Here is a 56,652-nt window from a genome sequence, read left to right on the forward strand (position 1 = left end):
CGATGCCCTGGTTGGGGGTCTGGCTGTAGCGGCCACGGAACGCCTCCGGGTACGGATGCCCACCATTGGCCAGCGACGACCCCATCGGGGTGCGCGACATGGATTCGACACCGCCGGCGACGACGACGTCGTAGTGCCCGGCGACCACACCCGCGGCAGCGAAGTGCACCGACTGCTGACTGGATCCGCACTGGCGGTCCACTGTCACACCGGGCACCGACTCGGGCCATCCCGCCGCCAGCACCGCGGTGCGGGCGATGTCGAGGGCCTGCTCCCCCGCCTGCATGACACAACCCCAGATGACGTCGTCGACGAGCGCGGGGTCGACGCCGGCGCGTTCGACCAGACCGTTGAGGACCTGCGCGGACAACTCGCCCGGGTGTACCCCCGACAGGCCGCCGTTGCGCTTGCCGACCGGTGACCGCACTGCCTCGACGATGACGGCTTCCGCCATGGGGATACTCCTTCGTGGATTGGTGATACTCCCGTCGAACGTAAACGAACAAGGTTTACTAGGTCAACCTACTGGTTGGTAGGCATGGGCCGGAGTTCAGACCACCGGTGAGTAGCCCTTCGCGGCGCGTTCGGCCGCCTGCAGCAGCGAGTCCCGGAACAGCGGGTGGGCGATCGCCGCCAGGGCGCGGCCACGTTCCCGCACCGTCAGGCCCTCCAACTCGGCGGCGCCGTGCTCGGTGACGATCACGTCGACGTGGTGCCGGGGCGTGGTGATCACCGCGCCGGGCCCGAACCACGGCACGATGCGCGAGTGCAGGACGCCGTCCTTCTCGAACGTCGAGGGCAGACAGATCAACGAGCGGTCCGACAGTTCCAGACCGGCACCCGCCACGAAGTCCTCGGCCCCACCGACGCCGCTGAACTGGTTGCCTTCGATGGTGTCCGCGACGACCTGGCCGCCGATGTCGATCGCGAGCGCCCCGTTGATCGAGATCATGTGGTGGTTCTTGGCGATGACCTCCGGCGAGTTGACGATCTCGACCGGCAGGAACGCGACGTCGGAGTTGCCGTCCAGCCACGCGTACAACTCTGACGAGCCGAACGCGAACGTCGTCACGCTGACCCCGTGGTACTGACCTTTGGAGGCATTGCTGATCTTGCCTGCGCGATGCAGCTGCATGCAGCCGTCGGTGAACATCTCGCTGTGCAAGCCGTAGTCGCCGCCGTCGCCCTCGGCCAACAGCGTGGCGATGTGGCTGGGAATCGAGCCGATCCCGGTCTGCAACGTGGACCCGGGCCGGATGAAGGCGACGCTGTGTCGGGCGATGGCCATGTCAGCGTCGGTCGGCGGCGGCCCGGGCAGCGCGAGCGGCGCCTCCGTCGAATGCACCAGTACGTCGATCTCGTCGACATGCACCGCATGGCGGTGGTGCTCGCCGAGGCCGAACGTGCGCGGATACTCCGGTGACACCTCGACGACGAGGAGCCGCTCGGGATCGGCAGCCGCGCGGCGCAGTTCGTCGATGGTGCCGCCGGCGTGCAGCGACAGCGAGCACCACCCGTCGGCATCGGGCGGCGTGGCGACGGTTGTCATCACCCGGGGCGCTTGGCGCTGCAACAGCGGCCCGAATCGCCGGAAGTCCGCGGGCGCGAACTCGATGTTGGCGCCGCTGTCACGCAGCGCCCGTTCCAGGGGCCCGAAGAAGCCGGAGAGGTAGTGCACTCCGGCGCGTCCGAACAGGTCGGTGCCGACCGCGAGCAGGGCGCCGTAGATCCGAAGGTCGGTCCAGTCCTCCCGCTCGCCGAGCGCCCGCAGGAACGCTGGGGGCTGGCCGGGACCGAGCGGGATGCCCAGCGTGTCGGCGCTGGCGAGCAGCGCGGCGGCCTCCTCGGCGGTCAGTTCCTCGGGCATGCCGCTACCCTGCCATGCGAGCCGCGGGCATCACCGGCGCTTCGGGGCCACCACAACGGTGACATGGTTTACTGAGTTGCATAGCTCGCCGATTCGTGGGTGACCAGTGGTTGGGAGAGGTCGTGACGCGTAGCACCAGGCTGGCGCCGATGATCGGGCCGGACGCCACAAGTGCCGGCTCGGCGGTCCGGTCGCCGAAGACAGCCGAACTCGTCGCCGGCACCCTGCGCCGCATGGTGGTCGACGGCACGCTCACCGACGGCGACTTCCTGCCCAACGAGGCGGAGCTGATGGCGCACTTCGGCGTCAGCAGGCCGACGCTGCGCGAGGCGGTGCGCGTGCTGGAGTCCGAGCGCCTCGTCGAGGTGCGGCGCGGCTCCCGAACCGGGGCGCGGGTGCGGGTGCCCGGACCGGAGATCGTGGCCCGGCCCGCCGGCCTGTTGCTGGAGTTGTCCGGAGCGACGATCGCCGACCTGCTGACCGCGAAGTCCGGCATCGAGCCGATGGCCGCCCGACTGCTCGCGCAGGCCGGCCCCACCGAGGCGTTCGACGAACTCGAGCAGATGCTGGAGGCGCTGATCGCCGACGGCTGGCAATCCGGCCGGCTGGCCGAGACCACCGGGGCGTTTCACCTGCGGGTGGTGCAGCTGTCCGGCAACGCGACGCTGAGCATCGTCGCCGGGATGCTGCACGAGATCACGGTCCGGCACACGGCGTTCGTGTTCAAGGAGCGCCGCCCGGTCTCGAAGGCCGACTACGACAAGCTGGTGCGGTCCTACCGCAAGCTCATGCAGTACCTGCGGGCCGGCGATGCCGAAGGCGCCGAGGCGCATTGGCGCAGGCACCTGGACACGTCGCGGGAGCTGTTGCTGGCCGGCCTGGAAAGTGTGCCGATCCGCGATGTGATGGGCTAACCGGGAGCGTCCGCACCGTCTTTGCGCCAGGTGACGGTGACCGGCACGGTGTCGTCCCACGGCTGTCGGGTGACCATGTCGGCGACCTGCACGAAGCCACGTTCGAACTCACCGGTGGCCGCATCCACGAGCCGGTACTCCTGGCGCTGCCTGTGGATCGGCTGGGCATCGAGCAACATCACCCTGACCTCGCCGGGCTCGAAGCGACAGCGCTTCTGCAGCGCGGCGATCAACTGCTCGTTGTGCATGTGCCCGTCGCCGAAGTTCCAGCCGATGGCGGTGCTGCAGACCCGTTCACCGTCGGTCAGCACGTAGTCGGCTTCGTCGCCCCCGGCCATGACGCGGTGCGCCAGCGTGAACATCGCGCGGCCATGGGTGTTGAACGACCGGAACGCATACCCCATGTACTGGTACATCTCCGCGGTTTCCTTGCTGCCGTAGAACTTCTCCATCTGCGCGGCAGGCATGGCGGCGATCGCGACGATGCCGTTCTCGATCTTGGCTGCAGCCGACGGCTTGATGCACCACAGCGAGGTGTCCCAGTTGCCCGCGTAGTACCGCATGCCGGGCAGGAAGGAGACCTTGCGGGGGAACAGGTTTCCCAACGCGACGGTGCCGGCGACGACCGCGAACAGCACGATCGGCCACGGGCTCTGCAGGTCGCCGAGCCCCACCGAGGCATGCCCGACGAACAGCGCGAGCACGCTGAACATCATGAACACGTTCCACTCCAGCGGCACCCCCATCGGGATCGCCGACAGGATGCCGAAGTGGAAGCAGATCATCACGAACGCCGCGATGGCCGTGACCCAGCCGCCGTGGCTGAAGAACAGCACCAGCGGGATCAGCATCTCGATCGCGGTGCTGAAGTGGGCGAGCCATCGGGACGCCCGTCCCGGCCGGAGATCGTCGGGGAAATGCTCGAAGAAGCTGCGTTTGATCCAGCGGGGGCGGATCACCGGGTTGTTGCTCATCATCGTCGAGATGACGAACGGGAAATGCTTGTTGAGCTTGGAGGTCGCCGCACCGATCCAGATGACCAGGCAGACCAGCTTCGCGGCGATGACGATGTCGGCCCCGCTGAACAGGAAGCACACCGCCAGCGCGCCGTACACCTCCCCGCGGGCAGCCAGGAAGATCACCTTGTCGCGCAGTCCGGCCACGGCGAGCAGGCCGAGGATCGTCGCGGTCTGCCACACCGGCAGCACCCCGACCTCGCTGCCGAGCTCCGGGATGGGCCCGGTGCCGTCAGAGAAAAGAGCGACCACCAGCATCACCAGCAGCGCGGCGTAGAGCAGCACGTCGAACGGCGTCCTGGAGTCGCCGCTGGTCAGCGGAACCCGGCCCGGCCACGGTGGCAGCCGGATGGTCTTGGGCCGCAACCAGTACAGGATCGAACCCATCGGCGGGAAGAAGCGGTTGTTGAGGGGCCCGAACCCGCAGCCCAACCCGACGACCTCGAACAGCATCGTGAAGAACACGACCTTCTGGTAGACGATCGGCTCGGCATACCAGGAGCCGACGTCGGTGAAGCCGTCGATCCCGTCGGTGCTCAGCACGATCAGCCACGCGGCGAGGACATACAGCGCGATCTTGAAGACGTAGAACAGGTGCATCACGACTGGCGTGCCGAACCCCACTTCGGCCCAGTGGCGGGCCATCGGGATGATCCGCTCTGCGCGGGTTCCCTTGCTCCACTGCGCATAGTCGACCACGGGTGCGTCCTGCTTGAGAAAACCCATGCCGGTCAGACTAGAACGTGTTCCAGTTCGCCCTGGCGCGATTGTGCCGTTTCATCCGCGAAACGCTGTGGGCGCCGGATCAGACTGCACATTCGCGCGGGGTTACCCCCCAGTCTTGGCCGGCGGCCGGTAGAAGATCACCAGCTGCCCGATGCCGCCGGCGAGGCCGAGCGCCACGGCGATGACCAGGCCCCACCACCCGTGCAGCAGGTCATAGAAGCCGGTACCGGAGAGCAGCAGGTAGTCGAGGCTGAGCTTGCCGGCGCCGAGGGTCGCGACGGCGACTGCCGCCACGGCGAGCACCAGGTTGTACTCCCAGCCCTCTTTGACGATGAAGAAGCCGTTGGGCCGGTGCACGGTCCACGCCGCGACCAGCATCAGCGCGACGAAGCCCGCCGCCGGGATCGGGGTGAGCAGACCGACCGCCAGACCCAGACCTGCCGCCATCTCCGTGCCTGCGGCGATCCGCGCATGGAACATGCCCGGCTTCATGCCCATACTGTCGAACCAGCCCGCCGTGCCCTTCAGCCCACCCTTGCCGAAGAACTTGTTGTAGCCGTGCGCAGCCATGGTCAGGCCGAGAACAACTCGCAGGATCAGGAGTCCGACGTCGTAGGCAGTCATGCAAATGAATCTAGGGCTTGCCGGCGGGCAGGAGCGCAGCGACCCGGGAAAGCGGCGTTGTCACGTCGACGCCCACCCCCGTCCACGCCGGCTGAAGGTAAACGAGCCGCGAGCGTACGCATTCTGCTGAGAACCGGCCGAGATTCATCACCAACCGTACGTTCGGCGCGCGGGCGACCCACCTATCCCGTGGGCACCCAATTGCCGTGGAAACCCGCAGGGACACGATGAGGCAGTTTGACGACGGCGACATCGCACAGCGTGTGGGCGTCGAGGATCACCAGTTCGCTGCGGTCGGTCGACCGGTCGTACACGTACCCCATCAGCACCCCGTCATCCTCGGCGGCATGCTCGGACGAGGGCGCGAAGACGAACTCACCCAACGCTTTTCCCTTGCCGAAGCCACGTTGTGCGGAGTTGCCGCCGACCAGGTCGTGTTTGAGCAGCACATCGGCGCCGTCGGTGCCTTCGCCGACGGTGGGTGCATAGCCGTACCGGTGCCGCTTGCCGACCAGCCGCTCGTCGACGCGCGGGAATTCCTGCGCCCGGTCGTCGATGCGCGATTCGCGGACCTTGCCGTCCGCGAGGTCAACGGTCCACCGGTCCAGCGTCGGCGGCCCGTCATTGGGGCCGAGATGGTCGGTGTCGAACATCTTCGGATGACGCACGACGTCACAGACGACCGTGTCACCGTCGTCGTGGGCGTTCATCGGATGGAAGACGTAGCACGGTTCGACGTCGAACCAGCGCACGTCGGCATTTGTGCCCTCGCGCGGCATCACGCCTATCCGCGCCGGGTACCTCGGGTTCCACGAATACGGGAAGCGACGGTCGGTGGCGCGGCCGGCCGGGCGGCGAGCCGCGACGGGGTCGGGGACACGCACCCGGCCGATCACTGCGGACAACAACAGTCGAGCGGGCAGCCGCAGCGCGCGGGGCACGCCCATGGTCGCCGCCTGGGCGACATCAAAGGTGACCGGAAGGTCGTAGAACACCACATGGCGCTCGGTCAACGAGAAGTCGTGCATCATCGGGCTGCCGGTGACCTCGATGTCCACCGTGCGCCGCGCCCGGCCGTCGGTGCCGATCACCGAGTACTGCACGGTGTTGCCCCGCAGCATGCTGTAGGACACCGCGTGCAGTTCCCCGGTGTCGGGATCCCGCTTGGGGTGTGCGGTGTAGCCGCCGGTGAGCGTCCCGTCGAAGTCGCACACCCCGACGGTGTCGAGTTCGTCGGTCAGCTCGTAGTTCGCGACCCCGGATTCGATCAGCGCGAGCGTCTTGCCGGCGTGTCCGATCACGTTGGTGTTGGCCCCCACCCCGGAGATCGGGAACCGCCCTTGCGGCGCCGGTTCACCGAGTGCGCCCGCGGCGAGCGGGCCGCGGACCCACCGGTTGCGGTACCACTCGGCCCTGCCGTCACGGATGCGGATCCCGTGGACCATCCCGTCGCCGACGAACCAGTGGTAGAGGTCGGGATCGATCTCGCCGACGGGGTTCGGACCGTTCCGCAGATAACGACCGTCGAGGTGGTCCGGGATCGTGCCGGTCACCTCGAGGTCTGTGAGCGTGAATTCTTCCGACAGTGGCGCGAAGGCGCCCTCGAGATAGCGATTCACCATCGCCCGACCTCTCTCCATAACGGCGTTATAGACCCTCCCTGTATAACAGCGTTATCAAGCGAGGGCAACGGTGGCGCGAGCACGCGCCCGCCCTGCCGACATGACAGCGTGCGGACTTTCCTTTGTCCGGCCGGACAAGACTGGGCGACATTTCTGGTCCGATGCACCAAATGATTCACATCCCTTTCCGGCTTTACTGAGATCTACCTCACGTGGCCGACGCACTTCCCCAAGGGAACAGGACACCGCAATGACCGACTCGACGTACCAGATCCTGGCCATCGGGCTGTACTTCGCCGCGATGATCGCGATCGGGTATTACGCCTACCGCCAGACCAGTGACCTGGACGACTACATGCTCGGCGGGCGCAGACTCCATCCCGGTGTCGCGGCGCTGTCTGCAGGGGCCTCGGACATGTCCGGTTGGCTGCTGCTCGGTGTGCCGGGTGCAATCTACGCAGCGGGACTCGGGGAGTCGTGGATCGTCATCGGCCTGGTGGTCGGCGCGTACCTGAACTGGCGCTTTATCGCCCCCCGGCTGCGGGCCTATACCTATATCGCCAACAACTCGATCACCGTGCCGAGCTTCTTCGAGAACAGGCTGCGTGACCATTCGCATGTTCTGCGGATCGCCGCCGGCGTGATCATCCTGGTGTTCTTCACCTTCTACGTGTCGTCCGGCATGGTTGCCGGAGGGGTGTTCTTCGAGACCACATTCGGCTCGTCGTATCTGTTCGGAATGCTGCTCGTAGCCGGAATCACGTTGAGCTACACCCTGTTCGGAGGATTCCTCGGCGCCACCCTCACCGACGTCGCGCAGGGGCTGTTGATGCTCGCCACCCTCATCGCGGTACCCGTGGTCACGATCATCGCCGTTGGCGGCCCGGGTGAGGTGGTCAACGCGATCCAGGCCGCAGACACCGCGCACAACCTCGCCGACCCCGGCGATGAGATCCACCGCACCTCGCTGTTCTACGGCGGCAGCGTCATGGCCGTCCTTTCCGCAGCCGCCTGGGGGCTCGGCTACTTCGGCCAGCCCCACATCATCGTCCGGTTCATGGCACTTCGGTCCCCGGCGGACGCAAAAGCCGGTCGTCGCATCGGCATCAGCTGGATGGTGCTCAGCTCCCTGGGCGCCATCGCCACCGGATTCGCAGGTCTGGCGTACTTCTTCAACCGCGGTGAAACACTCGACAATCCCGAGACCGTGTTCCTTGCGCTGGCCCAGATCATGTTCCACCCGTTCATCGCCGGGATCGTGCTCGCGGCGGTGCTCGCGGCCGTCATGTCGACGATCTCCTCGCAGCTGATCGTCTGCTCGTCGGCTCTCGTCGAGGACATCTACCGCGCTTTCGGCAAGCAAACCAGCGCAACAAGATTGGTCAACTACGGCCGGCTCGGTGTGCTCACGGTCGCGGTGGTGGCGATCGTCCTCGCGCTGAACCCGGACGGGACGATTCTCGATCTGGTCGGTTTCGCCTGGGCCGGCTTCGGTGCGGCGTTCGGCCCGCTGATCATCTTGTCGCTGTTCTGGCGCAGGCTGACCTCCGCGGGTGCGATCGCCGGCATGATCACCGGCGCCGTGGTGGTCGGCATCTGGGGCCAAACCGACGCCCTGGCCAGCGCGATGTACGAGATCGTTCCCGGCTTCATCGCCTGTGCGGTCGTTGCGGTCGTGGTCTCGCTGGTGACCACACGGCAGAACGACGACATCGAACGGGAGTTCACCGAGATGGACGCGGCAGTCCGCGAACCGGCTGCCGTGAGCTGATCCGCGCAGCGCGGGACCGGCCGTCCCGATAACAGCGTCATGGTTACATGACAGCCGTGACCGAACCACGGGACTCCTTGGTCGAGGCGGGGGTGCGCATTCTCGAGCGCGACGGATTACCCGCGCTCAGCGCGCGCAACGTGGCCTCCGAGACCGGCACCTCGACGATGGCGGTCTACACGCACTTCGGTGGGATGACCGGCCTGATCGACGCCATCGCCGTCGAGGTGTTCGCGCGGTTCACCCGGACGCTGACCGAGGTGCCCGAGACCGACGACCCGGTGGCGGACTTCCTCGCGATGGGCCTGGCATACCACCGGTTCGCCCTCACTCACCCGGCGCGCTACCAGCTGATGTTCGGCACGTCCGCCCCGCCGTCGGTCGCGGTCCACCGGGCAGATCTGACCGTCGCCGGCAGCGCGACCAACCGCGCCGAATGGGCCAACTCGTTCGGGGCACTGCACAACGCCGTGCACCGGATGATGGCCGCGGGCCGGATCCGCGATGACGACGAACTCGCCGTGGCCGGCCGGTTGTGGAGTATCAACCACGGCGCAGTGCTGCTCGAGATGGCCGGCTTCTTCGGCCACGTTGGACACGGATTGATCCAGATCCTCGGCCCGCTGATCATCGACACGCTGGTGGGCATGGGTGACGACCGCGAGGCGGCGACCCGGTCGATGGACAAGGTCATGGCCGCGCAGGCCGGTCAAACCTGATCTCGCAGTGCGTGTTCTAGTCTCTGCAGGTATGCGTCGACGTCGCCGATCGCCGACTCCGCTGCGTGCACACTCACCGCAATCGTGTCGCCGATCCCGTGCACGCCGTGGGTCACCCCCATCATCGGTGACAGGCCCGGACACCCCGCGGTCAGCAGCACCGGCGCGCCGCCGAACCGAAGGTCCTTGGCGCCGCGGTTGACGCTTGAGACCACGGTGTTGCCGGCCACTGTGGGTGACCGCACGTCGGGGTCGAACTGCCGGACGCCCCAACGAAGTACCGGCGCCGGGACCGAGGCGAATGCGGCGTTTTCGGCGCGCATCGCCGGGTGGGCGGCCCGGCGGCGCCGCTGCCGCAGGTCGGCGACGATCCGGCGGATTCGCAGCCCGACCTCCTCGTCGGGGTAGAGCCCGACGCCGACATTTCCGAAGTGGTTGTGCGCCAGCCGCGGACCTGTTTTGGCCATCGGTACTTCCGCGCCGAGCAGCGACGGGTCATCCCCCAGTTCACGCAGGTGCCCGGCCAGAGCCGTCGACACCGCCGACAGCACGCCGACCGTCACCGTCGGGCCAGCCAGGACAGCGGGCGCGCAGAATACGGTACGCATCTGGCGGGACCCGGACGGGCGGGTATTGCTACGCAGTACGGGCACCGGAACCGCTTGGGAGGGAACCAGTCCCGCCGCGGTGTCGCGGACCAGTCTGCGGTGTGCGCGCGCCGCCGAGAACGCGCGCACCGGAAGCCCCGCCGCGGTGTACGGCGACCCCACCGCGTCCGGCCCCCGGCCCGGCCGGCCGAACAGGTGGCCCGCCAGTGCCGACGACCGGACACCGTCGGCCAGCGCGTGACAGATCTGAAGCACCGCCACCGTGCCCCGCCGTGCGCCGGGCATTCCCTCGATGTCACCGAAGACGTGCAGTCGCCAAGTCATCGTTCGCGGATCGAGTTGCTGGTCGACCAACGCCGTCACAGCGACGAGGCAGGCCTCCCAGGTGCGTTCGGCCAGTTCATGCACCACGAACTGGTCCGGCCCCACCTCGCGCGACGCCCACGTCGGGTAGTGCCAGGACCGGTCGTCGCAGATGCGCAGTCCCAGTTCCGCGCAGCCCTGCACCCTTTCGCGGATCTCCCGCACCGCTCGGTCCACCCCGCCCGAATCTGCGCCGAAGCCGTACAGCAGGAACTGGTCGTTCGGGATTGTGGCCGACATCCAGTACGTCTGCGCGTCGACCGGGGCGAGGCGGCGGACCGTCATGACTCCCAGGGCGCCGGCTGCTACACCGGGTCGAAACTCGAGATCAGCCAGCGGTCGTCGACCTTCTCCAGCGTCACCCGCACACTCGACGCGGTGTCGGTGGGGGCGTCCTGCCCGACGATCACCGTCTGGTTGACGAACACCAGCACCACGGCTTCGTTCGGTGTCGCCGAGACCGAGGCCGCCGCGGGAACCGACGCCACCGCCGAGATCTGCTGTTCTTTGGCGCCGGGGATCACCACGTCGTTCGTCAGTGAGGTGTAGGAGTCGCGGAACTCTCCGGTGAGCAGATCCCGTGCGGCCCCGAGTTGTTCCTCCACGGTGTCGGGTGCGTACGACAGCAGCGCGATCGTGGTGTCCCTGGCGGCCTGGACCGAAGTCACGGCCGCCACCTCGCTGTTGCGGATCGAGTTGTCCCGCCACTTGAGGTACCCGGCGCCGAGCGCAAGCACCAGCACCAATGCCGGCAGCAGCGCGTACGCGACGACACGCGTCCACTGGACGCCACGCTTGGGCGCCTCGGGTGCAGCCGCGGCGTCTGCCGGGCCGTCGGGGTACTCGGCATCGGCCTCGTCCGATTTCTCCGCGTCGTTCTCCGCGTCGTTCTCGGCGTCGTTCTCGGCGCCGGAGGCGGTCACCTCGGTGGTGGTCTCGGTGTCATCGGCGGCCGCGGAGCCGGCCGTCACATCCTCATCGGTCTTGGCATCCACAGCAGTGTCGTCCTCTACGGTCGTGGTCGCCTTCTCGGTCTTGTCTGTGCTCACGGTACGAACTCCACGTTGGACACCTTGGCTTCGTCGCCGACCTGCTCCACCAGCAGTCGCATCCGCCATGCCCGCGGTTCCTGTTCGGGTGCGCCGGCGTTGGTCGTCTGCACCGTCACGGCGACGAGAACCTGCGCCTCGCTCTCGCTCGACGACTCCAGACCCGCCTCGGCGATGGTGCCTTCCGACTTCGACTGCGCCTGCTTGACCACCTCTACGAAGGGCTGTGCGCGCTGCTGGAAGTCGTCGTAGAAGGTGCCCGTCGCCGAGTCGAGGATGCGCTGGACGTCGGCTTCGGCGTTCTCGTGGTTGATCGTGGTGAGGTTCAGCGCACCTTGGCGTCCCACCTGGAGGAACAGGTTGCGTTGCGCCTCGGCCTGACTCGACTCGTACGCCCGGTATCCCAGCCAGCCCGTCAGACCTGCCAGCGCCACCACACCGGCGATGCCCGCGATCAGCGCCATCTTGACGTGCGACATCGGGCGGCGGGCGGGAGCCACCTCGCCATCGTCTTCAACAAGGTCATCGAAGTCGTCGGCCTCGTCGGCTTCAACAACGTCGTCGGTGCCCGTCGTCTCTTCCTCGGTCGCGGCCGGTTCGACCGCCTCCGACTCCGGATCCACGGCGCCGGACTTCCGGCCCGCCTTCGTCAGTTCCCCTTCGGGGGCAGCAGCATCGTCTGCCATGTTTGCTCCTCTGCGGCACTCCGGGCCAGGTTGGACTGTGTGTAGACACGTCCGTCCGGTCCAACGTACGTGCCGCTCGCCGGATCATATTCGGCGGCTGCCAATGCAGGCGGCGCCGGAGCCGGAGGCGGGAGCGCTTCTGCAGGTGGTGAGCCTGGCGGCAACTGGGGGACGGCCTGCCCGGAGATCGTGGCGTTCGGGTCGCCCTTCCAGTTGTATCCGTCGTTCAACGGCACGTAGTTCTCATCGCTTTCGCACATCTTCGCTGTGGGCGCGCGTTTGCCCGGCACCGTGACACACGGGATGTTGCGGGCACCGCGGACGTTGAACGGCCCGTCCTGCGGGACGCGGCAGTACACGTCTCCCGCCGGCCGGTCCGGATAGTCCTCGAACGTCGGCGCCCGCTGCTGCTGAAGCGGCAGGAAGCCGGTGTTGCACGGCGGCGGGATGTTCAGGTTGAGATTCAAGGTGAGGTAGTCACCCATGTAGTCCTGCTTGGTCCCGGTCTTGGCCACACCTACCCCCTGGGTGACCGCGGTGCCCTGCGGAAGCAGCACCAGCAGTTGCTCGAGATTGGGCTGGTAGGTGACGGCGACCTCGCCGACGCTGGCCAGGTTGGCAAGCACGATCGGCAGCGTGGGTTGCAGCTGGTCGAACAGCGCCCGCACCTCTTCGGCCGCGCCGGGACCCTTGTTGAGGATCCCCGAGACCGCGCCGTCCTGGCTCTGCAGCTGGCCGGTGACATTCGCCAGGTTCGACGCCCACGCCTGGATGGAACCCGACGTGTCGGTCTGGGAGTCCAGTACCGGCTGGACGTCGTCGATCACCGTCGTCAACGAGTCCAGGTTCGCCCGGGCGTCTATCGCCAGAGTCGCGGAACCGCTGACCAGCCGGCGCAGTTCGGGACCGAGCCCGCCGACCGCGAGGTACGCCTCGTCGACCACCGTCCGCAGGTTTTCCTGTGGGATGGCCTGCAGTCCGGTGTTGGTGAGTTCCAGCACGGTGTTCACGTCGACGGGCACCACCGCGCGGTCCCGCGGGATGACGTCGCCGTTGCGCAGCTCGGGGCCGTCGCTGCTCTGTGGCAGCAGCTCCACGAACAGCTCACCGACCGCTGACCGGCTGTGCACTTCGGCCACCAGATCGGCAGGGATCTCGACGTTCGAGTTCAGCGAAAGCTGCGCCGCCACACCGGTGTCGGTCAGCCCGACGCTGTCGACGATGCCCACGTGCGAGCCCCGGTAGGTGACGTTGCTGCGCTCGTAGAGCCCGCCGGTCTCGGGCAGCTCGAGGGTCACTTTGTACTGGCCGATGCCCAGCAACGCCGGCAGCCGGATGTATCCGAAGACCATGATCCCCAGCGCCAGCAGGGCGATCACGGAGAAGATCGCCAGCTGGACCACCATCTGTCTTGTCACGCGCATGTCATGGCCCTTGATCCCAGCGGTACGGCACGAGCAACGGGTTGCCGCCGGGTGGCGGGACGTGGTGGTTGCACGGGCTGGGCATCTGTCCCACCGTGCGACCCCACTGCAACTCCAGCCACGTCAGATTGCACTCCCACCGGGTGCCGGTGAAGAAGCCGGCGTCGATCCGACTCAGCGTCAGGTCGACGATCAGCGACAAGTTGGCGTAGTCGCCGCGCAGCCAGTTGGTCAGCGTCTCCTTCGGGAAGGGGAACGTCGGCAGGAAGCTCAGCGACCGCGTCAGCGCCGGCCCCGCATCGGCCAGCGACTGCAGCACCGGGCCGAGGTCCCTGAGCTCCTGCACAAGTGCTTCCCTGGTCTGATTCACCGAGTCCGCTGCCAGCGCGCTGAACCTGCCGAGCTGGACCAGCGTCTCGGAGAGCATGTCGCGTTGGTCGCGCAGCACCGCCAGCGCATCGGGGATGGTCCGTAGCGCCTCGTCCACGACCGGCTTCTGCTCGGCGATCTGGCCGACCAGGCTGTTGAGGCTCTCCGACGTGGTGATGATGTCGTTCTTCTGATCGTCGAGGTGCCCGACCGCGATGTCGAGTTGCTCGATCAGGCTGCGCAGATCGTTCTCACGACCGGTGAAGGCGATGCTGAGCGCCTCGGTGATGTCCTGGATGTTGCCCAGACCGCCACCGTTGAGCAGCAACGCGACCGCGGCCAGCGCCTGCTCGGTGGTGGGGAACGCACCCGCGTTCTCGAGCGGGATCAGCGAGCCCGCTTGGAGCCGGCCCTGCGGCGGCTCGTCAGCCGGTGCCGACAACTCGATGTGCTGAGAGCCCAGCAGGCTGGTCTGGCCGATCTTGGCCGTTGCGTTGGCCGGCAACACCACATCGCCGTCGAGCGTCATCGTCACCAACGCGTTCCAGCCCTGGCGTTCGATCTCGGTGACCGTGCCGACGTTGACATCACCGACGCGAACCCGGGAGTTCTGTTCGACGTTGTCGACGTCGGGCATCTGCGCCTGGATGGTGAACGAGCCAGGACCGCCGCCTTCGGTCCCCGGCAGCGGGATCGAGTTCAGGCCGCGCCAACCGCATCCGGACGCCACCAACGCCACGGAGAGCAGCGCGACGCCCATCCCGGTATGCACCCGCGAGGCCGGTCTCATGAACCGGCTCCCGTCGGGACCATCATCCCGTGTAGTCCGTCCGTCGGATTCGTCGGCGCGGGCATCTCAGCGGCCAACGGCGGCGCATCGGCGGGCACCGCAGCGGGCGGTGGCACCGGTGCCGGCGCTGCTGGACCAGGCGGCGGGATGTAGTCCGGACGCAGCCAATCCTCGCTGTAGGTCAGCTCATTGGGTCGTGTGCTGGCACCGACGAGCTGGTTGAGGCCCAACGGCGGGAAGTTGTACTGCCGGTTCTTCATGATCGGCGCGAGGTACTGCACGCACAGCTTGGCCGACTCTTCCGCGCCCAGCCTCGACGCGGCCTGCACTGCACCGCAGAGGAACTGGATCGGGTTGGCGAAGTTGTTGACCGCCAGTACAGCACTCGCGCCGCCCTGTGCGGGCTGCCAGATGTTCACATAGTTCTGGAACGTGTTGGGCGCGCTGTGCAGGAACTGCGTGAGGTCGTCCAGGCTCTCGTTGAGCGCCGTGGTGACACCCGCCAGCTTCTCCGATGTGGTGCCCAGCGCATCGCGGTTGTCGGCGACGAAGGACTGCACCTCACCGACCACAGCGTCGAGGTCCCGGACTGCACTGGCCACTTCGCCGGGGTCGTCGGCGAGCAGCCCGGTCACCGACGCCAGGTTCTGGTTGAGCTGCCGCATCAGGTTCGTGCTGTCCTGCAGCGCCGACACCAGGATCGCCAGGTTCTTGATGGTGGAGAAGATGTCGGTGCTCTTGTCGCCGAGCGCCGTGATCGCCTGCGACAGCTTGATCACCGTCTGGCGGATGTTGGCGCCCTGACCGCGCAGGTTGTCGGCGGTGGTGTTGATCACCGACCCCAGCGGGCTGACGCCCCCGGGCTCGGTCGGCTGCAACGTCTCGCTGAGCCGCTCCAGCTGTCTGCGCACCTGGTCCCACTCGACCGGCACCGCGGTCCGCTCCAGAGGAATCACCGTGTTGTCGGTCATCACCGGGCCGCCGGTGTAGGCGGGCGTCAGCTGGATGGCACGCGAGGTCACCAGCGCCGGCGACAGGATCGCGGCGCTGGCATCGGCGGGGACGTCGTAACGGCTGTCGTACCAGAACGTGATCTTCACCCGCTCGGGTTCGGGTTCGATCGCGGTGATGCTGCCGACAGGCACCCCGAGGATCCGGACGTCGTCGCCCTCATAGATGCCGTTGCTGTTGTCGAAGTACGCCTCGACGTTGATCCTGTTCACCTTGTCGGTGGTGCGCACCAGGATGGCGACTCCGGCCACCAGCAACAGCACCAGAACGGCGGCAACCCAGGTCCGGGTGTTCCTCATGGTGTCCCCCCTGCCAGCGGAGGCGCCTCACCCGGGGCCGGGATGTAGACGGGATTCGGCGTCGGGACCGGTGTGGACCCCTGTCCGTGCGGTGCGGGCGCGGGCGGCCCCGGCGGCGGTCCACCGGGCGGCGGAGCGGGCGGCGGCTCGCGGTACGGGTAGCAACCGGTGGGGCCCGGCAGCGGCAATCCCGGTGGGCCGCAACCTTGATCGCCGGGATTACCGGTGATCGCATCCGGGATCGTCATCCGGGGTTCGCCGCCCTGGCCGGTCCGCGGGAACGGCACCGGCATCGCGGGCGTGCCCGGCTGTCCGACCTGCGGGTCGCTGCGCTGTGATGGCAGCAGCACGTTCGGGTCCAGCCCCAGATCGGAGAAGGCCACGTCGATGAACGGCTGCAGGAACTGGCCGGGCAGCAGGTTGGAGATGTAGTTCTTGAAGAACGGACCCGAAGAGACCGACTCCCCCAGCGACAGGGAGTACTGGTTCAGCAGGTTCAGCGACTTCTGCAGCCGTTCCTTGCGGTTGTCCAGGATCGTCAGCACCCCGTTGAGCTTGTCGAGCGCGGGCCGCATGGTTTCCCGGTTCTCACCGATGAAGCCCTGCAGTTGACCGCTGAGCGAGGAGATGCTGCCGGAGATCTGATCCAGGGCCGCACTCTGGGTCTGCAGTTCGGCCAGCAGCGCGTTCGTGTTGGCGACCAGGCTGACCACCTGGTCGCTGCGTCCGGCCAGCACCGTGGTGGCCTTGTTCGCGTTGCCGAGCAGGTTGCGCAACTCGGCGTCACGCTCGTTGAGGGTGTCGGAGAACCGGGCCACACCCTCGACCGCGATCCGCAACTGCGGTGGCGTGTCGGCAAACGTCGCCGAGAGCACCCGCAGCGACTCGGAGAGCTGATCGGTGTCGAGCCCGCTGATGGTGGTCGCCAACTCACCGAGGGCATCGGGCAGTTGGTAGGGCGAGGTGGTGCGGTCGAGGGGGATGGTGCTGTCCTGCCGGCCGTCACCGCGCGCGACGACCTCGAGGATCTTGGTCCCCAGCAGCCCCTTGGTCTTGATCGCCGCCTCGGTCCGGTCGCCGAGTCGGATGTCCTTGTCCACCGTGAACGTCACTAGAACCTGCGGTCCGTCCAACTCGATGGACTTGACCTGGCCGACCTTGAAGCCCGAAACCTGCACGGCCGCATCGGTGGTCAGGCCACCGGCCTCGGCGAAGTTCGCGGTGTACTCACGGCCCTGCTCGATGAACGGCAACTTGTCGTAGTTCGTCGCCCCGAGCACGATGGCCGCCGTGGCCCCGAGACCGACGGCGCCGATGACGAACTGATTTCGCTCACTGAATGGCTTCATCGCGGTGCGCACCTCCCCGTCTCCTGGCCGGCCACCTTGACATACACCGGTTGTCCGCCCTTGCCGTTGAGCTTGAGCACGATGTCACACAGATAGAAGCTGAAGAAGTCACCGTAGATGCCCTGCCGCGCCAGGGCCTGGTAGGCGTCCGGCAGCGTGTTGATCACGTTGTCGAAGTAGTCGGCATCGGCCACGACGATGCCGGCGGTGCGATCGGTCTCCTGGACCACCTTTTGCAGCGGCGGTCGAGCCTCGGCCAGCAGATCGGTGATGCTGCCCGCAGCGGCGTTGGTGTAGGCCAACCCGCTGCTGATCTCCTCGCCGCGGGATTCGAGCGCCTCCACCAGTTCCGAGAGCGAGCTGACCGCCTTGCCGAACTGATCGCTCTGATCCCCGAGCGAACCGAGCACCGAGTTCAGGTTGAGGATGACCTCGCCGATCAACTGGTCGCGGTCGGCCAGCGTGCTCGTCAGTGCGGCGGTCTGCGCCAGGAACGAGTTGATGGTGCCACCCTGACCCTGCAGGGCGGTGATCAGCTGACCGGACAGCGCATTGATCTGGTCGGGATCCAGCGCCTGGAACAGCGGCCGGAAGCCGCCGATCAGTGCATCGAGGTCCAACGCCGGTGAGGTCCGGGCCAGCGGGATGGTGTCCCCGGCGTTGAGCTTCTGCGTCCCGCCGGCGCCTTCCTCCAGAGCCAGATAGCGGCCGCCGATCAGATCGTCGTACCGGATGACCGCCCTGCTGCCCTCGGTGAGCACCACCGAGTCGTCGGCGGTGAACTCGACGAGCGCGGTGGTGTCGGGCTGGATCTCCACCTTGTCGACCTTGCCGACCTCGACCCCGGCGATCCGGACGAAATCGTTGGTCTCCAGGCCGGTGACATTCAGGAACTCGGCCCGGTACCGGTTGGTCTCCTCACCGAAGCGCATCTGGCCGAACACCGCGAACAGACCGAACACACCGAGCAGGCACACAGCGAGGAACACCCCGAGACGCACTGCGTCTCCACGGATCTTCGCTGTCATCGGTTACCTCTCATGTGGTCGGGACTGTGTTCACGGGCTCGGGACGGCCGGGACCGGTGGCGGGACGTACGGGTACGGAACCGCCGTGGGCTGCATGACCGCCGGGTTCGGAACGTAGAACGGTTCAGAACCGGGGCGCGGGCCGGGTTCGCGGGGGGCTCCCGGCGGAGGCGCCGGCGGCAGCCCGGGCCACAGCGGCGTGCCGTCGGGCGCGTACAGCTGCGCACCGTAGGCCGGGGCGCCGGGGTACGGAATCGGTCCGATCGCGGGCCCGCCGAACAGGTTGCGGATGCTCGGCGGTTCCGGCACGGCGCGGGTCACCGGCAGATAGTTGGCGTAGGTGGGGAAGGCGATGCCCGGGTTGGGACGCCAGTCCAGGCCGGTGCCGAAGCCGGTGTTGGTGACGAGATTGCGCACCGGCCAGTTCTTCGAGACGTCCGGCAGCGAGCCGCAGCCGGGCTTGCCACCCGGGCCGCCCTTGGCGCCGATGATCGGCAGGTGTTGGGGGTAGTGGTAGGGGTCGTCACCCAACGCCAACCCGGCGTCGAGCACCAGCGAGCGGCCGTTGCCGCCGGGGCTCTCGTAGCCGCCGTTGTCGAGGAGGTGCTTGGCGCCCAGCAGCAGGCAGGTGTAGGAGGGGTTGTACTTGTAGAGCAGGTTCGTGGTCGGTTCCAGCACGTTGATGGCCTTGATCAGGTTCGCCTGGCTGGGCGCGAGCAGGCCGATGCCGCTGTTCGACAGCCCGAGGGTGCTCAGCAGCAACGCATCGAGCTGGTCGGACTGGTTGACCACGGTGGCGCTGGTGGTGCTGGCCGCGTTGAGCGTCGCGAGGATGTCCTGGGCCGCAGCGCTGTACGTCTCGTTGAAGGCGTTCAGCGCCCGCAGGTCGGCGGTGATCGTCTCGTTGCGCGGGTTCAGCGCGAGCAGCACCTCGTTGGCGTCGGTGGTGGCCTGACCGATCCGCTCACCCTGCCCGCGGACACCGTCGGCCAGGGCCGACAGCGTGCTGTTGAGCTTGGCCGCGTCGACCTGATCGAGAACCGCGACGAGGTTCTGGAACACGGTGTTGACCTCGGTGGTCACATTGCGTGACTCCATCACCTGGCCCGCTTCGAGCCGCTGACTGCTCGGGTTCTCGGGGAACACCAGATCGACGAACTTGGCCCCGAAGATCGTCGTCGCCCTGATCTGCGCCTCGACGTTGGACGGGATGTACTGCAGCTGGTTCGGATCGATCTCGAGTCGCAGCGCGACCGGCGGGTTCGTCTGGCCGGTCACCCCGATCTCGGAGACCCGGCCCACCTGCACACCGCGCAGTTTGACCTTGGCGTTGGTCTCCATCACCAGACCCGCCCGGTCAGAGGTCAACGTCACCGGGATGGTGGACCGCAGCGTTCCGGTGAACAGCGCATATGTCAGCCACACGGCGCCGGCGAGAACCGTGACCAGGATGAGCGTCCACCATCCCGGCTTCAGGCCTTCGTCGTCTTCCATCCCTCAGCCCGCCAGATTGAAGTTGCCGGATTGCCCGTACACCGCCAGCGAGATCATCACCAGCACGAACGCGGACACGATCAGAGACGTCCGGACCGCGCGGCCGACGGCTTCGCCGACCCCGGCGGGTCCGCCACGCGCGGTGAAACCGTAGTAGGTGTGCACCAGCATGATCACCACGGCCAGCGCCACGCACTGGATCATCGACCAGAACAGGTCTGTCGGGTTCAGGAAGGTCCGGAAGTAGTGGTCGTAGACACCGGTCGACTGTCCGTAGAGGACCGTCGTCCCGAATCGCGCCGCCCAGAACGAGGCCAGCACGCCGATGCAGTACAGCGGGATCACCACGAGCAGACCGGCCACCACCCGGGTCGACGCCAGGTAGGCGACGCTGCGGATGCCCATCACCTCGAGCGCGTCGATCTCCTCGTTGATCCGCATCGCACCCAGCTGTGCGGTGGCTCCGGCGCCGATGGTCGCCGACAACGCCACCGCCGTGGTGGCCGGTGCGATCAGCCGCACGTTGAAGAACGCCGAGGCGAAGCCGGTCAGCGCTTCCACACCGATCTCCGCGAAGTCGGTGTAGCCCTGCACCGCAACCAGCGCTCCGGTGGTCACGGTGAGGAAACCGACGATCGCGACGGTGCCGCCGATGACGATCAACGCACCTGAACCCAAACCCATCTGGGCGATCAGCCGCATGAGTTCGATCCGGTAGTTCGTGAAGACCATGTGGATCGAACGCAGCGTGCGGCCGTAGAACTTGGCCTGCACGCCGACCTGGTTCCACGGACCGGCCACGGAGCGGTACCGGGCCTTGAGCCACGGGAACTGAGAATGGGGCCGCGATACCGTCACATCGTCACCTTCACGGCGACGGCGGTGGCGACGATGTTGATCGCGAACAGCGCCATGAACGTGAACACCACGGTCTCGTTGACCGCGTTGCCGACACCGGCCGGGCCACCTCCCACCGAAATGCCCTTGTAGCAGGCGATCAGGCCGGCCGACAGCCCGAACAGGGCGGCTTTGACCAGAGCGATGAACACGTCTGTGGAACCGATGATGAGCGTCAGACCGGAAGCGAACGCACCCGGGGAGACGTTCTGGATGTACACGGTGAAGAAGAAGGCGCCGGCCAGCCCGACCAGGATGACCGTGGCCGAAAGCGCCAACGACACCAACATGGCGGCCAGGACCCGTGGGACCACAAGTGCCTGAATGGGATTGATGCCCATCACGCGCAGCGCGTCCAACTCCTCACGGATGGTCCGGGCCCCCAGGTCGGCGCACATGGCCGTCGCGCCCGCACCCGCCACCACCAGCACCGTGACGATCGGACCGATCTGCCGGACAGTGCCCAGCGCGGCACCGGTTCCCGAGAAGTCGGCGGCCCCGAACTCCTTCAGCAGGATGTTGAAGGTGAAGGTCAGCAGCACGGTGTAGGGAATGGTCAACATCAGCGTCGGCAGGATCGACACCCGCGCGACGAACCAGGATTGAGAAATGAACTCGCGCCACGCAAAAGGCGGCTTGACCATCGCCACGAACGTGTCGAGCGCCATCGAGAAGAACCCGCCGACCGCGCGGACGGGTTTGGCGACCACACTGGAAGCGACCATCTAGCAGGTCCTCCCTCGTGTACACATCACCGCCATCGGCCGCTACCTCTCCAACGAAGTCCAGGCCCGGTCAGTGCGGCTGAGGTTACACATGACTGGACGCCGGAGAACCGTATATCAACAAAAATTGACGCGGCAACAGGAGAGCACGACAACAGCCCCTGACCCGGTTGTGGCCCGGCTCCGACCGATCTGCAGCTCAGCGCGGCGGCCCCGGCGCGCCGCATCGGGCCACTACCCCGGCGGGACGGCGCCGACCGCACGCAGCGCGAAGTCCAGCACCCGCGCCTGGGCCTGTTTGAGTCGCTGCAGATCGTCGGCGGGCTGGGCGGCCATCATCCGGCTGACCACCGCGCTGATCGCCGGGGCGTCGAATTCCGGCACCGTGGACGGAAAGGACCCGTCGGCGCGCCCCCTGCCGAGGATCTCCACCAGGGACCGCTCCCGGCCGGCATGGGAACGCTCGCGGGTCTCGCGGTACCCCTTGGCCATCCGGACCTCGTCGGAGTCGACGACCGTCAGCTGCATCCGCTGCCGTGGATCGACCAGCACGTCGAACATCTCACCGATCCACGCCGCGAGCTGGTTGGCGGGGGTGCCGACGGCCTCCTCGGCGATGCGGTCCACCCGCCCGGCCACCGCATCACACTCCTCCTGCAGCAAAGCCAGGAACAGTTCGTCCTTCGAGTTGAAGTGCCGGTAGAAGGCGCGGGTCGACACTTCGGCTTCCCGCAGGATCGCTGAAACCGGGATCGGGGCGGCGTGCGGCTCCGACAGACAGCGATAGGCAGCGTCGATGATGCGCCGGCGATCGCCGCCGGGGTCGGAGGATTTCGGCACGAGCGTCAATTCTAGGGATCGGTGCGCTCCGGACCCGGGAAAGCCACAAATCCCGCGGTCGGTAACGTGATGCCCGGGGCAAGCCGAGAGGACGCCTGTGAGCATTGACCACAGCGAGCCGAGGACCGTGACGTTTCGCGGCGACGACGACCTCACCCTGGTCGCCGACGAATGGAACAACCCGGACGCGGAGGCGCCGTCAGGGGTCGAATTCGACCCGTCCCGCCCGTCGATCCTGATGTTGCACGGCGGCGGCCAGAACCGCTTCTCCTGGAAGAAGACCGGGCAGATCCTGGCCGAGCGGGGACTGCACGTCGTCGCGATGGACAGCAGGGGTCACGGCGACAGCGACCGCTCACCGGAGGCCAGGTACACGGTGGATGCGCTGTGCGCGGACACCTTGCGAGTGATCGAGCAGATGGGTCGGCCGGTGGTTCTGATCGGCGCCAGCATGGGAGGACTCACCGGTATCCAGGCTGCGCACGAAGCCGGGCCCGCCAGCGTCCAGCGACTGATCCTGGTCGACGTGGTGCCCCGCTACGAAAAGGACGGCAGCGCACGCATCCGGGATTTCATGTTCAGCCACGTGCACGGCTTCGGATCGTTGGAGGAGGCCGCCGACGCGGTGTCCGCGTATCTGCCGCACCGCACCAAACCGCGCAGTCCCGAAGGGCTGAAGAAGAATCTGCGCCATCGCAACGGGCGCTGGTATTGGCACTGGGATCCGGCGTTTTTGACCAAGCCGCAGGAGGATCCGTTCGTGCGGGTCGAGTCGCTCGAACAGGCCGCGATCGAGTTGGCCATCCCGATACTGCTGATCCGGGGCAAGCTCTCCGACGTGGTCAGCGAGGAGGCGGTCCACGATTTCCTGGACAAGGTGCCGCATGCGGAGTTCGCGGAGTTGTCCGGGGCGGGCCACACGGCGGCCGGCGATGACAACGACGCGTTCTCCGGCGTCGTCGCGCAGTTCGTATTGCGGTGAGTACCGGTTCCACCGCGGGCTTCGACTTCTTTGAGCAGAATGAACTGCCTGCGCCCCGGGTGAACGAGTCGCAGGCACAGCACATCCTGTCCACGCACTACGGTGTGGCCGCGCATGTCGTGTCGCTGGGCAGCCAGCAGGACAGGAATTTCATGGTCACCGGCGACGACGGCGCGGTGCTCGGCGTGCTCAAGGTGGCCAACACCGCGTTCACCCCGGTCGAGTTGGCGGCCCAGGACGCCGCGGCACAACTGATCGCCGAGGCCGAACCAGGCCTTCGTGTCGCAGTTCCCCTGAACAACAGCGCGGGCGAGAAGTGCACAACGGTCCCGGGTTCGGCCGGGGAGCCGATGCATGTCCGGCTGCTGCGTCACCTTCCCGGCGGAACGCTGTCGGAGTCGGGACACCTCAGCGCGGCGGCTGTCGCCGGCCTCGGCGACATCTCCGGCCGGGTGAGCCGGGCGCTGAAGGCCTTCACCCATCCCGGTCTGGATCGAAAGCTGCAGTGGGACTTGCGCTTCGGCCTGGCGGTCGTCGAGAAGCTGAGTTCCCACGTCCGTGACCCCGCATTGCGCTCAAGGCTCGAGACCATCGCCCGCGATGCATGGTCACGGATCTCGCCGCTGGACGCTGCGCTCCCCCGTCAGGCGGCGCACATCGACCTGACCGACGCCAATGTCGTGGTGACCCGCGAGGCCGGCGGGGTGCGTCCCGACGGGGTCATCGACTTCGGCGACCTGTGCCACACCTGGGCGGTGTCCGAACTCGCGATCACCGCATCCTCGGTGCTGGGACATGCTGGTGCGCAGCTCTCCTCGGTGCTGCCGGCGATCCGGGCCTTCCACGCCGTCCGGCCGCTGTCGGCAGCGGAGGCGCAGGTTCTGTGGCCCCTGCTGGTGCTGCGGACAGCCGTGCTGATAGTCAGCGGCGCCCAGCAAGCCGCTTTGGATCCCGACAACGACTACCTCACCGAACAGTCCGACGCCGAGCTGCAGATGTTCGAACTGGCGGCATCGATACCGCTGGACGTGATGACCGCGGTGGTCATGGCCGATCTGGGTCTGGCCGGGGCTCCAGCGCCGGTGGTGGCACAGGCGCCGCTCGTCGCCGTGGATCCGGCCGCGGTGGTGACCCTGGATCTGTCCACCACCTCGGAGCTCTACGACGGCACGTTCGACGCCGCACTGCCCGGTGACGTGGCGGCCCGGGCGGCGGCCGCTGCGCTGCAGCGTGGTGCCGCGCTTGTCGTCACCCGCTTCGCCGAGGCCCGACTCGGCCAGGCACCGCTGTTGAGCCAGGACGCCCCCGCCGTCGTCGCCACCGGCATCAGCGTGTGGTCGGCGACCGGCACCGACGTCACCGCCCCGTGGGACGGTCAGGTCACCGAGGACACCGAGGACACCGGGGACACCGGGGACACCGCCAGCCAAGTCACGTTGCGTGGCAACGATCTCGAGCTGACCGTGACCGGGGTGGCCGGAACCGCCCGCGGCGCGGTGCACGCCGGACAGCGGCTGGCTCGGGTGGGTGCGAACGAGCGCGTCGAGGTGAGCGTGCGCGCGGCGGGTGCGCCCTTGCTGCCGCCGTTCACCGAAACGGACCTGGCACCGGGCTGGCTCGCTTTCGCCCGCGACCCCCGCCCGCTGCTCGGACTGGCGCCGGAAGACACCAGCAGGATGCCGGCTGATCTGCTGTCCCGCCGGGACGCGAGTTTCGCGCCCGTGCAGGAGTTCTACTACCGCACCCCGCCGCAGATCGAACGCGGCCGTCGCCATTTCCTGATGTCGACCGCGGGCCGCAGCTACCTCGACATGGTGAACAACGTCACCGTGCTGGGTCACGCACATCCCCGGGTGGCCGACGCGGCATCTCGGCAACTGCGCAGGCTCAACACGAACTCTCGATTCAACTACGAGGCCATCGTCGAGTTCAGCGAGCGGCTGGCCTCGCTGCTGCCCGCCCCGCTGGACACGGTATTCCTGGTCAACTCCGGTTCGGAGGCCAGCGATCTGGCGATCCGACTGGCGACCGCCGCCACCGGGCGACGCGACGTGGTCGCGGTGCGCGAGGCCTATCACGGCTGGACCTACGGCACCGATGCGGTGTCGACCTCGACCGCCGACAACCCGAACGCCCTTGCCACCCGGCCGGCTTGGGTACACACAGTGGAGTCCCCGAACAGCTTCCGGGGCAAGTACCGCGGTCCCGACGTGTTCCGCTACGCCGAAGAGGCGGTCGCCCGTATCGACGACATGAGCGCAGCCGGTCGCGCCCCTGCCGCGTTCATCTGCGAGAGCGTCTACGGCAACGCCGGAGGAATGGCACTTCCGCCCGGCTATCTGCGCCAGGTGTATGCCGCGGTACGCGACCACGGCGGTCTGGCGATCTCGGACGAGGTGCAGGTGGGTTACGGGCGGCTGGGTGAGTGGTTCTGGGGCTTCCAGCAGCAGCAGGCGGTGCCCGACATCGTGTCGATCGCCAAGTCGGTGGGCAACGGCTATCCGCTGGGGGCGGTGATCACCAGCAGGGTGGTGGCCGAGAGGTTCTCGTCGCAGGGCTACTTCTTCTCCTCCACCGGCGGCAGCCCGCTGTCGTGTGCCATCGGCGTGACGGTGCTCGACGTGCTACGCGATGAGGGGTTGCAGCAGAACGCGGTTCATGTGGGCGGGCATCTCAAGGCTCGGCTGGAGGCGTTGCGCGACAGGCATCCGATCATCGGGACGGTGCACGGTTTCGGCCTGTACCTGGGCGTCGAGATGGTGCGTGACACGGCCACCCTGGAGCCGGCATCCGAGGAGACCGTGGCCATCTGCGAGCGAATGCTCGAACTCGGGGTGATCATCCAGCCCACCGGCGACCACACGAACATCTTGAAGACGAAGCCGCCACTGTGCATCGACACCGCGGCGGCCGACTTCTACGTCGACACCCTGGACCGGGTGCTCACCGAAGGGTGGTGAACCCCTCAGACCAGCAGCGGCACGGAATCGAGACGGTCATCGGTGAGGAGCTCGAACATGACACGCCGGCTCACCAGCTCCGCGCGCCCGTACGCCTTGCCGGCCAACTGGATTCGGCACCTCGCGATCGCCGAGTTGTAGCAGTACTTCGTGCCCCCGTGGGTGTCGGGGTAGCTCAGACCGATCACGTCGGCGGGTTCGGTGGTGATCTCCCCCTCGATCATCCGGTCCCCCACCCGAGCCCCGAATGTCCATGTGAACGGCGCGTACCGGCCGTGGCTCTGCATGCTACCGACCAGCGTGCGCACCGCGAACTCCACACCGGCGTGCCGGAACACGAACAGTGTCACACCGGGGAGCAACACCGATCCGAGGCCGGCGCGGGCGGTCACGATCTCCAACGTCGAATCCGGCGCATCGTCGAAGCCGCACACCTGACCGAACGCGTAGGCAGGGGTGTGGCGGGTGCCCCAGTTGTGGTTGATGCTGCCCGTCCACCCGTCGACGTCGACTGCCAGGCCGGCCGCCTCGAGGTGGCCGTCGAACCTGGCCAGCGGATGGCGAACCAGCGTCTTGGCAGACGGGAACCGACGCCGGTAACCGCGCTCGGTGAGTAGCCGCACAGGATCCTCAACGCCCGGGGTGATCGCGATGTCCCAGCGCGCGTCGGGCACCGTGCCGCTGCGGCGGCGTCGTCGAGGCTGGTGGTGGCGATCTGCGCGGTCCAGTCCTGATAGCCGAAGTCGGACGACTCGAGCGGGTAGGACCGCTTGAGCGCGCGATGCCCCGACGGGTCGAAGACCATCACCCACACGTCGGCACTTTCCTCCCCGACCGCGGGCAGCAGCAGGGTCTCCCGCAGCCACACCGCACGGGGCGCGTCAGGGGCGTTGGCGCGGATGAACCGACTCTCGTAATAGGGGGCCTTCGCCATCGTCACATCCCCAGCATCCAATACTTGACCCGTGAGCGGAGTGGAGATTGCGGCCTACATCCTCGCGACGATCGTCGTCGGCGAGGCGATAGCGCTGGTGGTGCTGGCACAGCGCCTGAAAGCGGCGCGCGAGGAGTCCGACGAACTGCGCCGCCGTGTCGACACCCGCAACATGTTGTTCTCCGGTGGGACCAAGGCCGTCAAGACCGTCTGGCAGACCGCCAACATCCTGCGCAGAGACGGGTTCGGTGCAGCCGTGCGGTCCTCGATCGAAGAGCTCGCGGACTGGGCCGAGGTGGAGCGACCCGACCTGGCGCGGCTGGCTCCCAACGGCAAGCTGGCCATCATGTTCTCCGACATCGAGGAGTCCACGGCGCTCAACGAACGCATCGGCGACCGCGCCTGGGTCAGGTTGATCGGCAAGCACGACAAAGCGGTTCGCCGGCTCGTCGACAGACACCACGGTTACGTCGTGAAGAGCCAGGGCGACGGATTCATGATCGCGTTCGCGCAGCCGGAGCAGGCGGTTCGCTGCGGACTGGACATCCAGAGCTCGCTGCAGAAGCGCCCCAACGAGATTCGGGTGCGGATCGGAATCCACGTCGGCAAGTCGATGCTGCGTGGCGACGACGTCTTCGGACGCAACGTCGCGATGGCGGCGCGGGTCGCCGGACAGGCCGACGGTGGCGAGATCCTGGTCAGCGAGGCAGTGCTCGACGCTGTCTCCGGTTGTGACGACATCGTTGTCGACAACGGCCGCGAGGTGGAGCTCAAGGGCTTCACCGGTTCGCACACCCTGTATGCGGTGACGTCCTAGTCCCGATTCTGGCGCGGCCCGGATTTGTCGGTGCGTTCTGTTTTGATGGTGTCATGTCTTCGGCGGCAACTTCTTTGGCTCCCAAGCAGCGTCTTGAGGTGTTGTTCGCCGAGTTGTCGGAGTTGGCGGGGCAGCGTAATGCCATCGATGGGCGGATCGTGGAGATCGTCGCCGAGATCGACCGCGACGAACTGTGCGGGTTGACCGGGGCGCGTTCGGTGGCCGGGTTGGTGGCCTGGAAGCTGGGCACCTCACCGGGCAACGCGAACACCATCACCACCGTCGCCGGGCGGCTCGAGGAGTTTCCGCGCTGCACCCGAGGGTTGCGCGAGGGGCGATTGTCGCTGGATCAGGTCGGGGTGATCGCCGGGCGGGCCGCCGAGGGTTCCGACGCCCACTATGCGCAGCTGGCCGAGTCGGCGACGGTCACCCAGCTGCACACCGCCCTCAAAGCGGCACCCCGACCCAAGCCCGACCCGAAACCCAAACCGGAACCGGACCCGGTGTGGGAGCGGTCGGTGATCAAGACCGGTGACGACACCCACGCCACCTACCGGATCCGGCTGCCGCATGCTGAGGCGGCGGTCGTCGACGCCGCCCTGGCGTCTCATCTCGAGGCGCTGGTCGCTGACTGGAAACACCACCACGACACCGGTGGGCGGCCCGGTGATCAGGCGCCGCCGTTGCCGAGCACCGTGGATGCGTTCATGAGTGTGGTCGAGGCCGGGTGGGACAGCGAAGTAGCGCGCCGGCCGCATGGGCAGCGCACCACCGTGATCGCTCACCTCGACGTCGACCAGCAGGTGGCGTCGCTGCATCTGGGGCCGTTGTTGTCCGACAGTGAGCGTCGCTTGATGCTCTGCGATGCGACGTGTGAGGTGTGGTTCGAACGCCACGGCCGGGTCATCGGCGCCGGGCGGGCCACCCGGACGGTCAACCGGCGGCTGCGCCGGGCGTTGGAGCATCGGGACCGCTGCTGCGTGGTTCCTGGCTGCGGGGCGACCCGCGGGTTGCATGCTCATCATCTGCGGCACTGGGAAGACGGCGGCCCCACCGAACTCGACAACCTGGTCTTGGTCTGTCCGTACCACCACCGGCTGCACCACCTCGGTGGCATCACCCTCACCGGGCCCGCGCACCGCCTCAGGGTCACCGACAACGACGGCCAGGAACTCAGCGCGGGATCCCTGGCCCGACCACCCACCACAGCGCCCCCGAACGTCGCCCCCTACCGCGGGCCGACCGGCGAACGCGCCCAATGGAAGTGGTACACCCCCTACCAACCACCACCACCCACCGACAACTAACCGGAGTCGGCCTCGGCCTCGGCGAGGCGCTGGTGCAGACGGGCGCGGATGTCGTCCGGAGTGTAGGAGTTGCGCCGCCGCTGGTCCCGCGCGACCAGCGCGCCACCGGCCACCACCCCGGCGACACCGGCGAGTCCGACCCACTTCCAGATTCCACGCATACCGCGAGTTTGCCTAAGCTTGGCGGGTGAATCAAAGCACGGTGTCGTTGCAGCGCGCGCTGGATGAGACCCGTACCGGGGACATCTGGTTGTTCCGCGGACAGTCCGGGCCCGACCGCGCCATCCAGTCGATGACGAACAGTCCCGTCAACCACGTCGGCATGACGGTGGCGATCGATGACCTGCCCCCGCTGATCTGGCATGCCGAACTCGGCGACAAGTTGGTCGACATGTGGACGGGCACGAATCACCGTGGGGTGCAGCTCAACGATCTACGTGAAGCGGTGGAACGCTGGATCGGCACCTACGGCCAGCGCTGCTGGTTGCGTCAGCTCACGCCGTACGCGGGCCGGGAACAGGAGGACCGCATGCTCAAGGTGATCGCGCGGATGGACGGCACCCCCTTCCCGACGACGGCCCGGCTGACGGGACGCTGGATACGCGGCAGACTGCCCAACGCCTCTGACTTCACGCGCGGAATTCCGTTCGTACACAGCAAAGTTCGCAAATCGGTCGAGCGTCGCAAAGCCGAGAAGTTCAGGACTGGCCTGCAAACGGCTTACTGTGCGGAAACCGTCGCCATCACCTACGAGGAGATGGGATTGTTGGAGACCGACAAGCACTACAACTGGTTTGATCCGGGCTCCTTCTGGAGTGGCGATACGCTGCCGTTGGCGGCCGGGTACCGATTGGGCGAGGAGGTCGCTGTCATCCCTTAGTACGCCGGGCACACCCGGGTGGCGAAACGCCGACCGAGATCGCACGATGCCGGTACAAAAAGTGGTTGGCTTGTCGACAGCACGCATATTCGGCACCGCAACGAGGGAGTGCAGGCATGCCGACATCGACCGAGCCCGCCGAGGACACAGCTGCGCCCCGGCGTGGCCTGCTCAGCGCAAAGGCTTCGGCGATCTCGATCGTGGTGGCTTCCTTCGCCACGCTGGTCATCGTCTTCGGGATTCTGAGTTCACCGGGTGACGAGCCGCCGCAGGTCCAATCCATTCCGGCCCAGCCGAACACCGCTTCCCAGTGGGTGGCGGCGCCGCCGGAGCCCAGCACCCGAGCACCCGAGCCCCCGGCGCAACCGGCGCCGCTCACGATGGACGCTCAGGGCTTCGTCGACTCCCCGGCTCGCTGCGATGAGCAGCAGCAAGCCGTCGCGATCGCCCGCACGAACCGCTCTGCCATGGTCGTCTGCCGGGGCTCCGACGGAGCCTATGAGTATCAGGGAATCCGCCTGCACGACGGCGCATCTCTGCGGTTGGACGATGTGCGGGTGCTCCCGGCGGGGTTCGAGGCCCGCAACGACAACACCACCTACCGGTTGTCGCCCACCGAATTGGTCGTCATCAACGGCGAGGCGTTGCAGAGCCGTGACGCAATGGTGGAATACCGGGCAGGCTGACCCGGCCTACAGCGCCGCCGTGTAGGGGCCGAGCAGTTGGCAGTCCGGGGCGGGAGGCTGGCCGATCCAGGCGCCGCACCCCCGGCCCGTCGCGATGTAGGTGGCGCCGGCAACGTAGGGCTCGAAGAACACCTGAGCGCGGCCCGTGCCGTCGCTCGGGTAGCAGCGCTTGACCGCGTCCCCGCCCGGCATCTCGAGACAGGCCACGCTTGTCGCCGGCGTGGCCGGCGGCCCGCACTGATCCGGCGCCAAGGTCGCGGTGACCGTGCTGACGCCGGCGACCTGGACGACCTGTGGCGGCGTCAGCGTGAACGAGCACGGTGGAGGCGGACCGGCGAGGGCGGGCGTCGCGCCCGATACGCAGGCGAACGCTGCGGTGACGGCAACCGATAGGGCGAGGGTAGGCCGAGTCATACCCGATGATAAGTCGCGCCGGAACCGATGACCGAGCTACTCCGGGACGCGACACCGGGCCAATCCAGGGAATTCACCAGACCTCGCGGTAGCCTCTGCCCGTGCCGTCCCGCAGCCCGACCCGCGCGGTCAGGTATGCGCGTCGCCGCAAGCGGCGGATGGCACTGAAGGAACACGACCTCACCGACTCCCAGTGGGCGGCACTGAAGACGGCATGGGGAGGTTGCGCGTACTGCGGCGCGACCGGGTCGCCGCTGCAGAAGGACTGCGTGCTTCCCATCTCCCGCGGCGGGCGTTATGCGCTGGAGAACGTGGTGCCCTGCTGCCGTTCGTGCAACACCAGCAAGTGCAATTCCGAGGTGACGAGCTGGATGCGGCGAAAGAAGCTCAACGAGCGGGATTTCCTGGTCCGCCAGGTGGAGATCAACCGGGTCCTCGCGGCCATAGCCGACTGAGCTTCCGTCGTCACCCGCGGGGTACGGTTCCTGCGTGCCTTTGCGCTACGTCGATCCACACAAGAAGCGGGGCCGCCGCTACCAGGCGGGAGTTCGTTTCGGACGCTCGCGGGTAGGGCAGTTCGTCGCCCGGCATGTCGCCCGGCGCACCGACCCGTACCTGTTCCGCCTCACCGGCGGCCGGGTCAACATGGGCCCCATCGTCAACGCGCCGCTGACGTCCACCGGCGCGAAGTCCGGGCAGCCACGTACCGTGCAGCTCACCTACTTCAACGATGGGTCCGACGTCATCCTGCTCGCCTCGAACTACGGCGGCAGCAAGAATCCGCAGTGGTATCACAACCTGAAGGCGAACCCGGACTGCGAGTTCGGCGGGGAGAGGTTCTCGGCCGCTGAGGTCACCGATCCTGACGACTGCGCAAGGCTCTACGATCTGGCCGAGCGGGTGTACGCCGGGTATTCCGACTACCGCGAGCAGACGGCACCCGTCGGCCGGCAGATCCCCATCTTCCGGCTGACACCACGCTGACAACGAGCCCTACCGGTCACCGCTGTCGCGCCGCCGGTTCGGGCGTCTGAAGTCGGATTCGGTCACCTGCCGGATACGCACGCACAAAAGCAGACGACAGCTTCGGCACGGCGTGGCTGAGCGTGTGTTCCGCGTCGTGGGCGATGCGGTGGGCCTCGGCCAGACTGGTGGCCGGATCGATCTCCAGTTGGGCGTCGGCGTGTAGATGGTGGCCGATCCAACGCATCTTCACGCTGCGAACCGCTGTGACCGCATGTTCGGCGGCCAGCGCGGCCTCGGCAGCGTCGACCAGTTCCGGGTCCACGGCATCCATCAGCCGGCGAAACACATCACGCACTGCGGTGCGCAGCACAGCGAGGATGGCGACAGTGATGACCAGGCCGACGAGGGGATCGGCGAGGGGATAGCCCAACGCCACGCCGGCCGCCCCGAAGAGCACGGCCAGCGACGTGAATCCGTCAGTGCGGGCGTGCAACCCGTCGGCGACGAGAGCGGCCGAGCCGATCCGGCGCCCGACCCGGATACGGTAGACGGCGACGAGTTCGTTGCCGATGAAGCCCACCAGCCCCGCCGCGGCGACCCAGCCGACGTGATCGATCGGGACCGGATCGATCAACCGGCGAACGGATTCGACCCCCGCGACGATCGCCGACAACCCGATCATCGCGACGACAAAAAGGCCGGCCAAGTCCTCGGCACGTCCGAACCCGTAGGTGTATCGACGCGTTGCAGCCTTGGCACTCAGGGCGAATGCAATCCACAGTGGGATGGCGGTGAGGGCATCGGAGAAGTTGTGGATGGTGTCGGCCAGCAGGGCAACCGACCCGGAAACCACCACGATGAGGATCTGGACGGTCGCAGTCACACCGAGAGCGACCAGGCTGATCTTCACTGCCCGGATGCCGGCGGCGCTTGATTCCATGGCGTCGTCGATGCTGTCACTGGTGTCGTGGCTGTGTGGGGCGAACACCTCGCGGACGGCCCGACCGATTTTTCCGCCGCGCGCGTGGTCATGACGGTGGTTGTCGGTCATGTGCCGCGTGCCGCCTGGGTGGCCCGAGCCGACGGCGCTGTGGTGCCCTCTGGGTGCAGGGCTGCGATTTCGGCGGCGCCGCGATGATGCGCGGGAACCTCTGATCCGGCGTGTTCGGCGTTGAAGACGGCGTCGGTGACCAACTGTCTGATGTGGTCGTTGTCCAGGTTGTAGATGATCGTGGTGCCCTCACGGCGGGTGCGGACCAGCCGCGCCATCCGCAGTTTCGCGAGGTGCTGGGATACCGAGGGAGCAGGTTTCCCGATGTGGGTGGCCAAGTCGTTGACCGACATCTCCCGGCTCGCCAGCGCCCACAGCACCTGCACGCGGGTGGCATCCGCCAACATCCGGAAGACCTCGACGACCAGGTTCACCTGGTCATCCGGAAGCCGACGTCCACAGACTCCCTTATCTGCATTCATACGCAGATAGTAGGAGAGGTGGGGCGTCCCGGGCAAGCGCACCACGGCCGGTGCAACTCGCCGGCGCTAACGGCGATTGACCCTGACAGCCTCTTGAATCAGTGCTTTGAACGCGTCCGCATCCAACTCATCGTCTTCGCGCAGATCAATGGAACGCCCGACGGGAGCCTCGAGGCTTGCGTTGAACAGATGATCCGGGTCGTTCAGCGACGAGCCCTTGGCGAAGTTCACTTTGACCTTGCCCTTGTACATCTCCAGCGTGCAGATCAGGCCGTCCAGTGAGAACGCCGGCACCCCGTCGGGGTTCGACGGCTTGCGCCACTTGATCTCCTCGACGACGTCGGGTTCGGCTTGCTTGATCAACGACCGGATCTCATCGACCCGGTCCACGCGCCAATCCTCGCTCATAGTTCCAAACTAGGTCCGATCATCTGGCGTGACAACAACATCCGCAAACATCCGGAACTCCACGAAATCCCGCTACCGAGCAACCTCAGGTTTCGTCGACAACGCCGATACCGGCCTCTGCGCAGACCGCCTTCAATCGCTTGTCTGTTGTCCAGAGCAGCGAGCCGTCCACGAGCGCGACCGACCCGAGAAGGTGGGCGTCGGTGGCACTCAATCCCTTTCCCCACAGACGACGATGCTCGACAAGATGGAGTATTTCGAGGTGCGAAACCGTCGGAAACTGATGGAGATTGGCCAGCAAGCCCATCACCACGTCTCGCTGCTTGATCGAACCGAGTGCCAACTCCTCCACGACCAAGGGATGGCAGCCGATCTCGTCCTCGGCGAGCCATCTGGCGAGCCGCGTCTCGGTAACGTGCAGATGGTCGATCCATACCGACGTGTCAACGAGGATCAACCCGCAGACGTCCTGCGCCGAGGTGCTGCCGACGCCTCAGAATCCGTGCCGCCCAGCGCTGCCAAGCGACGGCCACTTTCAACTCGGATCAAGGTCTGCAATCCCTGACGGAGTAGCGCGACACTCTCGGTTACTCCGGTGAGTTCAGCCGCCTTCGCGAGCAAGGCGTCATCGATGGTCACCGTCGTCCGCATTCGACACCTCCAGACGCATCAATTGATGCGTCCGATGATGCCACCAATCAATGCAGTGCGCCAGTACACGCGGTCAGACGTTGAAGCGGAACTCCACCACGTCACCGTCGGCCATCACGTAGTCCTTGCCCTCCATCCGGACCTTGCCGGCGGACTTGGCTGCGGCCATGGAACCGGCGGCGACCAGGTCGTCGAAGGACACGATCTCGGCCTTGATGAAGCCCTTCTCGAAGTCCGAGTGGATGACTCCGGCAGCCTTGGGCGCGGTGTCACCCTGGTGAATCGTCCAGGCGCGGGCCTCTTTCGGGCCGGCTGTCAGGTAGGTCTGCAACTTCAGCGTGTGAAAACCGGCGCGCGCCAACGCATCCAGCCCCCGTTCGGTCTGACCGATCGACTCCAGGAGCTCGGCGGCCGATTCCTCGTCGAGCTCTTGGAGCTCGGCTTCGATCTTCGCGTCCAGGAACACCGCGTCGGCCGGGGCCACCAGATCGCGCAACTCGGCGACCTTCGCGGAATCGGTGAGCACCGATTCGTCGGCGTTGAACACGTAGAGGAACGGCTTGGAGGTCATCAGGTTCAGCTCGCGCAACAACGACACGTCAGCGCCCGCCGAGAACAGGGTTTTGCCGGTGTCGAGCACCTGTTGCGCCGCGGTGGCCGCGTCGAACACCGGTCTGCGGTCCTTGTGGGTGCGGGCTTCCTTCTCCAGCCGCGGCAGCGCGCGTTCCAAGGTCTGCATGTCGGCGAGGATCAGCTCGGTCTCGATGATCTCGATGTCGGACTTGGGGTCCACCCGGCCGTCGACGTGCACGACGTCGTCGTCGGAGAACACCCGCACAACCTGGCAGATCGCATCGCTCTCGCGGATGTTGGCCAGGAACTTGTTGCCGAGCCCGGCGCCCTCGGACGCCCCCTTGACGATGCCGGCGATGTCGACGAACGTCACCGGCGCGGGCACGATCTTCTCCGAGCCGAAGATCTTCGCGAGCTCGCCCAGCCGCGGATCCGGGAGCGCCACCACGCCTTCGTTCGGCTCGATGGTCGCGAACGGGTAGTTGGCGGCGAGCACGTCGTTACGCGTCAACGCGTTGAACAATGTCGACTTGCCGACGTTCGGTAGTCCGACGATTCCCAGATTCAGGCCCACGGGGACCACAGTGTAGGCGCTGTGATCGGCACGCCACCCGGCGCTGGCGCCGTCTTGGTGCCTCAGCCGGTACGGTCGACCTGTGTCAGGACAGCGCGCACAGTCGGCGATACCGGCCGACCACCGCTCTGCGCATCCCAGTTTCGCGGGTGTCCCGTGGTGGGGTGCGGTCCTGATCGCTGTCGCCGCGTCGGCGGTCGGTTTCGCCGTCGACGCCGCCTCCGGCGGAGGCGAGCTCACCAGGGTCTTCGCCGCGCTCTACGCCATCGGTTGTCTGGCCGCCGTGCTGGCGGTGCGGCAGGCGGCGGTGTTCACGGCGGTGATCCAACCGCCGCTGATCCTGTTCGTCCTGGTGCCCAGCGCGTACTACCTGATGCACAGCGCCGACATCGACGGCGTCAAGGACGTCCTGATCAACTGCGGTTATCCGCTGATCGAACGCTTCCCACTGATGTTCTTCACCGCTGCGGCGGTGTTGCTCGTCGGCGCCGCCCGCTGGCACTTCGGCGCATCGTCCGGGCGGGACGCAGCCTCCGAGGAGACACCCCGCACCGGAGGTGGACTGTTTGCGAAGGTGTCCTCACTGCTGGGAGGCGGACAAAGCGCCGACGCAGCCGAGCCGGACAATCGACGCCGCCACTCCGGTGACCGACGGACCCGCGGCGCGGCCAACCCCGCCGCCAAAGCGGCGGCCCGCAGCGCACGCCCCGCCAAGCGCGCCGCGAGCCCATCGCGGTCACGGCATGCCCGTCCGCCGGACACCGAGATCATCGAGCCGGTCGTGGACGCCGACCGGCCCCGCAGACGCCGGCCGCGACCTACCGAGCCGCCACCGGATCCCTCCGCAGAGCCGCGGCGGCGCACCCGAACCTCGTCGGGCAGGGACCGCCGGGGTTCGGTGCCTCCTGATGAGCGCCGCGCGACCTACGACCGTGCCGACCGCCGCGAGCGTGAGCGTCCGCAGCGGTCCCAGCGACCGCAACGTCCCAGCCGGCACGAAGATTGGTCCGGCTACGCCGAACGGGATCCTTGGTCCGGCTCCGCCGAACGGGACCCTTACGAGCCCTTCGACCCGCGCCGTCCGTCCGCAAGCAGCTCGCACCACCCGATCTCGCGGGTGCGGTACCGAGGCGCCGACGATTCCGACGGACGCGCCGAGTACCGCAGCCCCCGGCGCGCACCGCGCGACTACGAACCCGACCGCTGGGAATACGACATCTAGGGCGTCGCGCGCAGGAAGCGACCGGCCGCGTCCACCGCCGGCGCCGAACTGCCTGCGTCACTGACGAACACCGCCAGCGCCAGGTCTCCGTCGATCCCGACGAACCAGCCGTGCGCACGCTGCTCGGCGGTGTCGACAGCGAGGTACTCGGCGGTGCCGGTCTTGCCCAGCAGCCCCGGGATGTCCTGCAGCTGGGTGGCGGTGCCGCCGGTGACCGTCTCCCGCATCATGGCCTGCACCTGCTCGTCCACAGCGGACGGCAACGGTTCGGGTGTGCGGTCGGCCACGGCCGGTTCACCCTCGACGATCGCCGGTGCCGGCGGCGACCCGTGCGCCAGCGCCGCGGCGACCAACGCCATGCCGAACGGCGACGCGGTGACCCTGCCCTGCCCGATGCCCGCTTCGACCCGCAACGCCGGGGTGTCGGCGACCGGCACCGAGCCCGTCACGGTGGTCATGCCGGGCGCGACGTAGTCGATGCCCAGTCCGAGCTGCGCGGCGGCCTCGGTCAGGGCATCCGGCGGCAGGTTCACCGCGAGCCGGCCCATGGTGGTGTTGCACGACCGCGCGAACGCGGTGTGCAGCGGCACCTCGCCGAGGTCGAAGTTGTCGTCGTTGGGGATCTGCCTGCCCTCGATGTTCTCGGTGCCCGGGCAGGCGACCACGCTGTCGGGGCTGACCTGCCCGGCCTGCAGCGCCGCCGACACCGTCACCGTCTTGAACGTCGAACCCGGCGGGTACAGGCCGGTCAGCGCGATCGGTCCCTGGGCGTCGGCGGGCGCGTTCTGCGCCACCGCCAGCAGATTGCCCGTCGACGGCTGGATCGCGACGATCGCCGCCGGGGTGGGCAACGGGGCCAGAGCGTCCTCAGCGGCGCGTTGCCGGCCGATGTCCAGCGTGGCGGCGATGTCGCCCACGGGTGCGGCGTCGCGCCCTCCCACCCGCTCGGGGCCGGCCGCGGTCTGCGCGGTGACCGCCCAACCGGCCGCCGCGTCGGTGCGCTGTTGCCATAGCTCCGAGAGCCCCGAGAGCGTGGGTGAGGCCAGCGCGCGGTCGGTGGTCAGCAGCCTGGTCTGCGGCCGCAGCGTCACGTTCGGTAGTGCGGACAGCTGCGCCTCGATCGGGGCCAGGTCGTCCTCGCGCAAGGTGATGACCGTGACCGGCTTGCCCGCGGCCGCCTCGAGATCAGCAGCCAACGATTGCGGGGTGATTGCCGGTGCGATCGGATTAAACAGTGCCGCAATGGCATTCAGGTCAGCGCCCGGCGCGGCGTCGACCAGGGTGACGACGTGCTGGGTGAGCAGTTCAGCGCCGGTGCGGTCCAGCACCCGGGCGGCGGGTTGCGGGATCAACGTGCTGTAGGACAGCGGTCCCTCGTCGAGCCCGGGAGCGACGGTCGCCGCGTTCCACTGGATCGTCCAGTTGTCGCCGTCGGCCGTCGCGTCGCCGCCGGTCGAGTAGCTCCATTCGGTGCGTCCTTCCGGCCCGAACTTCCAGGTGGCATCGAGGGTGAACGACGCCGCACCGTCCTCCTCCCCGATCTCACCGACCGCGACGTCGACGTCGGTGCCCAGGCTCGTGAAGAGGGCGCCGAGGGTGTCGGTGGCGGCGGACTCGTCGGTGGTCAGTGCCGCGGCCGCGGCGGCATCACCGCGGCTCAACGCGTCGGCGAAGGACCGCACGGTGGAGTTCAGGCGGTCTTCGGAGGTGCTGCAGCCGGTAAGCACCAGCAGGATCGCGAGAAACAGCGCGATCGGCAGACGCGCGAAGGGCCGGGACCGTGGTGTCACGTCCGCCGAAAGTACCCGCTCGCTCAGCGCGCGGGGCGGATCTCCCGGGGCAGCGCGAACACCAGGGTCTCGTTGGCCGTGGTGACAGGCTGAACGGTGCCGAAGCCGTGCTCGGCGAGCCTGTCCAGCACACCCCGCACCAGAACTTCGGGCACCGAAGCACCGGAGGTGACGCCGACGGTGGTGACACCGTCGAGCCACTCGGGGTTGATGTCCTCGGCGTAGTCGACCAGATGCGCGGCGTCGGAACCGGCGCCCAGCGCCACCTCGACGAGCCGCACCGAGTTGGAGGAGTTGCGTGAGCCGACGACGATCACCAACTCGCACTCCGGCGCCATCGCCTTGACCGCGACCTGGCGGTTCTGGGTGGCGTAGCAGATGTCATCGCTCGGCGGATCCTGCAGCGTCGGGAACTTCTCCCGCAGCCGCCGCACCGTCTCCATCGTCTCGTCGACGCTCAGCGTGGTCTGGGACAGCCAGATGACCTTGTCCGGGTCACGTACGACGACCTTGTCCACCGCGTCCGGGTTGTCGACGACCTGCACATGGTCGGGGGCCTCACCGGCGGTGCCGACGACCTCCTCGTGGCCTTCGTGGCCGACGAGCAGGATGTCGTAGTCGTCACGGGCGAACCGCTTGGCCTCGTTGTGCACCTTGGTCACCAGCGGGCACGTCGCGTCGATGGTCTGCAGGTTGCGTTCGGCGGCCTCGACGTGCACGGTCGGCGCGACGCCGTGGGCGGAGAACACCACGATGGCGCCTTCGGGCACCTCGTCGGTCTGCTCGACGAAGACCGCCCCGGCCTTGGCCAGCGTGTCCACGACGTAGCGGTTGTGCACGATCTCGTGGCGCACGTACACCGGGGCGCCGTGCTTCTCCAGGGCGCGTTCCACGGTCTCGACCGCCCGGTCGACTCCGGCGCAGTACCCGCGGGGTTCGGCCAGCAACACCCGCTTGCCGGAAACCTCGCCGACTACTGAGCGCGCCGCGCCCGGAATCCCCATATTGATAGTGGTCGGCATGACTCCAAGGGTACTTACCCGCCGCCCTGACTGCCCAGCCGTAGGCTAAGGGCCATGGCAACTGCACCGTATGGGGTCCGTCTGCTGGTCGGTGCGGCGGTGACCGCCCTCGAGGAAACCCGCAGGCTCCCCCAGACCATCTTGATGTATCCGATGACCGTGGCGAGCCAGGTCGCCCAGCTGGTGATGAAGATGCAGCAGGATGTCGCCGACCTGGTCAACAAGGGTGACGAGACGTTGGACAACCTGTTCCCGCCGAAGGACGAGCAGCCGGAGTGGGCGACGTTCGACGAGGACCCGGCAGGCGGCGACACCGGTGCCGCGTCCGATGACGCCGACGTGCTGGATCTGCCCGTCCGCGACGGCGAGCGGCTGACCGAGGGACGGTTCGCGCTGTTCAGCGGCGAGCCGGAGACACCCAAGGCCACCCCTGCCCGGCAGACCGCCCCCGGCGCGGCTTCCGGCACCGTGCCCGAGGTCGTCGCCGAACTCGACTACGAGTCGCTGACCCTGGCCCAGCTGCGGGCCCGGCTGACGACACTGCGGGTGCCCGATCTCGAGGCGCTGCTCGCCTACGAGGAGTCGACGAAGGCCCGCGCCCCGTTCCAGACACTGCTGGCCAACAGGATCACCCGCGCGTCGGCCAAGTGAGCACCGCGCCGGGGCAGTCGGCCGACAACCCTTTCCCGGTTCGCGGTGTCGCGATCCGGGTGGCCGGGTGGATCGACAAGCTCGGTGCCGTCTGGGTGGAGGGCCAGATCGCCCAGCTGACCCTGCGGCCCAACTCCAACACCGCCTTCATCACGCTGCGGGACCCCGCGGCCGACATGTCGCTGTCGCTGACCTGCCCGCGTGACCTGGTCACCAATGCCCCGGTGAAGATGACCGACGGCACCCAGGTGGTGGTGTTCGGCAAGCCCAATTTCTACACCGGCCGGGGCACCTTCTCGCTGCGCGTCAGCGAGATCAGGGCGGTCGGCATCGGCGAGTTGCTGGCCCGCATCGAGCGGTTGCGCCGGCTGCTCGACGCAGAAGGGTTGTTCGATCCCCGTCTCAAACGACCGGTCCCGTTCCTGCCCGGCACCATCGGCCTGATCACCGGCCGGGCGTCGGCGGCCGAGCACGACATCGTCGCGGTGGCCACCGGTCGCTGGCCGGCGGTGCGCTTCGAGGTGCGCAACACCGTCGTGCAGGGACCGAACGCGGTGCCGCAGATCGTCGAAGCACTGCGGGCCCTCGATGCGGACCCACACGTCGACGTCATCGTGCTGGCTCGGGGCGGGGGCAGCGTCGAGGATCTGTTGCCGTTCTCCGACGAGACCCTGTGCCGTGAGATCGCCCGGTGCACCACAGCCGTGGTCAGCGCGATCGGCCACGAGCCCGACAACCCGCTGTGCGATCTGGTCGCCGACCTGCGCGCGGCCACCCCGACCGACGCCGCGAAGCGGCTCGTGCCCGACACCGCAGCCGAGCAGGCGTTGGTGGCCGACATGCGACGGCGCAGCGCACGAGCGCTGCGCAACTGGGTGAATCGCGAACAGCACACCCTGTCGCAGTTGCGCAGCCGGCCGGTGCTGGCCCGCCCGCTCGAGGCGGTCAACGCGCGGGCCGAGGAGGTGGATCGGGCGCGCACGGCGGCCCGCCGCGACATCACCCGCCTGCTGACTGCCGAATCGGATCGGGTCGGGCACCTCGCGGCGCGGTTGTCGACGCTGGGACCGGCGGCCACGCTGGCCCGCGGCTATGCGGTGGTGCAGACACTGCCGGCCTCCGGAGCGCCGCAGGTGCTGCACTCGGTCGCGGACGCGCCGGCAGGCACCCGGCTGCGGATACGCGTCGCCGACGGGTCGGTGACGGCGACAAGCGAGGGCCAACACGACGATCATGGGGACGGTTGATGAAGCCTATTAGTGAACTCGGGTACGAAGAGGCACGGGACGAACTGATCGAGGTCGTGCAGCGTCTGGAGCACGGTGGTCTAGACCTTGATACGTCGCTGAAGCTCTGGGAAAGAGGCGAGCAACTCGCCAAATGCTGCGACGAACATTTAGCTGGTGCACGCAAGCGGGTGGAAGATGCGCTGGCCGCCGGCGACGACGGCGATGGTTGAGTTCGCAAGCATCACGACGATCAGCTTTTCCAAAATGGAACACGTTTCAGTTATTCTCCCCCCATGGGTGATGCAACGCTGACCGTCGAACTCGGCCGGGTCCTTGTCACCGGCGGCTCCGGGTTCGTGGGCGCCAACCTGGTGACCGAACTTCTCGAGCGCGGCCACGAGGTGCGGTCCTTCGACCGGGTCGCGTCGCCGCTGCCCGCCCACCCGAAGCTCGAGGTGTTCGAAGGTGACATCACCGACGTCGACGACGTCGCGGCCGTCGTCGACGGTGTCGACACGATCATCCACACCGCCGCGATCATCGACCTGATGGGGGGCGGGTCGGTCACCGAGGAGTACCGCCGACGCAGCTTCGCCGTCAACGTCACCGGCACCGAAAACCTGGTGCGTGCGGCCCGGAAGGCCGGCGTCAAGCGGTTCGTCTACACCGCCTCCAACAGCGTCGTGATGGGCGGTCAGCGCATCTCCGGCGGAGACGAGACCCTGCCCTACACCGAGCGTTTCAACGATCTCTACACCGAGACCAAGGTCGCCGCCGAGAAGTTCGTCCTCGCCGCCAACGGAGTCGAGGACATGTTGACGTGCTCGATCCGTCCCAGCGGCATCTGGGGCCGCGGCGACCAGACGATGTTCCGCAAGGTGTTCGAGAGCGTGCTGGCCGGCCACGTCAAGGTGCTGGTCGGCAGCAAGGACGTCAAGCTCGACAACTCCTATGTGCACAACCTGGTGCACGGTTTCATCCTTGCCGCGCAACACCTGGTGCCCGGCGGGACCGCCCCCGGCCAGGCGTACTTCATCAACGACGGCGAGCCGATCAACATGTTCGAGTTCTCCCGTCCGGTGATCGAGGCGTGCGGCCAGCCGTGGCCGAAGATCCGGGTGCCGGGACGACTGGTGTGGTTCGTGATGAGGATCTGGCAATCTCTGCACTTCCGCTTCGGGCTGCCCAAGCCACTGCTGGAACCTCTTGCGGTGGAACGGATCTACCTCGACAACTACTTCTCGATCGCCAAGGCGCAGCGCGATCTCGGCTACCAGCCGCTGTACACGACCGAGCAGGCGCTGGAGCACTGCCTGCCCTACTACGTCGAACTGTTCGACCGGATGAAGGCCGACGCGGACACGCCTGTCGTGAACGCGGCCGCGCCCATACCGCCGAAGGGCTGACCCTCGGCCTGCAGCGGTGACGAATGATCCCCGTCGTGCTCAGTTGCCGGTGGGCAGCGCGATGTTGAACCCTTCTTCCGCAAGCTGTTCTCTCAAGTACTTGAACCTCTGGTACTGCGTGACGGTGATCGGGCCCGAATATCCTTCGCTCTGAAGTTTCCGCGGCGGATACTTCAGATAGGTCTGCATCAGCTCCTTGACCGCCTCGTTGAAGGTCACCAGCGTCCAGGTGTGTTCGGTGTAGTTGTTCATGAAGATGTCGTAGCGTTCCTGCGGATCCTGCCAGAGGTCGAAGATCTGAGGGACGGTCGCGACGTAGGCCTGCGCTCCTTTCCAGCCGAGATTGGTGTCGACCGCGAGACCTCCGGTGCTCGCACCGTCATCTCCGCGCAGATTGAAGACAGCTTTGTAGTGGCCGACCCGCACTGCCCCGGGCGTCAACTCGTTCTCACTGAAGAAGTACCAGGCCTTGCGCTCGGTCTTGCCGGTACCGAACAGAACCGGTGACATGTCGTAGCTGTCGAAGTAGATGGGTTCGCCCTCACGGTCCTTCTCCGGTAGTTGCACACCGGCCAGCGCGGCAAAGGTCGCCATGAAGTCGAGGCCACCGACGACGTCGGAGTTACGCGATCCGGCCTTGATTCCCGGGCCCCAGGCGATCGCAGGAACGCGATTGCCGCCCTCGCGGACGGTGCCCTTGGTACCGCGATACGGGGTATAGCCCGCATCTGGATATACGTCCTGCCAGGCGCCGTTGTCGGTCGTCCAGAACACGTAGGTGTTCTCGGCAAGCCCCAGCGAACGGATCTTGTCCATGATGCGGCCGATCCGGGCGTCGTTCTCCACGATGGAATCCGCGAACTTCGACTTCGACAGCGATTTTCCCTTGTAATCCGGGTGCGGCATGTTCGGTTGGTGCACCTTCATGAAGTTCACGTTCATGAAGAACGGGGTTTCGGACTTCGCGTTGGCGTCGAGGAATTCCAGCGCGTCCTGCTCGACATACTCGTCGAAGTAGGGAATGCCCACGACTCCTTTCTCAGGGGTGTTGACGTACTGGCCGTTGACCTTGAAGTCCTCTTTCGCCTTCTCGCCAGCTTTGCCCGACAGCGCCCCCTGCGTCACACGCTCGAACATGGTGCGAAGCTCCTCGTCCATATCCGGGAACCATTCGGGGTCGGCGTAGGTGTATGCGTTGAGGTGGTAGAGCCCGCAGTGCCGCATTTCGTCGAAACCATGCGCGGTGGGTAACGCGTAGTCGGACTCTCCGAGGTGCCACTTGCCGGTGAAGAACGTCTTGTAATCAGCGGTCTTGAGCACTGACGCGAGAGTCCACTCGGCCGCGGGCAGTCCACCGCCCTGGCCCTGAAAAGCCACGGTTGTCATGCCGCTGCGGTTCGGAATGCGTCCGGTGATCATCGCCGCGCGCCCGGCGGTGCAACTGGGTTGCGCGTAGAACGACATGAACTGCATGCCTTCTTCGGCCATCCGGTCGATGTTGGGGGTGGGCATCCCGCGGTTCTCACCGCCTCCGTACACACCCGCGTCGCCGTAACCGAAGTCGTCGGAGGCGATGAGAACGATGTTCGGTGTGGTGGTAGGTGACTTATTTGCCATCTGCATCTCCGGGTGATGTGCAGTCAGTCCGCTGGCTGCAGATTGTCCTCATCGTTCGACGAGGCTGTTGACCAAAAGAACTCGCAGGGAACCACCGCAGCACAACCCGCTGTCGTTCGCGAAAGAAGCGCCCGGACTGGTTCACCGCGTCCAGCCTGCCACGAATCCGAACTCGGCACCTCGGGATGGCGGAATCGACCGTCATCCCATTTCTGATCTTGAATTGGGTTGGTGCAGAACGTTATTCTCATCAAAGGCCCAGCTCGAGAAGCCTGTCGAGAAGCTGTCCTGGAACCTACGGCCCAGGCCGAGCCGTCCACGAAAGACGATTCGTGACGAGATGTGAACATCCGGTGAGAACCCCGGCGAACCACACCCGACCCAACGGACGGACGCTTAGGGTTCTCACTGAACCCATCGACCAAGCGGAGAGGCTGAACACATGCCGGGCGGGAAACCCAACATTCTGGTGATCTGGGGCGATGACATCGGAATCTCCAACCTCAGCTGCTACAGCGACGGCCTGATGGGCTATCGCACGCCGAACATAGATCGCATCGCGGCCGAGGGCATGCGCTTCACCGACTCCTACGGCGAGCAGAGTTGCACGGCCGGACGGTCCTCGTTCATCACCGGGCAGAGCGTGTACCGCACCGGGCTGTCCAAGGTCGGCATGCCCGGCGTCGACGTCGGCATGTCCCCCGAGGACCCGACGATCGCGACGCTGCTCAAGCCGCTGGGCTATGCCACCGGCCAGTTCGGAAAAAATCACCTCGGCGACCTGAACAAGTACCTGCCCACCGCGCACGGGTTCGACGAGTTCTTCGGCAACCTGTACCACCTCAACGCCGAGGAAGAGCCCGAGCACCCGGACTATCCGACCGACGAGGAGATGCCCCGGCTGCGCAAGGCGATGCTGCCGCGCGGCGTGATCCACTCCTGGGCCACCGAAGAGGCCTCCGACGAGGTCGACGAGAGATTCGGCCCGGCGGGCAAGCAGCGCATCGAGGACACCGGCCCGCTGACCAAGAAGCGGATGGAGACCATCGACGACGAGACCACCGCCGCTGCGATCGACTTCATCAAGCGCCAAAAGGATTCGGAAACACCGTTTTTCGTGTGGATGAACACCACCCACATGCACTTCCGGACACACACCAAACCGGAGAGTCTCGGCCAGGCCGGCAGGTGGCAGTCGCCATACCACGACACGATGATCGACCACGACCGCCACGTCGGCCTGCTGCTGGACACCCTCGACGAACTCGGCCTGACCGAGGACACCATCGTCGTCTACTCGACCGACAACGGACCGCACGCCAACACCTGGCCCGATGGGGCCACCACCCCGTTCCGCAACGAGAAGAACAGCAACTGGGAGGGCGCGTTCCGGGTGCCGGAGATGGTGCGCTGGCCCGGCAGGATCCCGGCAGGAGTGGTCTCCAACGAGATCATCCAGCACCACGACTGGCTGCCCACGCTGGTCGCGGCCGCGGGCGAACCGACCGTCGTGGACAAGCTCAAGCAGGGCCACACCATCGGCGATCAGACCTACCACGTGCACATCGACGGCTACGACCTGCTGCCCTATCTGACCGGGGAAGTCGACAAGAGCCCACGACGGGGTCTGATCTACTTCTCCGACGACTGCGACGTGCTCGGCATCCGGATCGAGAACTGGAAGGTCGTGTTCATGGAGCAGCGATGCGAAGGCACGCTGCGGATCTGGTTCGAACCGTTCACCGCGTTGCGTGCGCCCAAGATTTTCAATCTGCGCACCGACCCGTACGAGCACGCAGACATCACGTCGAACACCTATTGGGACTGGTTCCTGGATCACGACTACATCGCGTTCATGGCCAACGCCGTGGTGTTGCAGTTCCTGGACACCTTCAAGGAGTTCCCGCCGCGGCGTGAGCCGGCATCGTTCACGATCACCAACGCGGTGGACAAGCTCAACGACTTCCTCCAGACGATAGGCGGCTGACTTGGGAGTCCTCGATTCCTGGAACGACGGCCCCACGAAGTCGGCGATCATCGACTTCGTGGGTCGCGTCGTCAACGATGTCCCACCGGAAGAGCGAGTGGCGGTCTTCGACAACGACGGCACGCTGTGGTGCGAGAAGCCGGCATACATCCAGTTGGATTTCCTGGTCCGCCGGTTGGCCGAGCAGGCTGCCGCCGACAAGTCCCTGGCGGAGAACCAGCCGTATGCCGCCGCGGCCTCCGGCGATCTGGCGTGGTTCGGAGACGCCGTCACCAAGCATTACAACGGTGACGATTCCGCGCTGAAAGTCCTTGCGGGCGGAATCCTCTCGGCCTACCAGGGTCTGACCGTGGACGAGCACGCGCAACGGGTGAGGGACTTCTTCGCCGAGGCCACCCACCCCACCCTGAGCCGCCCGTACACCGAATGCGGGTACGCCCCGATGATCGAGCTACTCCGGTACCTGGAGGCCCACGGGTTCACCAACTACATCGCCTCGGGCGGCGGCCGGGACTTCATGCGGCCCGTCACCAGTGCGATGTACGGCGTGCCACCCGAGCGGGTCATCGGCAGTTCGGTGGGCCTCGACTTCGCCGACGGTCAGCTACGGACCACCGCGAAGCCGGAGTTCCTCGACGACGGGCCGGTCAAACCGGTGCGCATCTGGGGACGGGTCGGACGCCGGCCGATCTTCGCCGCCGGCAACTCCAACGGTGACATCGAGATGCTGCAGTTCACCGAGGCGGGCCCGGGCCCGACGCTGTGCATGCTCGTCCGCCACGACGACGGTGACCGCGAATTCGACTACGTCTCGGGCGCGGAGAAGGCCCTCGAGCTGGCGGAGTCCAGCGGTTGGTCGGTCGCGAGCATCCGCAACGAGTGGGCGACCGTCTTTGACTGACAACCCGATCGAGACTGCACCCAGGGTGGTGGTCACTCGAAGTTCCTCGCCGTCACCGCAGTTTCGGTGCGAGGTGGTGCGGTGACCGACGGGTTCGTCTGGATACCTCAGCAGACCGCAGTGCTGGGGTCTGACGCGCATTATCCGGAGGAAGCGCCGGCCCGCGAAGCCGGCGTCGAGGCGTTCTGGATTCAGCGGCACCAGGTCACCAACGCCGAATACGCTGAATTTGTCTCTGCGACAGACTATGTGACCGTCGCCGAGCGCCCGCTCGATCCCGAGACCTATCCGGGCGCGCCGCCGGAGAACCTGCAGCCGGGGTCGATGGTGTTCCGGCGCACCGCCGGGCCGGTCGACCTGCGCAACCTCACCCTGTGGTGGGCCTGGACCCCAGGTGCCTGCTGGAAACACCCTCGCGGGCCCCGCTCGTCCACCCGCGGCCGGGACAACCACCCCGTGGTGCACATCGCGTTCGAGGATGCCGAAGCCTTCGCACAGTGGGCCGGGTACGAACTGCCCACCGAGGCCGAATGGGAAGTCGCGGCCCGAGGAGGCCTCCCCCACGCCGTCTACACCTGGGGCGACGAACCGGAACCCCGCGGCCAACGGCTGGCCAACTACTGGCACGGTGAATTCCCGTATCTTCCCGACACCGGCTACGGGCAGAGCACGCCGGTGGGCTCGTTCCCGCCCAACGGCTACGGCCTCTACGACATGGCCGGCAACGTCTGGGAATGGACCGCCGACTGGTACGGCGACACCCGCGACGACCAGCCCTGCTGCGCCGCGGACACCTACGACCCGAGCCAGCCGCAGTTCGCGATCCCACGTCGGGTGATCAAGGGCGGATCGTTCCTGTGCGCCGACAGCTACTGCATGCGCTACCGGCCGTCGGCGCGCCGGCCGCAGCAGATTGATACCGGCATGAGCCACATCGGCTTTCGCTGCGTCAAGCGGTAACCGCGGCTGCCTCAGCCGGTTTCGGCGGCCCGTTTGATCGCAGCGAGCGTGGCCGGAATCCCACTCTTCGCCGCGTCACTGCGCTTGGCGATCTCGGCGTCGGCCGCATCCCCGAAGCGCTCGCGGAATCCGGCGAGGCCCGCGGGCAGGAACTCCCAGGACTCGGTCAGGCGGGTGCCGTCGGCCTCCGGTTCGAACTCATAACCCCAGTAGACCCAGCCGTTGTTGACCTCCCACGCGAACTTCCGTCCAGGGTCGGCGGCCACCACCTGACTGCGCGTCTCCCAGGTCCGTTCGGGCGTCTGGTTGCGGCCGGTGAACCACGAACCCACCGACGGTCCCGCCCCCTCGTCCCACCAGCAGGACCGGCAGACGGGGCTCCACTCACCCATCCGCGTCACATCCGACACCAGCTCGTACAGCTTCTCCGGGGGCGCCGCCACGAACACCGACTCCGACATCTTCAGTTCAGTCACCGCACCGAGTCTGCCATTGCCGGGTCGGCCGTCGCTATTGTGCTTTCGACGTCGGGATGTGAAGTTAGAACACGTTCCATTCCGTCGTCGAAGGGCCCACTGGATGACCGACAGTATCGAGGCGACCGCCAGGCAGGCGATCGTCATCGGCGGGGCGTCCGGGATCGGATGGGCTACCGCCCGAGCCCTGGCGGCCGAAGGCTGCCAGATCACCGTCGCCGACCTCAACGAGGCCGGGGCACGATCACGCGCCCAGGAACTGGGTGCACCGCACACCGCGGCCGCCGTCGACGTCACCGACGAGGACTCGGTCCAGCGCCTCTTCGACGACACCGGCCCGCTCGACATCGCGGTCAACTGCGCCGGATTCAGCAACGTCGGCCTGATCACCGACATGCCCGTCGCCGACTTCCGTGCGGTGATCGACGTGTGCCTCACCGGCTCGATGATCGTCATGAAGCATGCCGGCAGGCACCTGCGCGACGGCGGTTCACTGGTGTCGATCACGTCGCTCAACGGCCGCCAGGCGGCAGCCGGAATGAGCGCCTACTGCGCTGCCAAGGCGGGATTGTCGATGCTGACCCAGGTGGCCGCCCTCGAGATGGGTCCGCGGGGCATCCGGGTCAACGCCGTCGCACCCGGCTTCGTGCACACCCCGCTGACCGCGGCGGCCGCCTCGGTACCCGGCGTGGTCGAGGACTATGTCGACAACACCGCCCTCGGCCGCGCGGGCACCCCGGAGGACATCGCCAATGCCGTTGTGTACCTGTGCTCTCCGGGGTCGTCGTGGCTCACCGGTGAGGTCCTCGACATCAACGGCGGCGCGCACCTCAAGCGCTACCCCGATGTGATGGGACACGTCATGAGATTGGTCGAACAGTCATGAGCTCCGCGGGCAGACACGCGATCGTCACCGGCGCGGGGTCCGGGATCGGCGCCGCACTGTGCCGTGCCCTGGATCTGGCCGGTGCGCACGTGCTGTGCACCGACGTCGACGCCGAGGCCGCCGACGAGACCGCGTCGTCGCTCAGCGGGCGCGCCCGCGCGGCGCGTCTGGACGTCACCGATGCCGGCGCCGTGCAGGCCACCGTCGACGACGTGGTCGCCCGCACCGGGCGACTCGACCTGATGTTCAACAACGCAGGGATCGTGTGGGGCGGAGACACCGAACTGCTCACACTCGACCAGTGGAACGCCATCATCGACGTCAACGTGCGCGGTGTGGTGCACGGAATCGCCGCGGCCTACCCGCAGATGCTCAGGCAGGGCCACGGCCACATCGTCAACACCGCGTCGATGGCCGGTCTCACCGCGGCCGGACAGGTCACCAGCTACGTGGCGACCAAGCATGCCGTCGTCGGGATGTCCATGGCGCTGCGCTCGGAGGCGGTGCCGCGGGGCGTCGGGGTACTCGTGGTCTGCCCAGCGGCGGTCGAGACCCCCATCCTGGACAAGGGGGCGGTCGGCGGTTTCGTCGGCCGGGACTACTTCCTGCAGTCCCAGGGCGGCAAGCCCTACGACGCGGACCGGCTGGCCCGCGACACCCTGCGCGCCATCGATCGAAACAAGGCGATCCTGGTCAAACCGCCTGTCGCGCACGCGCAGTGGCTGTTTGCGCGGGCAGCGCCGACACTGATGAACCGGATGGCGATGCGGTTCGTGTCCGCGCAGCGGACCCGGCAGACGAAAGGATCACCGTCCCGCGCGGTCGACGCGGGTTAGGGTTGCGGTCGGCGGTCACGGGAGGGGCGCATGACACAGGATTTCAGCGTCAGCCAGAAGCGCGCCCTGGCCGTGTTCACCGTCCTCGCACTCGCTTTCGCCGCCTACTTCCTGCGCGGGTACGTCCTGCTGATCGCCGTGGCGGCCGTGCTGGCCTATCTGTTCAACCCGCTCTACCGGCGCCTGCTCGAGAAGACGAACGTCGGCCTTTCGGCCACCGTGACACTGCTGGCCGCGATCGCGACCGTGGCCGTGCCCCTGACCGGGGTCGCCTTCCTCGCCTTCCTGCAGATCAGCCAGATGGTGACCAGCGTCAGCCAGTGGGCGGCGCAGACCGATTTCACCGCGTTGGCCCAGCGACTGCTCGACTCGGCCAACCGGGCGCTGGACCGGATCCCGTTCATCGAAGTCACCCTGACCCAGGACTCGGTCCGGGACGCAGCCGCCAAGCTCGGGCAGAGCGGCGGGCAGGTCGCGTTGGGAGTGTTGCGTGACTCGGTGGGCAGCATCGCCACCGTCGTGACGGCGATGATCATCTTCCTGTACGTCTTCATCGCGCTGCTGACCCGAGGCGACAGGGTCCTGGACCTGTTCCGCGACCTCAATCCTCTGGGGGACCGGGTTTCTGACATCTATCTGGCCAAGGTGGGAGCCATGGTGTCGGCGACTGTCAAGGGCCAGCTGATCATCGCCGTCTGCCAGGGTGTCGCCGGTGCCGTGTCGATCTACATCGCCGGCATCCACGACGGCTTCTTCATGTTCGTCATCTTCCTGACCGCGCTGTCGTTCATCCCGCTGGGCAGTGGCATCGTCACGATCCCGCTCGGTATCGGCATGGCGATCTTCGGCAACATCGCCGGCGGGATCTTCGTGGTCGTGTTCCACGTCCTCGTGACCACCAGCATCGACAACGTCCTCCGCCCCTTCCTGGTGCCCAAGAGCGCGCACCTGCACCCGGCGCTGATGCTGTTGGCGGTGTTCGCGGGCCTGAAGATGTTCGGGTTCTGGGGGATCGTGCTGGGCCCGGTGCTGATGATCGTCGTCGTGACGACGATCAGCGTGTATCTGGCCGTCTACAAGGGCGAACCGTTGGAGTCGCTCACCGGCACCCGCGCCGATCCGGCCGACGACGAGGCCGAACGGGACGTTCCGTGGTGGCGTCGGCTGCTGCCCGGGAAAGGCACCAAGCGGCCCGACCCGGAACCGGAGGAGGAGCCCGAGCCGGCGGCCGCTAAGCCAGCGCAGACTTGAGGAACTCGACGACTCTCTTGCGGGCCTCATAGGCGGGGTGGCCGTCGACCTCGCGGACCTCGAGGGTCAGCACCGAGTGGGCCATCTTCCCGAAGCCGTGTTCGTTGCCCGGTTTGGAGTTGATCTCGATGACCTCGAACGCGTCGCCGAGACGGGCCTTGAGCGTCTTGAACCGCGCCGCCGGCGACAGCGGGTCGTCGCTGAAGCGCAGCCCCAGAGCACACAACCCGTCTTCGGCAGCCCGGCGTTCGACGATCTGCAGCTCCGCTTCCGACAGACCTGGGTCGGCTTTCTGCTTGGCGGTCAGCCCGATCGGCAGTGACGGCTGGCTCAGCACCGGGGCCAGGACGCTTTCGTCCACCGCCGCGGCCAGTGCGAAACCGCCGCTCCAGCATTCGCCGATGACACCGACCCCCTTACCCGGGGTGCGCTCGTTGAGGTCGCGGGCCAGGGCCCGCAGGTAGTGGGCGATCGGCCGGTCCGCGTTGGTCGCGAACGCCGCGAACTCCTTGGCCACACACCCGCGCAGCATCACCGGCACCGCGCCGGGCCGGACTCCCGGCGCCCCCGGCGTGCCGTACAACGACGGCGCTGCGACGGTGAACCCGTTGTCCACCAGGTGATTGCCCAGGGCGAGCACTCCGGGGTGCAGGCCGGGCATCTCTGGAATCAGCACCACGCCCGGGCCTTCACCCTTGCGATACACGTCGTAGGTGAATCCGGCCGCCGAGAACGGTTCGGCGGACCATCCGGTGAGATCGGCCTCAGGAGCCGCGCCGCTGACGTCGGAACTGGGTGGGATCATCGCGAGCTCCTAGGAGACGGGCAGCGGCGACTGGGACTGCGTCGCCGCGGCCAGCGTACGGTACTCGTCCGTACCCGCGGCCCCGGTCAGCGCGATCTGGGCAGGTCCCGTCGGGCCGCGCAGCTGGGCGGTCCACACCGGTTCGGCCGGTCTCCCGTCGCGCTCACCGCCCTGGTAGACGACCCAGGTCACCCCGTCCACCTCCTCGGTGCCGGTGGGCACCAGGTCGGGTGCGAACGACGCGATCAGCTTGTCCTCGTCGGCGTTGCTCTGGGTCAGGCTCAGATACATGCCGCTGGGTGCCAGGTAGCCGACGGTGGAGCTGACGGCGCGCACCGGCTGACCGGTCACCGGGTCGGTGCGCCCACCCTCGATGCCCTTGCGGCTGCCGGAGTTCGGCCGCCACCCCTCAGGGAGGTCGGGCACCCTGATCGGAATCTGGAGCGCGTCGGCGTCGGCCTGCAGCGCGGCCGGGGCGTCGTAATCGGGAACCGGACCCGCTCCCGGACCAGCGGGCGCGAACGAGCACATTCCCAGCACCCCGGCGAGCAGCACACAGACCAGCACCAGAGGCGCCATCGACCAGAACATGTCGCGACCGTCTTGGAGCAGCCGGGACTTCGCCGGGCGTGGACCCGGAACCGCGTAGCCGACCCCAGCTGCTGCACTGTCGTGGCCTGCGTCTTCGGGCCCGCTACCCGGGTGATCCGGGACCCGTCGGCCCGGTTCGGGCGGCATCGTCATGTCTGCCAGTATCCCTGTTCCCGACCGTGCATTCGCTAATGGGAGAATCTGCCCATGAGCGCCGCACGTCGTGAAGCCCCAGACCGAAATCTCGCCCTCGAACTCGTGCGGGTGACCGAGGCAGGTGCGATGGCCGCCGGCCGCTGGGTAGGCCGGGGGGACAAGGAAGGCGGGGACGGCGCGGCTGTCGACGCGATGCGCCAGCTCGTCAACTCGGTGTCGATGCGTGGTGTCGTGGTGATCGGTGAGGGCGAGAAGGACAACGCCCCGATGCTCTACAACGGTGAAGAGGTCGGCAACGGCGACGGCCCCGACTGCGACTTCGCCGTCGATCCGGTCGACGGGACCACCCTGATGAGCAAGGGCATGCCCAATGCCATCTCGGTGCTCGCCGTCGCCGAGCGCGGCGCGATGTTCGACCCGTCGGCGGTGTTCTACATGAACAAGATCGCGGTGGGGCCCGAGGCCGTCGACGTCATCGACATCACCGCCCCGATCGGGGAGAACATCCGCCGCGTCGCCCAGGCCAAGAACCTGACCGTCGCCGACCTGACGGTGTGCGTGCTGGACCGGCCTCGGCACACCCAGCTGATGGCTGACGTCAGGGAGGCGGGTGCGCGTATCCGGCTGATCTCCGACGGCGACGTCGCCGGTGCCATCGCCGCCTGCCGCCCCGGATCGGGCACCGACCTGTTGGCCGGCATCGGCGGCACACCGGAAGGCATCATCACGGCGGCGGCGATCCGCTGCATGGGCGGGGCGATCCAGGCCCAGCTCGCCCCCACCGACGACGCCGAACGTCAGAAGGCCCTCGACCGCGGCCACGACCTGGACAAGGTGTTGTTCACCGAGGATCTGGTCTCGGGTGAGAACGTGTTCTTCTCCGCCACCGGGGTCACCGACGGCGACCTGCTCAAGGGCGTGCAGTACTACGGCGGTGGGTGCACCACGCAGTCGATCGTGATGCGCTCGAAGTCCGGGACGGTCAGAATGATCGAGGCCTACCACCGCCTGTCCAAGCTCAACGAATACTCCTCGGTCGACTTCACCGGCGACAAGTCCGCCGCGTACCCGTTGCCGTAACCACCGACATCAGAAGGGCATACATGAGCACCGACGCCGCTGTTCAGCAGGAAGACGGCGAATTCCGGATCGAGCACGACACCATGGGCGAGGTCCGGGTGCCGATCGATGCGTTGTGGCGCGCGCAGACCCAGCGGGCCGTGGAGAACTTCCCGATCTCCGGCCGCGGCCTCGAGCGCACCCAGATCCGCGCGCTCGGCCTGCTCAAGGGCGCCTGCGCCCAGGTGAACAAGGACCTCGGGCTGCTGGCCCCGGAGAGGGCCGATGCGATCATCGCTGCCGCCGCCGAGATCGCCGAGGGCCGCCACGACGACCAGTTCCCCATCGACGTGTTCCAGACCGGCTCGGGCACCAGCTCGAACATGAACACCAACGAGGTGATCGCGTCGATCTGTGGGAACAACGGTGTCACCGTGCACCCCAACGACGACGTGAACATGTCGCAGAGCTCCAACGACACGTTCCCGACCGCCACCCACATCGCGGCCACCGAAGCCGCTGTCCGCCATCTGATCCCGGGCCTCGAGGTGCTGCGCGAATCGTTGACGGCCAAGGCCGGCCAGTGGCACAAGGTGGTCAAGTCCGGCCGCACCCACCTGATGGACGCGGTGCCGGTGACCCTCGGCCAGGAGTTCGGCGGCTACGCACGCCAGATCGAGGCGGGCATAGAAAGGGTCAAGGCGACGCTGCCCCGACTGGGCGAGCTCGCCATCGGCGGCACCGCGGTGGGCACCGGCCTCAACGCCCCCGACGGTTTCGGCACCAGGGTCGTCGAGGTGCTCGTCGACCAGACCGGGATCGCCGAACTTCGCACGGCCGTCGACCCGTTCGAGGCCCAGGCGGCCCGTGACGGGCTGGTCGAGGCTTCCGGCGCGCTGAAGACGATCGCCGTCTCGCTGACCAAGATCGCCAACGACATCCGCTGGATGGGCTCGGGACCGCTGACCGGGCTGGGCGAGCTGCAGTTGCCCGACCTGCAGCCGGGCAGCTCGATCATGCCCGGCAAGGTCAACCCCGTCATCCCGGAGGCGGTGACGCAGGTCGCGGCGCAGGTCATCGGCAACGACGCGGCCATCACCTGGGGTGGCGGCAACGGCGCGTTCGAGCTGAACGTCTACATCCCGATGATGGCGCGCAACATGCTGGAGTCGTTCACGCTGCTGGCGAACGTATCGAAGTTGTTCGCCGCCCGGTGCATCGACGGCCTGGTGGCCAACGAGGAGCGGCTGCGTGAGCTCGCCGAGTCGTCGCCGTCGATCGTGACACCGCTGAACTCCGCGATCGGTTACGAGGAGGCGGCCAAGGTCGCCAAGGAGGCCCTCAAGGAGCGCAAGACGATCCGGCAGACGGTCATCGACCGCGGCCTGATCGGCGACAAGCTCTCGGAGGAAGAACTCGACAAGCGGCTGGATGTGTTGGCCATGGCCAAGATCCACGACGACAAACGCTGAAACCCCCTGCGAGATCAGCTGCCGTAGAAGCTGCCGGGGGTCCGCGGCCCGAGAAGCTGGGTGACCGTCACCAGGTGGTAGCCATCGGCCTTCAGCACCGGGATGATCTGTTCGGTCAGATCCACCGTCGATGACAGGGTGTCGTGCAGCAGCACCACCGCGCCGGGTCTGATCTGGCTCATCAGCGCGTCCCGGGTCGCGGCGGTGTCGGGGTCGTGGACCCAGTCGAACGGGTTGACGTCCCAGTTGACGGCGGCAAGGCCTTGGCGACCGGCTTCGGTCAGCACCGTGTCGTCGACCCATCCCCCGCCCGTGCGGACCAGGCTCGGCCGACGGCCCGTGGCGGCCTCGATGGCGTCGGTGGCCCTACTGAACTGAGCAGCGATCTCGTGCGGCGGGATAGCCGTCATGTCAGGGTGCTGCCAGGTGTGATTGCCGATCTCCATGCCGGCATCGGCGATCCGCCGGGCGGCGGCGGGGTCGGCCGCCACCTTGTCGCCGATCAGAAAGAACGTCGCC

General features: G+C 67.3%; 56 protein-coding genes and 1 pseudogene (2 of these 57 only partly in view). 24 read left to right on the forward strand and 33 right to left on the reverse strand.

Annotated elements, in window-relative coordinates; translation table 11 throughout:
• On the reverse strand, positions 1-454 hold the start of the coding sequence (locus G6N53_RS25870; protein WP_163893920.1) for a thiolase family protein. Its footprint begins 692 nt before the window's first position; 454 of the gene's 1,146 nt are visible here — the first part of the coding sequence; the start codon lies at positions 452-454; its stop codon lies off the left edge, out of view.
• A 96-nt stretch (positions 455-550) separates the two neighbouring features.
• Positions 551-1,867 (reverse strand): acetyl-CoA hydrolase/transferase family protein, encoded by a 1,317-nt coding sequence (locus G6N53_RS25875; RefSeq protein WP_163893922.1) that lies wholly within the window; start codon positions 1,865-1,867, stop codon positions 551-553.
• Positions 1,868-1,989: 122 nt separating this feature from the next.
• On the opposite strand from G6N53_RS25875, the gene G6N53_RS25880 reads away from it, so the two are divergent.
• Positions 1,990-2,781 (forward strand): FadR/GntR family transcriptional regulator, encoded by a 792-nt coding sequence (locus G6N53_RS25880; RefSeq protein ID WP_163893924.1) that lies wholly within the window; start codon positions 1,990-1,992, stop codon positions 2,779-2,781.
• Here G6N53_RS25880 and G6N53_RS25885 read toward each other — a convergent pair.
• The 3 genes from G6N53_RS25885 to G6N53_RS25895 form a co-directional block, all read right to left on the reverse strand.
• A complete protein-coding gene (locus G6N53_RS25885) occupies positions 2,778-4,523 on the reverse strand; it encodes a DUF3556 domain-containing protein (RefSeq protein ID WP_163893926.1) in 1,746 nt (581 codons plus the stop codon). The genes G6N53_RS25880 and G6N53_RS25885 overlap by 4 nt on opposite strands.
• Before the next feature lie 102 nt (positions 4,524-4,625).
• Positions 4,626-5,147 (reverse strand): DoxX family protein, encoded by a 522-nt coding sequence (locus G6N53_RS25890; protein ID WP_163893928.1) that lies wholly within the window; start codon positions 5,145-5,147, stop codon positions 4,626-4,628.
• 182 nt (positions 5,148-5,329) lie between these two features.
• Positions 5,330-6,769, reverse strand: coding sequence for a carotenoid oxygenase family protein (locus G6N53_RS25895; protein WP_205390464.1), 1,440 nt, complete (start codon positions 6,767-6,769; stop codon positions 5,330-5,332).
• Between the two features lie 250 nt (positions 6,770-7,019).
• On the opposite strand from G6N53_RS25895, the gene putP reads away from it, so the two are divergent.
• Positions 7,020-8,540, forward strand: a complete 1,521-nt coding sequence (gene putP, locus G6N53_RS25900) for a sodium/proline symporter PutP (RefSeq protein ID WP_163893930.1) — start codon at positions 7,020-7,022, stop codon at positions 8,538-8,540.
• Positions 8,541-8,596: 56 nt separating this feature from the next.
• Positions 8,597-9,259: a TetR/AcrR family transcriptional regulator gene (locus tag G6N53_RS25905; protein WP_371870864.1), complete on the forward strand. Its 663-nt coding sequence runs from the start codon at positions 8,597-8,599 to the stop codon at positions 9,257-9,259.
• Here G6N53_RS25905 and G6N53_RS25910 read toward each other — a convergent pair.
• The 12 genes from G6N53_RS25910 to G6N53_RS25965 all read right to left on the reverse strand — a co-directional run bounded on the left by G6N53_RS25910 (position 9,250) and on the right by G6N53_RS25965 (position 22,191).
• Positions 9,250-10,515: a WS/DGAT domain-containing protein gene (locus G6N53_RS25910; RefSeq protein WP_163893934.1), complete on the reverse strand. Its 1,266-nt coding sequence runs from the start codon at positions 10,513-10,515 to the stop codon at positions 9,250-9,252. The genes G6N53_RS25905 and G6N53_RS25910 overlap by 10 nt on opposite strands.
• 20 nt (positions 10,516-10,535) lie before the next feature.
• Complete coding sequence (locus tag G6N53_RS29945) at positions 10,536-11,279, reverse strand: Rv1363c family protein (protein ID WP_205390465.1); 744 nt, start codon at positions 11,277-11,279, stop codon at positions 10,536-10,538.
• Positions 11,276-11,965, reverse strand: a complete 690-nt coding sequence (locus G6N53_RS25920; RefSeq protein ID WP_163893936.1) for an Rv1363c family protein — start codon at positions 11,963-11,965, stop codon at positions 11,276-11,278. The genes G6N53_RS29945 and G6N53_RS25920 overlap by 4 nt, the downstream gene beginning before the upstream one ends.
• A complete protein-coding gene (locus tag G6N53_RS25925; RefSeq protein WP_163893938.1) occupies positions 11,929-13,389 on the reverse strand; it encodes an MCE family protein in 1,461 nt (486 codons plus the stop codon). The genes G6N53_RS25920 and G6N53_RS25925 overlap by 37 nt, the downstream gene beginning before the upstream one ends.
• Position 13,390: 1 nt before the next feature.
• Positions 13,391-14,548 (reverse strand): MCE family protein, encoded by a 1,158-nt coding sequence (locus G6N53_RS25930; RefSeq protein ID WP_163893940.1) that lies wholly within the window; start codon positions 14,546-14,548, stop codon positions 13,391-13,393.
• Positions 14,545-15,858: an MCE family protein gene (locus G6N53_RS25935; protein ID WP_163893942.1), complete on the reverse strand. Its 1,314-nt coding sequence runs from the start codon at positions 15,856-15,858 to the stop codon at positions 14,545-14,547. Before G6N53_RS25935 ends, G6N53_RS25930 begins: the two co-directional genes overlap by 4 nt.
• On the reverse strand, positions 15,855-17,207 hold the full coding sequence (locus tag G6N53_RS25940; RefSeq protein WP_163893944.1) for an MCE family protein: 1,353 nt from the start codon (positions 17,205-17,207) through the stop codon (positions 15,855-15,857). Before G6N53_RS25940 ends, G6N53_RS25935 begins: the two co-directional genes overlap by 4 nt.
• On the reverse strand, positions 17,204-18,235 hold the full coding sequence (locus G6N53_RS25945; RefSeq protein WP_163893946.1) for a virulence factor Mce family protein: 1,032 nt from the start codon (positions 18,233-18,235) through the stop codon (positions 17,204-17,206). The genes G6N53_RS25940 and G6N53_RS25945 overlap by 4 nt, the downstream gene beginning before the upstream one ends.
• A gap of 30 nt (positions 18,236-18,265) precedes the next feature.
• On the reverse strand, positions 18,266-19,729 hold the full coding sequence (locus tag G6N53_RS25950; protein ID WP_163893948.1) for an MCE family protein: 1,464 nt from the start codon (positions 19,727-19,729) through the stop codon (positions 18,266-18,268).
• A 3-nt stretch (positions 19,730-19,732) separates the two neighbouring features.
• Positions 19,733-20,587 (reverse strand): ABC transporter permease, encoded by an 855-nt coding sequence (locus G6N53_RS25955; RefSeq protein ID WP_163893950.1) that lies wholly within the window; start codon positions 20,585-20,587, stop codon positions 19,733-19,735.
• Positions 20,584-21,351 carry an MlaE family ABC transporter permease gene (locus G6N53_RS25960; RefSeq protein WP_163893952.1) on the reverse strand — a complete coding sequence of 256 codons (768 nt, stop codon included), beginning with the start codon at positions 21,349-21,351 and terminating at the stop codon, positions 20,584-20,586. The genes G6N53_RS25955 and G6N53_RS25960 overlap by 4 nt, the downstream gene beginning before the upstream one ends.
• 234 nt (positions 21,352-21,585) lie before the next feature.
• Positions 21,586-22,191, reverse strand: a complete 606-nt coding sequence (locus G6N53_RS25965) for a TetR/AcrR family transcriptional regulator (protein ID WP_237166647.1) — start codon at positions 22,189-22,191, stop codon at positions 21,586-21,588.
• Between the two features lie 97 nt (positions 22,192-22,288).
• Here G6N53_RS25965 and G6N53_RS25970 point away from each other — a divergent pair, with 97 nt between their 5' ends.
• Together G6N53_RS25970 and G6N53_RS25975 are read left to right on the forward strand one after the other, a co-directional pair.
• On the forward strand, positions 22,289-23,173 hold the full coding sequence (locus G6N53_RS25970) for an alpha/beta fold hydrolase (protein ID WP_163893955.1): 885 nt from the start codon (positions 22,289-22,291) through the stop codon (positions 23,171-23,173).
• The gene (locus G6N53_RS25975; protein WP_163893957.1) at positions 23,170-26,133 is read left to right on the forward strand and encodes an aminotransferase; all 2,964 of its coding nucleotides are present in this window, start codon (positions 23,170-23,172) and stop codon (positions 26,131-26,133) included. The genes G6N53_RS25970 and G6N53_RS25975 overlap by 4 nt, the downstream gene beginning before the upstream one ends.
• 5 nt (positions 26,134-26,138) lie before the next feature.
• On the opposite strand, the pseudogene G6N53_RS25980 reads toward G6N53_RS25975, so the two are convergent.
• Positions 26,139-27,067 (reverse strand): annotated as a pseudogene (locus G6N53_RS25980) (hypothetical protein).
• Positions 27,068-27,098: 31 nt separating this feature from the next.
• Between G6N53_RS25980 and G6N53_RS25985 the strand changes: the two are divergent.
• Both G6N53_RS25985 and G6N53_RS25990 read left to right on the forward strand, forming a co-directional pair.
• Positions 27,099-27,884, forward strand: coding sequence for an adenylate/guanylate cyclase domain-containing protein (locus G6N53_RS25985; protein ID WP_163893959.1), 786 nt, complete (start codon positions 27,099-27,101; stop codon positions 27,882-27,884).
• Positions 27,885-27,937: 53 nt separating this feature from the next.
• Positions 27,938-29,191, forward strand: coding sequence for an HNH endonuclease signature motif containing protein (locus G6N53_RS25990; RefSeq protein WP_163893961.1), 1,254 nt, complete (start codon positions 27,938-27,940; stop codon positions 29,189-29,191).
• Here G6N53_RS25990 and G6N53_RS29950 read toward each other — a convergent pair.
• The gene (locus G6N53_RS29950; RefSeq protein WP_205390467.1) at positions 29,188-29,352 is read right to left on the reverse strand and encodes a hypothetical protein; all 165 of its coding nucleotides are present in this window, start codon (positions 29,350-29,352) and stop codon (positions 29,188-29,190) included. The genes G6N53_RS25990 and G6N53_RS29950 overlap by 4 nt on opposite strands.
• A 41-nt stretch (positions 29,353-29,393) precedes the next feature.
• Here G6N53_RS29950 and G6N53_RS25995 point away from each other — a divergent pair, with 41 nt between their 5' ends.
• A complete protein-coding gene (locus tag G6N53_RS25995; RefSeq protein ID WP_163896381.1) occupies positions 29,394-30,071 on the forward strand; it encodes a guanylate cyclase in 678 nt (225 codons plus the stop codon).
• Between the two features lie 116 nt (positions 30,072-30,187).
• On the forward strand, positions 30,188-30,757 hold the full coding sequence (locus G6N53_RS26000; RefSeq protein WP_163893963.1) for a hypothetical protein: 570 nt from the start codon (positions 30,188-30,190) through the stop codon (positions 30,755-30,757).
• 6 nt (positions 30,758-30,763) lie between these two features.
• Here the strand turns inward: G6N53_RS26000 and G6N53_RS26005 are convergent, their stop codons facing one another.
• A complete protein-coding gene (locus G6N53_RS26005) occupies positions 30,764-31,171 on the reverse strand; it encodes a hypothetical protein (RefSeq protein WP_163893965.1) in 408 nt (135 codons plus the stop codon).
• Positions 31,172-31,272: 101 nt separating this feature from the next.
• Between G6N53_RS26005 and G6N53_RS26010 the strand changes: the two genes are divergently transcribed.
• Positions 31,273-31,626, forward strand: a complete 354-nt coding sequence (locus G6N53_RS26010; protein ID WP_163893968.1) for an HNH endonuclease — start codon at positions 31,273-31,275, stop codon at positions 31,624-31,626.
• 34 nt (positions 31,627-31,660) lie between these two features.
• Positions 31,661-32,155, forward strand: coding sequence for a nitroreductase/quinone reductase family protein (locus G6N53_RS26015; RefSeq protein WP_163893970.1), 495 nt, complete (start codon positions 31,661-31,663; stop codon positions 32,153-32,155).
• Positions 32,156-32,171: 16 nt separating this feature from the next.
• On the opposite strand, the gene G6N53_RS26020 is transcribed toward G6N53_RS26015, so the two are convergent.
• The 6 genes from G6N53_RS26020 to ychF form a co-directional block, all read right to left on the reverse strand.
• Positions 32,172-33,188 (reverse strand): cation diffusion facilitator family transporter, encoded by a 1,017-nt coding sequence (locus G6N53_RS26020; RefSeq protein ID WP_163893972.1) that lies wholly within the window; start codon positions 33,186-33,188, stop codon positions 32,172-32,174.
• Complete coding sequence (locus G6N53_RS26025) at positions 33,185-33,610, reverse strand: ArsR/SmtB family transcription factor (protein WP_163893974.1); 426 nt, start codon at positions 33,608-33,610, stop codon at positions 33,185-33,187. Before G6N53_RS26025 ends, G6N53_RS26020 begins: the two co-directional genes overlap by 4 nt.
• Positions 33,611-33,676: 66 nt before the next feature.
• On the reverse strand, positions 33,677-34,018 hold the full coding sequence (locus G6N53_RS26030; RefSeq protein WP_163893976.1) for a DUF1801 domain-containing protein: 342 nt from the start codon (positions 34,016-34,018) through the stop codon (positions 33,677-33,679).
• 85 nt (positions 34,019-34,103) lie between these two features.
• Positions 34,104-34,475 carry a type II toxin-antitoxin system VapC family toxin gene (locus G6N53_RS26035; RefSeq protein ID WP_163893978.1) on the reverse strand — a complete coding sequence of 124 codons (372 nt, stop codon included), beginning with the start codon at positions 34,473-34,475 and terminating at the stop codon, positions 34,104-34,106.
• A complete protein-coding gene (locus tag G6N53_RS26040; protein WP_163893980.1) occupies positions 34,472-34,669 on the reverse strand; it encodes a type II toxin-antitoxin system VapB family antitoxin in 198 nt (65 codons plus the stop codon). The genes G6N53_RS26035 and G6N53_RS26040 overlap by 4 nt, the downstream gene beginning before the upstream one ends.
• 73 nt (positions 34,670-34,742) lie before the next feature.
• The gene (gene ychF / locus G6N53_RS26045; RefSeq protein WP_163893982.1) at positions 34,743-35,816 is read right to left on the reverse strand and encodes a redox-regulated ATPase YchF; all 1,074 of its coding nucleotides are present in this window, start codon (positions 35,814-35,816) and stop codon (positions 34,743-34,745) included.
• A gap of 82 nt (positions 35,817-35,898) precedes the next feature.
• On the opposite strand from ychF, the gene G6N53_RS26050 reads away from it, so the two are divergent.
• A complete protein-coding gene (locus tag G6N53_RS26050; RefSeq protein ID WP_163893984.1) occupies positions 35,899-37,038 on the forward strand; it encodes a DUF6542 domain-containing protein in 1,140 nt (379 codons plus the stop codon).
• Here the strand turns inward: G6N53_RS26050 and G6N53_RS26055 are convergent.
• On the reverse strand, positions 37,035-38,828 hold the full coding sequence (locus G6N53_RS26055; protein WP_205390468.1) for a penicillin-binding transpeptidase domain-containing protein: 1,794 nt from the start codon (positions 38,826-38,828) through the stop codon (positions 37,035-37,037). The two genes, G6N53_RS26050 and G6N53_RS26055, sit on opposite strands and share 4 nt — an antisense overlap.
• A 23-nt stretch (positions 38,829-38,851) precedes the next feature.
• Positions 38,852-39,850 carry a 4-hydroxy-3-methylbut-2-enyl diphosphate reductase gene (locus G6N53_RS26060; protein ID WP_163893986.1) on the reverse strand — a complete coding sequence of 333 codons (999 nt, stop codon included), beginning with the start codon at positions 39,848-39,850 and terminating at the stop codon, positions 38,852-38,854.
• A gap of 54 nt (positions 39,851-39,904) precedes the next feature.
• On the opposite strand from G6N53_RS26060, the gene G6N53_RS26065 reads away from it, so the two are divergent.
• The 4 genes from G6N53_RS26065 to G6N53_RS26080 all read left to right on the forward strand — a co-directional run bounded on the left by G6N53_RS26065 (position 39,905) and on the right by G6N53_RS26080 (position 43,136).
• Entirely contained in the window at positions 39,905-40,501 is a 597-nt protein-coding gene (locus tag G6N53_RS26065) for a lipid droplet-associated protein (RefSeq protein WP_163893988.1), read from the forward strand.
• Positions 40,498-41,748: an exodeoxyribonuclease VII large subunit gene (gene xseA / locus G6N53_RS26070; protein WP_163893990.1), complete on the forward strand. Its 1,251-nt coding sequence runs from the start codon at positions 40,498-40,500 to the stop codon at positions 41,746-41,748. The genes G6N53_RS26065 and xseA overlap by 4 nt, the downstream gene beginning before the upstream one ends.
• The gene (locus G6N53_RS26075) at positions 41,748-41,960 is read left to right on the forward strand and encodes an exodeoxyribonuclease VII small subunit (RefSeq protein ID WP_163893992.1); all 213 of its coding nucleotides are present in this window, start codon (positions 41,748-41,750) and stop codon (positions 41,958-41,960) included. Before xseA ends, G6N53_RS26075 begins: the two co-directional genes overlap by 1 nt.
• Before the next feature lie 63 nt (positions 41,961-42,023).
• Complete coding sequence (locus G6N53_RS26080; protein WP_163893994.1) at positions 42,024-43,136, forward strand: 3-beta-hydroxysteroid dehydrogenase; 1,113 nt, start codon at positions 42,024-42,026, stop codon at positions 43,134-43,136.
• Positions 43,137-43,175: 39 nt separating this feature from the next.
• On the opposite strand, the gene G6N53_RS26085 is transcribed toward G6N53_RS26080, so the two are convergent.
• Positions 43,176-44,753, reverse strand: a complete 1,578-nt coding sequence (locus G6N53_RS26085; RefSeq protein ID WP_163893996.1) for an arylsulfatase — start codon at positions 44,751-44,753, stop codon at positions 43,176-43,178.
• Positions 44,754-45,195: 442 nt separating this feature from the next.
• On the opposite strand from G6N53_RS26085, the gene G6N53_RS26090 reads away from it, so the two are divergent.
• From G6N53_RS26090 to G6N53_RS26100, 3 genes are all read left to right on the forward strand, one after another.
• A complete protein-coding gene (locus G6N53_RS26090; protein WP_163893998.1) occupies positions 45,196-46,740 on the forward strand; it encodes an arylsulfatase in 1,545 nt (514 codons plus the stop codon).
• A gap of 1 nt (position 46,741) precedes the next feature.
• The gene (locus G6N53_RS26095) at positions 46,742-47,641 is read left to right on the forward strand and encodes an HAD family hydrolase (RefSeq protein ID WP_163894000.1); all 900 of its coding nucleotides are present in this window, start codon (positions 46,742-46,744) and stop codon (positions 47,639-47,641) included.
• Between the two features lie 81 nt (positions 47,642-47,722).
• Positions 47,723-48,601 (forward strand): formylglycine-generating enzyme family protein, encoded by an 879-nt coding sequence (locus G6N53_RS26100; RefSeq protein WP_163894002.1) that lies wholly within the window; start codon positions 47,723-47,725, stop codon positions 48,599-48,601.
• Between the two features lie 11 nt (positions 48,602-48,612).
• Here the strand turns inward: G6N53_RS26100 and G6N53_RS26105 are convergent, their stop codons facing one another.
• Positions 48,613-49,077 carry an SRPBCC family protein gene (locus G6N53_RS26105; protein WP_163894004.1) on the reverse strand — a complete coding sequence of 155 codons (465 nt, stop codon included), beginning with the start codon at positions 49,075-49,077 and terminating at the stop codon, positions 48,613-48,615.
• A gap of 103 nt (positions 49,078-49,180) precedes the next feature.
• Between G6N53_RS26105 and G6N53_RS26110 the strand changes: the two genes are divergently transcribed.
• Genes G6N53_RS26110 through G6N53_RS26120 form a run of 3 tightly spaced genes read left to right on the forward strand, consistent with a single transcriptional unit; the run spans position 49,181 to position 52,050 of the window.
• The gene (locus G6N53_RS26110; RefSeq protein WP_163894006.1) at positions 49,181-49,963 is read left to right on the forward strand and encodes an SDR family NAD(P)-dependent oxidoreductase; all 783 of its coding nucleotides are present in this window, start codon (positions 49,181-49,183) and stop codon (positions 49,961-49,963) included.
• Positions 49,960-50,799 carry an SDR family oxidoreductase gene (locus G6N53_RS26115; protein ID WP_163894008.1) on the forward strand — a complete coding sequence of 280 codons (840 nt, stop codon included), beginning with the start codon at positions 49,960-49,962 and terminating at the stop codon, positions 50,797-50,799. The genes G6N53_RS26110 and G6N53_RS26115 overlap by 4 nt, the downstream gene beginning before the upstream one ends.
• Before the next feature lie 30 nt (positions 50,800-50,829).
• Positions 50,830-52,050, forward strand: coding sequence for an AI-2E family transporter (locus G6N53_RS26120; RefSeq protein WP_163894010.1), 1,221 nt, complete (start codon positions 50,830-50,832; stop codon positions 52,048-52,050).
• On the opposite strand, the gene G6N53_RS26125 is transcribed toward G6N53_RS26120, so the two are convergent.
• Together G6N53_RS26125 and G6N53_RS26130 are read right to left on the reverse strand one after the other, a co-directional pair.
• The gene (locus tag G6N53_RS26125; RefSeq protein WP_163894013.1) at positions 52,031-52,855 is read right to left on the reverse strand and encodes a dienelactone hydrolase family protein; all 825 of its coding nucleotides are present in this window, start codon (positions 52,853-52,855) and stop codon (positions 52,031-52,033) included. The genes G6N53_RS26120 and G6N53_RS26125 overlap by 20 nt on opposite strands.
• Positions 52,856-52,864: 9 nt before the next feature.
• Positions 52,865-53,599: a DUF4245 domain-containing protein gene (locus tag G6N53_RS26130; RefSeq protein WP_237166648.1), complete on the reverse strand. Its 735-nt coding sequence runs from the start codon at positions 53,597-53,599 to the stop codon at positions 52,865-52,867.
• A gap of 54 nt (positions 53,600-53,653) precedes the next feature.
• On the opposite strand from G6N53_RS26130, the gene glpX reads away from it, so the two are divergent.
• The gene (glpX, locus tag G6N53_RS26135; protein WP_163894015.1) at positions 53,654-54,682 is read left to right on the forward strand and encodes a class II fructose-bisphosphatase; all 1,029 of its coding nucleotides are present in this window, start codon (positions 53,654-53,656) and stop codon (positions 54,680-54,682) included.
• Positions 54,683-54,705: 23 nt separating this feature from the next.
• Positions 54,706-56,133: a class II fumarate hydratase gene (locus G6N53_RS26140; protein ID WP_163894017.1), complete on the forward strand. Its 1,428-nt coding sequence runs from the start codon at positions 54,706-54,708 to the stop codon at positions 56,131-56,133.
• A 14-nt stretch (positions 56,134-56,147) separates the two neighbouring features.
• Here G6N53_RS26140 and G6N53_RS26145 read toward each other — a convergent pair whose 3' ends face one another.
• Positions 56,148-56,652 carry the 3' portion of a polysaccharide deacetylase family protein gene (locus tag G6N53_RS26145; RefSeq protein WP_237166792.1) on the reverse strand. Its footprint extends 167 nt past the window's final position, so 505 of the gene's 672 nt are visible here — the last part of the coding sequence; its start codon lies beyond the right edge, outside the window; its stop codon occupies positions 56,148-56,150.

Source organism: Mycolicibacterium hippocampi, assembly GCF_010723735.1.
In the GTDB taxonomy this organism is placed as follows: domain Bacteria; phylum Actinomycetota; class Actinomycetes; order Mycobacteriales; family Mycobacteriaceae; genus Mycobacterium; species Mycobacterium hippocampi.

Bases quoted from the DNA above. Each gene is read 5' to 3' on its own strand.
- G6N53_RS25875 (WP_163893922.1), bottom strand. From the start codon at position 1,867: ATGCCCGAGGAACTGACCGCCGAGGAGGCCGCCGCGCTGCTCGCCAGC.
- G6N53_RS25885 (WP_163893926.1), bottom strand. From the start codon at position 4,523: ATGGGTTTTCTCAAGCAGGACGCACCCGTGGTCGACTATGCGCAGTGG.
- G6N53_RS25890 (WP_163893928.1), bottom strand. From the start codon at position 5,147: ATGACTGCCTACGACGTCGGACTCCTGATCCTGCGAGTTGTTCTCGGC.
- G6N53_RS25895 (WP_205390464.1), bottom strand. From the start codon at position 6,769: ATGGTGAATCGCTATCTCGAGGGCGCCTTCGCGCCACTGTCGGAAGAA.
- putP (WP_163893930.1), top strand. From the start codon at position 7,020: ATGACCGACTCGACGTACCAGATCCTGGCCATCGGGCTGTACTTCGCC.
- G6N53_RS25910 (WP_163893934.1), bottom strand. From the start codon at position 10,515: ATGACGGTCCGCCGCCTCGCCCCGGTCGACGCGCAGACGTACTGGATG.
- G6N53_RS25920 (WP_163893936.1), bottom strand. From the start codon at position 11,965: ATGGCAGACGATGCTGCTGCCCCCGAAGGGGAACTGACGAAGGCGGGC.
- G6N53_RS25925 (WP_163893938.1), bottom strand. From the start codon at position 13,389: ATGCGCGTGACAAGACAGATGGTGGTCCAGCTGGCGATCTTCTCCGTG.
- G6N53_RS25930 (WP_163893940.1), bottom strand. From the start codon at position 14,548: ATGAGACCGGCCTCGCGGGTGCATACCGGGATGGGCGTCGCGCTGCTC.
- G6N53_RS25935 (WP_163893942.1), bottom strand. From the start codon at position 15,858: ATGAGGAACACCCGGACCTGGGTTGCCGCCGTTCTGGTGCTGTTGCTG.
- G6N53_RS25940 (WP_163893944.1), bottom strand. From the start codon at position 17,207: ATGAAGCCATTCAGTGAGCGAAATCAGTTCGTCATCGGCGCCGTCGGT.
- G6N53_RS25945 (WP_163893946.1), bottom strand. From the start codon at position 18,235: ATGACAGCGAAGATCCGTGGAGACGCAGTGCGTCTCGGGGTGTTCCTC.
- G6N53_RS25950 (WP_163893948.1), bottom strand. From the start codon at position 19,729: ATGGAAGACGACGAAGGCCTGAAGCCGGGATGGTGGACGCTCATCCTG.
- G6N53_RS25960 (WP_163893952.1), bottom strand. From the start codon at position 21,351: ATGGTCGCTTCCAGTGTGGTCGCCAAACCCGTCCGCGCGGTCGGCGGG.
- G6N53_RS25990 (WP_163893961.1), top strand. From the start codon at position 27,938: ATGTCTTCGGCGGCAACTTCTTTGGCTCCCAAGCAGCGTCTTGAGGTG.
- G6N53_RS29950 (WP_205390467.1), bottom strand. From the start codon at position 29,352: ATGCGTGGAATCTGGAAGTGGGTCGGACTCGCCGGTGTCGCCGGGGTG.
- G6N53_RS26000 (WP_163893963.1), top strand. From the start codon at position 30,188: ATGCCGACATCGACCGAGCCCGCCGAGGACACAGCTGCGCCCCGGCGT.
- G6N53_RS26005 (WP_163893965.1), bottom strand. From the start codon at position 31,171: ATGACTCGGCCTACCCTCGCCCTATCGGTTGCCGTCACCGCAGCGTTC.
- G6N53_RS26020 (WP_163893972.1), bottom strand. From the start codon at position 33,188: ATGACCGACAACCACCGTCATGACCACGCGCGCGGCGGAAAAATCGGT.
- G6N53_RS26025 (WP_163893974.1), bottom strand. From the start codon at position 33,610: ATGAATGCAGATAAGGGAGTCTGTGGACGTCGGCTTCCGGATGACCAG.
- G6N53_RS26030 (WP_163893976.1), bottom strand. From the start codon at position 34,018: ATGAGCGAGGATTGGCGCGTGGACCGGGTCGATGAGATCCGGTCGTTG.
- G6N53_RS26040 (WP_163893980.1), bottom strand. From the start codon at position 34,669: ATGCGGACGACGGTGACCATCGATGACGCCTTGCTCGCGAAGGCGGCT.
- G6N53_RS26060 (WP_163893986.1), bottom strand. From the start codon at position 39,850: ATGCCGACCACTATCAATATGGGGATTCCGGGCGCGGCGCGCTCAGTA.
- G6N53_RS26065 (WP_163893988.1), top strand. From the start codon at position 39,905: ATGGCAACTGCACCGTATGGGGTCCGTCTGCTGGTCGGTGCGGCGGTG.
- G6N53_RS26075 (WP_163893992.1), top strand. From the start codon at position 41,748: ATGAAGCCTATTAGTGAACTCGGGTACGAAGAGGCACGGGACGAACTG.
- G6N53_RS26080 (WP_163893994.1), top strand. From the start codon at position 42,024: ATGGGTGATGCAACGCTGACCGTCGAACTCGGCCGGGTCCTTGTCACC.
- G6N53_RS26085 (WP_163893996.1), bottom strand. From the start codon at position 44,753: ATGGCAAATAAGTCACCTACCACCACACCGAACATCGTTCTCATCGCC.
- G6N53_RS26090 (WP_163893998.1), top strand. From the start codon at position 45,196: ATGCCGGGCGGGAAACCCAACATTCTGGTGATCTGGGGCGATGACATC.
- G6N53_RS26110 (WP_163894006.1), top strand. From the start codon at position 49,181: ATGACCGACAGTATCGAGGCGACCGCCAGGCAGGCGATCGTCATCGGC.
- G6N53_RS26115 (WP_163894008.1), top strand. From the start codon at position 49,960: ATGAGCTCCGCGGGCAGACACGCGATCGTCACCGGCGCGGGGTCCGGG.
- G6N53_RS26120 (WP_163894010.1), top strand. From the start codon at position 50,830: ATGACACAGGATTTCAGCGTCAGCCAGAAGCGCGCCCTGGCCGTGTTC.
- G6N53_RS26125 (WP_163894013.1), bottom strand. From the start codon at position 52,855: ATGATCCCACCCAGTTCCGACGTCAGCGGCGCGGCTCCTGAGGCCGAT.
- G6N53_RS26130 (WP_237166648.1), bottom strand. From the start codon at position 53,599: ATGACGATGCCGCCCGAACCGGGCCGACGGGTCCCGGATCACCCGGGT.
- glpX (WP_163894015.1), top strand. From the start codon at position 53,654: ATGAGCGCCGCACGTCGTGAAGCCCCAGACCGAAATCTCGCCCTCGAA.
- G6N53_RS26140 (WP_163894017.1), top strand. From the start codon at position 54,706: ATGAGCACCGACGCCGCTGTTCAGCAGGAAGACGGCGAATTCCGGATC.